Source organism: Paenibacillus sp. J31R30 (genome assembly GCF_059692115.1).
In genome coordinates this window covers 403,699-461,369 of the sequence record NZ_JCAUAV010000002.1, presented here as the reverse complement: position 1 = coordinate 461,369, position 57,671 = coordinate 403,699, and the positions used below count along the sequence as shown (strand labels likewise).

Here is a 57,671-nt window from a genome sequence, read left to right as displayed (position 1 = left end):
ATCATCAAGCAAAATAAGTACGTCCTAACCAACGAAACCTATACCACACCTCCGCCTGATCCTGCCCCATCCGATCCATTTAGTTATACCTTTGAAGATGGTGCTTCAACAGGCTGGACGCCTGTGAATGGCACATGGAATGTCGTCACAGATGGCAGTAAGGTTTATAAACAAACCGCTACTTCGGGTGAAGCTCTCTCCTTAGTTGGTGATACCTCCGCATGGAGCAATTATAGCTATGAGGCAACAGTGAAAGTGTATGATGCGATCGCCAACAATGCCACTGGTCTTGTCGGGCGGTATGCGGACAATAACAATTACTATTTGTTTAGGTTGACCACGTCTGGGAAAGCTCAGCTTTATAAGAAATCTGGTGGAACTTTTGCACTTCTACAGGAAGTATCGATGACCGTGAGCACGAATACCCCTTATACGCTTAAGCTCGTCATGGACGGTACTTCAATATCCGGCTACGTTGGCGGCGTGTTGAAGGTCTCTGCAACCGACAGCACGATCTCTGCAGGCAAAATTGGCTTCCGAGCCTACAATCAGACGGCAAGTATTGATAATGTTTCGGTCGTGCAAAGCTTGCCATATGGGGATTTGTTCGAAGATGGAGATGCCTATTCCTGGATCCCTTCGACTGGGGTCTGGAGTGTAGTCACAGACGGAACCAAAGTCTTGAAGCAGACCTCAACATCCGGTGAGGCCGTCACCGTTACAGGCAACGCGAGCTGGAGCAATTATTCCATTCAGGCTAAACTCAAAATGTATGACGCGCTCGCCTTCAATGCCAGCGGGATCATAGGCCGATATGTCGATGACAATAACTATTATTTATTCCGCTTGATAACCTCTGGATCGGCTCAGCTGTATAAGAAATCAGGGGGGACCTTCACCCTGCTGCAAGAAGTTCCGCTGACGGTGAATACGAATACCGCATACACGCTTAAGCTTACCATGACGGGCAGTACGCTGACTGGCTATGTGAATGGTACGCAGCTCGTCTCTGTGACAGACAGTACGTTCACTAGTGGGAAGATTGGTTTCCGAACTTATAAGCAAACGGCAAGCTTTGATGAGGTGTCGGTGAATTAAGCTGTGGTTAAAATGCGAAAAGGCTATCTCATGTAGGTATTCTACTTGAGATAGCCTTGTTTATTGTTATTTCGGGTAATAGGAAAATCCCGGATATTTGACAACAGGCCACTTTTCTTTGCGCAGCGCATCCAATAGTTCAGTTCCAACATGCAAATTGGTACTTACAAGATCCCGAGGGGTAAGCGCCATCCATTGGTTTAACGATACATCCTCAAAGCGATCACTCTTGAACATTTCCAAAAACCATAGCGTTTGAGTCCCCGTATTCTGAATATAGTGTCCCGTAGCAAATGGCACATAACCAACATCGCCAGCTCTATAATCAAATGTACGTGCGTTGCCATTACCCGTAAAAACCGTCATGCGTCCCTGCCCGGTCAGGTAATACTGCCACTCATCATTATTCGGGTGCCAATGCAGTTCCCTCATACCACCAGGTTCAATTTCAACTAGCGCCGCTGCTATATTTTTGGAAATAGGAAAATTAGAAGAGTCTACGATTCGTACGCTGCCGCCAGGCGTTTTCATCGGTGTTTGCGCGAGCAGTTGATGTTTGAAGCTTAGTGGAATGGTTCCGAATGGGGATTGTACCTTCTGACTTTCCAGTGAACCGGGCACTTTGTCTTGATAAATATACACCTGTTCAGTAGGAATGTTCTTAAAAGCACTCATCGGTACTCCGAAATTGGCAGACAGCACATCTTTGGGCGTACGTGAAAACCAATCAGAGATGGAAATCGTGTTCAGATCAGAAAAGTTGCCATCATCGAAAACAAGCAAGAATTCACAGTGCTCTAGTCCCTGAATGGAGTGGGGGAGTCCTGGAGGAAAGTACCAAAGATCGCCTGGGCCTACATCGGCTATAAAATTTCGACCATCTTGGTCGATTGCCGTAATACGTGCGCGACCTACAATCATATAGGACCATTCTGCTTGTGTATGCCAATGTAATTCGCGCACACCACCAGGAGTCAAACTCATATTTACACCAGCAAGCGTGGTTGCAATGGGCATTTCTCTAGCGGTAACTTCCCGTGACCAGCCCCCGTAATTTAATTTCATAGACGTGTCTGAAAACGAAAATTTCAAATTCGGAAGCAAGCCAGAATCCGTAATAGGTGGAACTAACATGTCTGGGTTTTCGATATCCCGCATAATATCCCGAGGCCCCGTATCCATCCCGCCGGCGCCATCGTTTCGGATAGGCTGTGGCACATTTCCGAATGCACCCTGATTCCGTCTCGGAGTTTCCATTCCGCAGTCTCCTCTCATCAGTTTGTTGCTTATTCTACATGATATATGAGACTGAATCAGTGTTCATTACCTGCATCTGCATAAGGGATAGCGGGTGGCACCATGCACACAAAAAAAATCGAGTTACGCGTAGCGAACAAGGCAAATGGAGTTACGTAAGTCGATAAAATCGAGTTACGTGTGGCGGACAAGGCAAATGGAGTTGCTTAAGTCGATAAAATCGAGTTACGCGTGACGGGCAAGGCAAATGGAGTTGCGTAAGTCGATAAAATCGAGTTACGCATGGCGGACAAGGCAAATGGAGTTGCGTAAGTCGATAAAATCGAGTTACGCATGGCGGACAAGGCAATTGGAGTTGCGTAAGTCGATAAAATCGAGTTACGCGTGGCGGATAAGGCAATTGGAGTTGCGTAAGTCGATAAAATCGAGTTACGCGTGGCGAACAAGGCAAATGGAGTTGCTTAAGTCGATAAAATCGAGTTACGCGTGGCGAACAAGGCAAATGGAGTTGCGTAAGTCGATAAAATCGAGTCACGCGTGGCGGACAAGGCAATTGGAGTTGTGTAAGTCGATAAAATCGAGTTACGTGTGGCGAACAAGGCAAATGGAGTTGCTTAAGTCGATAAAATCGAGTTACGCATGGCGGACAAGGCAAATGGAGTTGCTTAAGTCGATATTTCTTATCTGTTGAAAAAGTGGATGTCCCAAAGGACACCCACTTTTCTCACCTACCCATAAACCCGCACCTCAACCACTTCCGCACATGGACAACCGTTCGTCGCTTCCACAACAAGCCGCAAGCGATCGGTAGAAATGGCTGCCTCCAATTGCAACCTCCTTGTACGCTTGCGATTGTTCGTTACACGCTGCAGTACCGCCCAATCTCCATCGACCCAGGCCTCCAAGCGGTAGTCCTTCACCAACTCAGGTCTTACTTCATCACTCGTTCTAAACGCGTGCAGATTAATTAAGTCCTCATGCACATTATCATTAAAAGTCACTTGTATATGCCGCAGAATATGTGTTTCGTCCCAGCTTAGCGCCAGCCACTCTTCTCCCGCTGAAGTCATTGGATCTGACATCCACTGATGTGGAGCCCCATATGGGCGCAAGTAGCCATTCGTCACCTTCTCCGCAGAGAAGGCACTTGTTTCTGATGCGAGCCGGAAGCAGATTGGCTTGCGATCCACGCCATTCTTCATGCTCCACTGTACAACCGGCTGATCCGGTTGATGATTCTCCAGCTTCGGATCAACAATTGGCTTCGTGCCGCGTACAAAGGAGATCGCTCCTGTATGTTGTTGATCGGAGTGGTACACAACCACATGCTCATTCGCCCTCACGATGACGAATGCATTCTGCTCTACGTCAGGCTGCCAGCTGAGCGGAAAGCTAATCCACTGCCGTTCGCCTGCCTGCACAGCTGCCTCAGCCTGCAGGATCATCCGCTTCGGCACATAGTTCTCCGCTCTGCCCGTATCCCACAGCTCAACCTGAAGAGTCGTTGCTTCGCTTACATCGACGAGCAGCTCAAAGCCATTCAGCTGCGGTGCAACTGGGAATAACACAGCCACATCGTTAACCAATCGCCTAGGTTCCACGGCACGTGACACACTTAACTGCGTTAGTGTCGTCGACGCCTCAACGCTAGCCAGCCTTGCGAGATCCTGCTCATCCTCGTTGCGTACACCGATCAAGGAGGCATCCTGCCGGAGCAGCACCTGCTGCAGCTCCTTACCATGCTTTTGAACCAGCTCACGCGGTGTTATGTGCTTCTGTACACATAGGGCCGCGCCGGCACCTGCCGCCTCTCCAATAACCGCGCAGGTCGCCATGACCCGCGTCGTTCCAAAAGCCACATGAGAGGCGCTAATATTTCGCCCAGCCATCAGCATGTTGGACACATTAACGGAGTACAAGCTGCGAAACGGAATATGATAGATGCCGTCCGCATGCAAATGCTTGGAACCGCTCTCCGTCGAATACATCCCCTGCGGCGGGTGCAAATCAATCGACCATCCGCCGAAAGCAATGGTATCCTCGAACCGCGTTTGAGCCAGAATGTCATTCTGGTTCAGCATATAATCTCCGATGAAACGGCGATATTCTCTTTTGCCTGGAAGAGCCCCCACCCATTCAAGCGTCATGTTCACCGAATCGAATTGACCTGAATTTTTGATATAATCCCAAATCCCATAAATAACCGACCATAATTCGTCCCGAATGCGTTCGTTCTCATGGACCGTGTCCAACTCGCCGCCCCACTCAATCCACCAATAATGGCAGCCGGAATCGCCGCTTCGGATCACACGTTTAATCGGAATCGACGTTATTGTAATATCTTTGGCGAAGCTCGGCGGATGATACTTAACCGGGTGACCCACATCTTTGGTATAAAATAAAATCGTACTCCCTAGCGTGATGTCATCCGCAATTTCGGGTGCCCACTCTTCTTGAAACTCTTCCCGAGCCTCTCGACCGATACGAAATTTCGCACCTGCCAAGAACCCGATAAGTCCATCTCCTGTACAATCCAGGAAGACATCGCTTTCGAAACGAATACGCCGCTCGGAACCCATCATCCATCCAGTCACAGAGCGAATGACACGATTGTCCTCATCCCCATCCGCTTCCACCTCATGCACATCTGTATTGAGGAAAAGCTGAATATTGGCCTCAGCACGTACGGCCTCGAGTACAATAATATCCCAGATATACGGATTTCCATCTGGATTCTGGTACTGATTCTCTACGAACAACTCGCCCATGATGCCTGTTTCGCGTGCATAGCGATTAATACCGTGAGAAGTTGCGCCGCAAACCCATACGCGAACCTCACTGGATGAATTCCCGCCGAGTACGGGTCTATTTTGAATCAGAGCCACCGTCTGACCTAGTCTAGCAGCAGCAATCGCTGCACACACACCAGAGAGTCCGCCGCCGATGACCGTGATATCCCTTTTTACCAATTCTTCTCTCATTGGATAACCTCCATGAAATCTGTGATTACCCTCATTTTAAAGGTTTGGCAGCGCTTAAAGCCATGCACGCTTTTAACAAGAACTTATACAAAATTTCAATATTACGCTTCCTTCCACTCGGCTTATCCACTATGATAAAAGGAGAAGACTACGAGAGGATGGCAGGCTATGCAACCACAAGAAGCAGCACGGGTGAGACCACAACTGCTCAGCCATATGTACTGGAAGGAGAAGACAGCTTTCCAACTCCATGAGGATTCCAATGAATTTTGGGTCCTGTTTGCTGTGGAAAATGGGAGCTTTACCTACCAGATCCAAGAACACAAGGGAACAGCTGTTTTCGGAGATATTGTGCTCTGTCCGCCAGGGGCTATTTTTCGGAGAGAAATCGTTCAGCCCTTATCGTTTCATGTCATGCTGCTGCAATGGGGAGATGAGGCAGGACATCCACTGTCCCTTGAAAACAACATCATCCCTGCGGGAAAAAGCTCGATTCAGGATCTTAATCGGCTGTCTTCTAATTATGTCTATTTGAAAAAATGGTTCCAACATGCGGGAACCGTTGCCTCATCCCTTCGTCAACATGTGCTCACCGACCTCTGGATGCAAGTTGTCGAGGAGGCTTACTCGGCTAGCCCTGATGCGGTTTCTCCTTGGACACCAAGTGGCCAGATAAGTACGGACACGCTTATTCAAGGGGCCACACAACGCCTGCATGAGCAAGCGGCATCCACCTGCATCATGAAAGATATCGCAAAGGAACTGGGTTTAACACAGGTGCAATTTACCCGCAGATTCAAAAAATCGACCGGCATGCTGCCGATCGATTACTTAACCACGCTTCGTCTGCAGAAGGTGCAGAAGCTGCTGCTGGACAGCGATATGACTTTACAGCACATCGCTGGACAATGCGGCTTTGAGAACGAGTTTTATTTGAGCCGCGTGTTCAAAAAACGCATGCATGTAACGCCTTCTTCCTATCGCAAGCTGCACCGCCTATGACGATGACCGTACGCCGTAGAAAAACAGATGCACCATTTCCTCAATGAGCGATTCCATGTTGCCACGCTGCTCGGCATAGGCGATCATCGTCTCTGCCTGGTTGGCCATCATTTGCATATACATCATGATCGAGGAGGTGGAAATTTTCTCGGTGATCTCCCCCGTTTTTTTTCCATCTTCGATCAGCTTGACAACCAATGGAATCCCCTTCGTCATATACTCCCCTTGAATAAAATTCGCAAGCTCAGGATCCTCCTGCCAAACCTGCTTCATCATCTGAAGACCGAACGTTCGTGACGATTCCTTCTTTTGGAAAATGATAAATTCGATCTTCTCCTTCAAAGAATGCTCAGCGGTCAGGAACGCCTCAAACTCCGCAATCGTCTTTCTTATATAAGCGATATACACCTCACGCACTAGAACTTCTTTACTCCCAAAATAATTATAAATCGTCACCTGCGATACCCCTGCCGCAGCAGCAATATCCGCAATGCGCATGGTCTGTGCGTTTGCCGTTTTCAAGAGCTCTAAGGTTGCCGCCATGATTTTATCTTTTTTTTGCTGCGCTCTTTTTTCGTAGCCGTTCATTTGCATCACCTGATTATTAGAATAATGAAATTATAACACAAATATATTTCATAAGTATTGACGGCATGAACATTCAGGAGTAACATTAGTTTTGAAATACTTACGTAAAAATATTTCATAACTTAGATTCATTGCTTTCATTATGGAGGTGGCCGCTTATGTTGACTGTTCAGCAGTTAACCAAAACCTTTCCGAATGGGAAAGGTATTTTCGATGTTTCTTTCGCGGTTAAAAAGGGTGAAGTATTCGGATTCCTTGGACCGAACGGGGCCGGCAAGTCGACGACCATTCGGCACATTATGGGCTTCATGAAACCCGAAAAAGGGACCGTACAGGTTGCGGGCCTCGATACATGGACCGAGCAGGGCACCGTGCAGCGGTATCTCGGCTATTTGCCAGGTGAAATTGCATTTATTGAAGGCATGACAGGCCTTTCTTTTCTAAATTTCATGGCTGAATTACAGGGGATGAAGCAAATCGCATGGCGGGAGGAGCTCATCGAACGCTTCCAATTTGACGTCAAAACACCGATTCGTAAAATGTCCAAAGGGATGAAGCAGAAGGTCGGCATCGTCGCCGCATTCATGCATCAGCCTGAGGTTATTATTTTGGATGAACCGACTTCTGGACTGGATCCACTTATGCAAAAGGTCTTTATTAACTTGGTTTTAGAGGAGAAAGCTCGAGGTACAACCTTCCTGATGTCCTCCCACAGCTTCCAAGAAATCGAGCGGACTTGCGATCGAGCTGCCATTATTAAGGACGGCCGCATCCTCACCGTGAAGGATATTCACGAGCTGCAATCGATGCAGCGCAAGCTTTTCGAAGTTACGTTTGAACGCGTAGAAGACGCGGAGACATTTGTGAAAACGTCTGGTATCGCCGTTGAATCGCGAGATGGCAATCGAGTGAGAGTGGCCGTACAAGGAGAGTATGCACACTTTCTAGCGGCTACGTCTCAGTACGCGATCCGTAACCTGGATGTTTTTACACAAAGCCTCGAAGACGTGTTCATGAACTACTACGACCGGAAGGGGACGATCGCATGAATAAAGCGCTCTATAAGCATATGATGAGCATTCATATCAAATTGATGATGAACTATGCGTTCGGCTCCGCCTTCTATATCCTGCTCATGTTCTGGTTATTTCCTAGCTTCGCTAACAATAACGCGGCTCTCGATGAGATGCTCAAAAGTCTGCCGCAAGGACTGACGAACGCCTTCAACTTGGGCAGCGGCTTCGGAACGGTGGAAGCTTTCATTTCAGGCGAATATTATGGCTTGTTGCTCGTCCTCATCCTCTCCATTTTTAGCATATTATTCACCACTCAGCTGATGTCGAAGCTTGTGGATCAAGGTGCAATGGCCTACTTGCTCGTCGTTCCAACGACCCGTGGGAAAGTAGCGCTGACACAAGCCGTTGTTTTTGTGACTGGGCTATTTCTGATTATGTCGGTTACGACATTGTGCGGCTTTGCGGGCTATGCGATTTTCATCGGGGAGTTAAGCGATTTTCACGGGGGAGCTTACGTAGAAATGAACATTGCCGCCTTCCTGCTCTTCTTCGCCGTAGGCGGAATCGCCTTTCTAGTCTCTTCCCTCGCGAATGACGAGAAAAAAGCGCTGGGGATTTCAGCGGTACTGACGTTCGGATTTTTCAGCCTCGATTTTCTCGGAAAGCTTAGTGACCAAATCGATTGGATGCGCAATTTGAGCTATTTCTCCTTGTATGATCCCAGTGGTGTAATTGGCGGTCAGGCTAGTCTGACCTTCCCTTGGTTGTCATTGGCTGCCCTTGGCATCGTTACCTACGCAGCGGCCATCGTGCTTTTCCGTAAACGAGATTTGCCACTGTAAAGATAGTTCAGTTAGAAACCGTTCTACTAGCAGCGAAATGCTGTTACTGGGGCGGTTTTTATTGCTAGAAAGCCTATACGAAGTGACCTAAAATTAGTATGATACTAACATCACAACTAGGAAAAATGAGGAATTCATATGACAGACAAGCTTCTAAGAATGCCGCGCTGGATCGGATTTCTCATTATTGTGGCGATGCTTTCACTCGGCACGACCCTAACCGCCTTTTCACCGCTTTACGCAAATGGCATTATCAACGTTATCATCCCGATTGGTATCTTACTTTTCTTGCGAGCCGATTTTTTTGAAAAGTTAAAGCTATCGACACTCGTAATAGGTAGAGTACTAGTCGTTCTAACATTTCTAGGCTTTTTCCCAAGCGACTGGCTTGTCCCGATCATTGTGTGGTTGTTACGTATTAACATCCTAGAAGCTGCGCTGACTGATTACAAAAACAAGAGTTACTATAACGTCGTTACTGGCCTTGTTCTCATCGCTACTTCCTTTGTAATCACGGGTTCATGGCTTGGCAGCTACTATATCACGGTTAACGAAGCTATGATTTTCTGGGCCATCGCGTATACACTATGGAATTGGGATTTCGTCATTTACACGTTTAAACAGCAGATTGGTTTCTTTCATATCACCGTGTTGGCAACCCCCTTGCTGCTCGTTTGCCTCACCTTCAATCCAGGTTTATGGCTCATCATGCGGGCTAACTCGTTGACGTTTGCGGGTATTTTTCAAATTTCAGGAAAAGCTTATATCGAGTCTTATCTGGCTAGTCCTGCTATGCAGCGTTTCATTCTCTCAGTCAAAAAGCAACCCGTGCAACTAAGCCTACTGGTGATTAACGTTATCCTATGTCTACTAGCAGTTCTGCTCTCTTAATTGATATGCGAAAGGTGGCACCCTATCTATGAACGTTCTCATTTTTGGCGCAACAGGGATGGTCGGACAAAGCGTCCTGCGTGAATGTCTGCTCGATCCTCAGGTTAACAACGTCGTATCCATCGGTCGAAGCGCTACACATCAGTCTGTACCGAAGTTCCGTGAGCATGTCCTCAAGGATATCACCGATCTGTCAGCTGTTACGGATGAGCTTTCCAGCATAGATGCTTGCTTCTTCTGTCTCGGCGTTTCGTCTGTGGGCATGAGCGAGGAGAAGTATCACGCGATCACCTATGATCTGACCATGAACATTGCCACCACGTTAGTCAAAATCCAGCCCAAAATGACCTTCGTCTACGTGACGGGTGCTAGTACCGACAGCACCGAGCAAGGCAGCAGCATGTGGGCACGTGTAAAAGGCAAAACGGAAAATGCCCTCCTCAAACTCCCTTTCAAGTCGGCCTATATGTTCCGTCCAGGAGCTATTCTGCCGAGGAATGGGGTCAAATCCAAAACCAAGCTATACCAGACCTTCATTGTCATCTTGCGTCCGATTTTCCCGCTATTACATAGATTGTTTCCGACTTCCGTCATTGACTCCGAGCAGATTGGCCGCGCTATGATTTCCGTCGCACGAGTTGGATATCCGAAAGCCATTCTAGAAAGCACAGATATTCGCGATGCGTCGGGGAGATAGCGGGTTGGGGCTCTCCATCAAAGAGTTGAAAGAATTCGATGATAGATTACTTTACTTAGAAGAGATGAGTCTAGCGGAAGGACATCGGCACACATTAATTCTATTTACAGATAATCCTGCCGCTGATGCTTTCTATCGAAATCTTGGCTTCAGCAGCTGTTCAACGATGGGGAAAGCCTCTCATTATCTGGATTTACATATTCCGAAATAATAAAAAAGCAGTGAGTCACATGATGTGATCACTGCTTTTTGGGTTTGCTAGGATTACGAGCCTGTTTCACTACCAGCTAGGTTTCATGTGAAAACTACGCTCCCAATTCCCCCACCACAAATGGATGCTCACTCGCTCCACTCTCCGACTGTATCGTCCAAACCCCATCCTGGTAAGCGATGTGGTACACACTTCCGCGGAAGTGGATATGCTCCATCGTGAAGTTCCCCCAAGGTGGAACTCTCAGATGAACCTTCTCCGCGTCTAAGCTAGGAAGCATCCCTATGCCTCCCATTAGCATCGCCGCGGCAGGCATCGAACTCCAGCCTTGCAAGTTGGAGCCTTTGCCATAGGTCGGACCGTAATACTCCACTGGCGTCAGCCAGCCATTTTCCATGGACACTTGGAACCAGCGCGTTAACGGATAGCGCCACTCGGCATCTCCGCTCATCAGCTTGGCAAGCGCATAAATGCCATCCCAATACGGCCAATCGCCGCCATTGTGGTAACGGTAAGGTGCCATGCTTTTCTCCACCTGATGGTGAACCTGACGATAAAACGGGAACACCGTCATGACGCCCCAGTCGCCGTACTGCTGCTCTGCATTATTTCGTGTTTCCAGCTGTGCGGTCATCTGCTCAAGCAGCTCCGCCTTATCCGCCGCATCCAACAAATCGAAAATGATCAACAAGCTCAGCTCGACGGACATATTCGGTTCCACGAAGCCGTTGCTATTTTTATAGTTAAAATAGCCATGCTCACGGATCAGCTTCTGCAAGCTCTCCTTGGCAGCATGATACAAAGCGCCATATTGCTCAGCTTTTTCCGTGTCGCCTACAGCAGCGAATATCTTCTCCGACGCAAACAACGCACGGCAATACAGTGCCGAATCATACAACACATCGCCTTCGCGATACACGTTGTCTACCCAGTCTCGGCGATTATCCGGCTTCTTCGTCAGCGACGAACCTGCCTTGTCAGCTGTATGTCGAAGTAAATAGGCAATGCTATTTTCCATATGCGACCTGATGGTTCTGCCATTCACACTTTCATCCAGCAGCGCGAAGTCATGTGTCCAAGTCAAATAATCATGGATCATCAGTACGAAGAAGGATGGCGAGTCGAAATGGTCCGGCCAAAACGGCTCATACCTCCCGCTCTCCTGATGATAGATCACTGCGCTAGGGCATTCACCGTCAACACCAATCCCTTGTGCCAAGGTTAAGATCTGTCCTCGTATCCGCTCCGGGTGGTACGGTAGACTCGGAAGTAATGTCCAATACCCATCACGGAAATAGGTCCGAGGCGGACTTTGATAATCGATCCCGGCAAAATACCCCGTAAACCCCTCCCCCAACTGCTTGTAAGAGGAAATCGATGCGTTCAAGCTATAGCCATACAACGCATTCAGCTCGCTGTCTTCGGAGTGAAAGGTTTCCTTCAACCACGTATTGGCCTCATCGACTTCAGCAGCATACACTGTCCAGCTCTCTAAGTGGGCTTCTGCCGAAGCGCGATCGTACCCGACACTTGCCGCGCTGAGCAGCCAGACGATTTGTCGTGTCTCCCCCGGCTGGATCGTGATCTCATGATGCAAATTCAAGCGATTTTCCTCGTTGAGCGTGAAGGAAGTTTCTTCGTTACTTGCCATATGAACGATGAAATCCTCAGCCAGTTGGAACTCCAAATACTTATGATCCACGGCTCGGAATGCCGTCCCGACCTGTCTAGTCTCTCCGAGTTGTCTCAGCTTCTCCATATGATACGAGATCATATCCACTTCAAATCCGACATGCAAATCCAGCTGAGCCGCCTTTGTGCCTTCATTTTGAACATCATATACAACAAAAAGAACATTCTCGCTCGGATGACTAAACAACTCTGTACGCATACGAGTATCCGCGTAAGCTTCGTACGTGATTTGCTGCTTTTTCCCGATACAAACAACTTGCTTCTTTGCGGTTAGTGGCATAGGGTGACCATTGATCGTCCAGCCTGAATACCAAGAACCTTCCTTCACAATCTTCCATTTGCCTGCCACAGAATATTTACTGATACCACCAACACCATCGAACTGCCCCATTAACTGATCGTTGGCGATATCATACGTTACTGGCAGGTTGCTATCCCCTTCTGAGCAGGAGCCTCCCCAAATCGGTACATGCTTCATATCCCTCTGGGTCTCCTCCTAACTGTTTGCGCCTCTAAGCTTCTTCTCGGAGGATTGATATTTTTTCAGACAAATGTAGGCGATCACCAAAATTAGAACAGGCAAGCCACCAATCAGAAAACGGAAACCGTGGATGGCGCTTGTAACCTGAACTTCCTTATCCGCATCAAATCCGCTCGTTGCAAAGAAAATTCCCATAATGCCATATTGAATGGACATACCGATTCGGATGATAAAGCCGTTCACTCCATAGTACATTCCTTCACGACGACGACCTGTTTGCAGTGCATCGAAATCAACAACATCGGAAAGTAGAACGTGCAGGGAAAGCATGAAGCCTGAAACTGGAATACCCAGTAGAGCACCAATAATAATAACCGTTACGGTCGAATCGGCAAAAAGGAAGCCAAGCGAGATGATCGCATACAATGCCGATGAAATCATCGCTACCCGAACCGTCGATAAACGCACGCCGCTTTTCGCCCAGATGAAGGACATCGGAATGGCCACGATAAACACGGCGCCTAGGAACAGGGAGTTCTCCGTACCATTTAACACGACGACGTATTTCGTATAAAAAGCGGTTAACGAAACGAACATCGTCGTCGTTAATTGAATCAATAAATTCGCTACGACGTAGGAATTAAATAGCTTATTTTTAAACGTCTGAACCGTTGCTTCTTTAAAATGAAGGGGCTCTGACTTGCTAGCAGCCGGGTTCTCAAAGGAACCATATAGGGAGACATATAAGGAAATGACTGCAATAATCGAAAATATCCCTGCCATGAGACCCCAACCCAAGGAAAGTCCTAAGGATTTCGCAAGCGCTATCCCAATGATCATCCCGATGATGCTGAACATTTGCTGGAAGGCAGACACTTGGTAGCGATCCTTCTTGGTCTGATACATTTCTGGAAATAACGCACCTGTGTTAAGTCCAATGAACGAATAGATCAAATCAAAGAAGAACGTTAATGTGAAAAAGTAGATTAACAACATAGTCGTGCTGCCCGCGGGCGGATTAAACAAGAAAAAGAAAAGCACACCAAACGGCAAGCTTCCGAACAGGATATACGGAATGCGTCTGCCGAAGCGCGTTTTCGTCCGGTCACTCACATAGCCTGCAACCAAATTGAAAATGGCATTCAGGAAACCGTAAATAATCATCCCGATGGAGATCGAAGTTCCAGAGACATTCAAAACCGTAACATAATAGAAAACAGCAATGGCACTAAAGGCTTGCCACAAGACGCTAAGTCCAATTTGATTCGAGCTGTAAGCGAGTTTTTTGGATAGTGAAATCATTGGACTTGCCTCCTTAGTCATAGGTAGCTGCTAGCTGTATAGTGCGGATGGGAAGAAATGTAGCTGATGAGAGGTAAGTAATTTAAAAGCTTCCGCATAACCTTTGGCTTCCGGATCCTGCTTCAACTTGCTGTACAATTGTACGGCTTGATAGTCAAAATAACCCTTAACCAATGGCCAATTAACGTTGTCAAATTGACTCTTATGGGCCAAGATGGACGCGATTTTCGTTTCCCAATGTGCCGAAACATCAATGAAGGTATTCGGATGCGAAGTTGCATAGAATGCAATTTGCGGCACTTCATGCGGCTTTGAGCCTGGGAAAAGGATCTCATTCGAAGAAAAGAGCATGGCTGATGCTACAGCTTTGCCTGTTTTGATATGATCCGGATGAGCCTCATACGGCATCCAAGGATCTACCGTCATCAGCAAGTCCGGCTTCTCTTCGCGGATGATCGGAATAAGCTTAGCAAGCAGTTCTTCTTCGGTGTAGCTCCCCATGTCTGGATAATCAAGTGCAATTTGCTTGGTCACGCCTAAAATGTCGCCAGCAGCCAATCGCTCTGCACGGCGAATCGCTGAGATCGCTTCTGGCTCTACTTCGCCAGTTGAACCACTGCCTCTACCATCGGTTACCGTAATGTAAACGATTTCACAACCGCGCTGTGCAAGTTCGTATAACGTCCCAGCTGCCCCCACTTCGTTATCATCAGGGTGAGGTTGAACGCATACGACTTTTTTGACATCCAACAGCTCAGGAAGACCTAATATTCGTCTAATATCCATGTGACATCCCTCCAATATGTCACATTCTATCATAAAAGGCTGAGAAATGTCGAAAATGTTCCCTAGTTATATGCAGGGATTTCAGTTATGCTTATTTGCAAGAGACGAAGAACGTCCCTGTCCATTTTTTATGAATGGAACAGGGGCGTTTTTTGCATTTTTAAGGAGGAGAAAAGCACATGAATTTCGAGGAAGGTCATGCTTTATGGATTCAACATCATTTAATAAATAGAATAGGAGAACGCAGAGGCCGCTTGGAGCGCGGGCATCGGGAAGCAGAAATGGTTTTTTGCCGTAATGTCTGGTGGGTGCTCAGAGGGAATTTCGATGAGTTACATCCGGAGTTCGAGGTGTTGGACTGGCGGGGATTGTCGTATTTCTGCGATTTCGTCTGGATTACGTGGTCCGTGAAGTTGGTCATCGAGATCAAAGGCTTCGGTCCTCACGTGCGTGATATGGACAGGCAAAAATACTGCAATGAGCTGAACCGAGAAACCTTCTTGGCTGCGATGGGTTATCAGGTGATTTCCTTTTCATATGACGATGTGGCGCACCGTCCTGAGCTATGTATCACGCTGCTTCGTATGTTAATTAGTCGATTTGAGGTGACCATTTCACCTGTCAGTCTGAGCAATGTGATGGAAAGGGAGATTGTTCGACTAGCTTACACGCTCGCTCAGCCTCTCCGCCCAATTGATGTTAGAACACATCTTGATATCAACTACCGCTCAGCCGTTCGAGTGCTTCAATCACTCTGCGACAAAGGCTGGTTTGTCCCGCACACCGGAGCTGAAGGCAAACATATTCTTCGTTATGAGCTTGTCAAAAGGGATCATATTCGCATGTGGTGAGTGGGATGGCGAATGCGTGCGGGGAAGGTGAGTTGGTGCTGGGTGGGTGCTGAGTGGGTTGTTAGTGGATGGCGTAAGTCCAAGGTGAGTTGCTGCTCGTTGGGTGCTGAGTTGGTACTGGGTGGGTGCTCGGTGGGTCCTGAGTGGGTGCTCAGTCGGTGCTCGGTGGTGATGGGCGGGTGCTTGGTATTGCTGGGTGTGCTGAGTTGGTGCTGGATGGGGAGTTAGTGAGTAGCCGTGGTGGAAGTAAATTGGCGCTGAGCGGGTTGCTAGTAGTTGGCTTGTGAGTAGCTAGCCAGTGACTATGGTGATGAGGGGGCGGAAATAGATAGATGGGTAGTGGTGATAAGTAGTAGGTGGTGGGCTGATTTCTCTCTGAAAAATGCAAATAAGCATCCTTTTCTCCTCATTTAAGCTCAAAATCAGTAAATGCGTGCAAATAGGCATCCTTTTTATCGAATATGAGGATATCTCTCTAAAATTACTCCAAATTGATGCCTTTTTGCATCAATTTCCAATCCATGAGGGAGACACCCTTCCAAAACTGCATTTTTGCATTTTTGAAGGTGCTATCTAGCTACTCCACGCCACCTTCTCCACTCTCCCACACTCCCTCGCGCTGCCCATCACAACACATTAAAGCTAGTAAGGTTACTGGGTGAGTAACTACCTCTCTGAAAAATGCAAATAAGCATCCTTTTCTCCGCTTTTAGACTCCAAATCAGTAAATGCGTGCAAATAGGCATCCTTTTTATCGAATATCAGGATATTTCTCTAAAATCACTCCAAATTGATGCCTTTTTGCATCAATTTCCAATCCAGGAGGGAGAACCCCCTCCAAAACTGCATTTTTGCATTTTTGACAGTGCTATCTACTCTAAGTAACTCCCCACTCCTCCTGCTACTCCAAAACCGCACATCATAACTCCTCACTCCTCCTCTACTCCGTAACCGCACATCATATCTCCCCCCACTCCCCCTTCTACTCCATAACGCTCATCAATCTCCTCACCCACATTTCCTGACTTCACCCCCCATCACATCGTATAACGCCCCGTAACTACAGATAAATTCTCTCCTTGCTAATTGACATTAAATTTCAGGGATGTTATAAAGTTAGTGTATAGCACTCACAGCGTGCGAGTGCTAATTTTTTATAAACCAGCTACATATCGAAAGGAGATCTATCCGTGGAAAAGAAACAGTTTCAAGCCGAATCCAAGCGTCTTTTGGAAATGATGATCAACTCGATTTACACACAGCGTGAGATCTTTCTAAGAGAGCTTATCTCCAACTCCAGCGATGCGATTGACAAAATTTACTACAAAGCGCTAACAGACGACTCGCTCGTTTTTGACAAAGATAGCTACTTCATCAAAATTACAGCCGATAAAGAAAATCGCATCTTAACGATCCGCGATACGGGTATCGGGATGACTAAAGAAGATCTTGAGAACAACTTGGGGATTATCGCGAAGAGCGGATCTCTTGCTTTCAAGAAAGAGAACGAAGCCAAAGACGGCCACAACATCATCGGTCAGTTCGGCGTAGGCTTCTATTCCGCATTCATGGTCGCTGACCACATCGCAGTAACAAGTAAAGCCCTAGGCAGCGATACAGCTTATAAATGGGAGTCCGATGGCGCTGACGGGTACACGATTGCCCCAGCAGAGAAGGATTCCGTTGGTACGGAAATTGTACTATCCATCAAAAAGAATACCGAAGATGATAACTACGACGAATACTTGGACGAGTATCGCCTGAAAGCCATCATTAAGAAATATTCCGATTTCATCCGTTACCCGATTAAAATGGACATCACAGGCAAGCGTCTGAAAGAAGGCAGCGAGAGCGAATTCGAGGATTATCAAGAAGAGCAGCACGTGAACAGCATGGTGCCGATTTGGCGCAAAAACAAAAGCGAACTCACGCCTGAGGATTACGAGAAGTTCTACCACGAGAAGCATTACGGCTTCGACAAGCCGCTGAAGCATATTCATGTGAGTGCAGATGGCGCGGTGGTGTACCAAGCGATCCTCTTTATCCCTGAAAACATGCCATATGACTATTACTCCAAAGAGTATGAAAAAGGCTTGGAACTTTACGCGAACGGCGTTCTCATTATGAACAAATGTGCGGATTTGCTTCCTGACTATTTCAGCTTTGTTAAAGGGATGGTTGATTCCGAAAGCTTATCGCTGAACATCTCCCGCGAGATGCTGCAGCACGATCGTCAGCTCAAATTAATTGCGAAGAACATTTCCAGCAAAATTAAAGGATCGCTGCAAAGCCTCCTTAAGGACGAGCGAGAGAAATACGAGCAATTCTACAAGTCCTTCGGCAGACAGCTTAAATTCGGCGTTTACAGCGACTACGGCACGCATAAAGAGCTTCTGCAGGATCTATTGATGTTCTCCTCCTCCAAGGAGAAAAAGCTCGTCACATTGGACGAGTACGTATCGAGAATGTCAGAAGACCAGAAGTACATTTACTATGCTTCCGGTGAGTCGATGGAAAGAATTGATAAGCTTCCACAAACAGAGCTTGTTACAGATAAAGGCTACGAGATTCTGTACTTCACAGACGATATCGATGAGTTCGCAATCAAAATGATTATGTCCTACAAAGAGAAGGAATTTAGATCAGTTTCGAGCGGGGATCTAGGTATTGATGTAGAGGATAACCAAGCCAATTCCGAGTCTGACAAAAAGGAAAACCAAGATCTGTTCGACTACATGAACGGTTTATTGGCTGGTAAAGTGACGAGCGTCAAAGCTTCCAAGCGTCTGAGAAAGCATCCAGTATGCTTATCCACAGATGGCGATGTCACTATCGAGATGGAAAAAATCTTGAATGCTATGCCGAACAATCCGAACGTCAAAGCCGAGAAAGTTTTGGAGATCAACATCAATCATGATGTTTTCGCTTCCTTGAAGGATGCTTTCGAGAAAGATAAAGAGAAATTGAACCTGTACACAGCGCTCTTGTACAATCAGGCCCTCCTTATCGAAGGCCTGCCGCTGCAGGATCCAGTTGAATTCACGAATGATATTTGTAAAATAATGGTGTAAATCTATTCACTAAGGCACTGCAACTTCTAAGTTGCGGTGCTTTTTATTTACGGTTAGGTAGGATCCGAAGGGGATACCGGTTCAGTTTCCACATAAGCGTGAATGGCTTCTGGTCGAGAGTAGACATAAGCGAGTAAGCGAGCTTGATCAATACCAAGCGCCTCCGCAACCTTAACAATATCCAATTCGTGAATATTTTTACTGGATTTTAGGTTATTGACGGACATATGCTTCAACCATCCTTCGAATTAATGTAATTAATAGCAAGTCAAACCTAACCTATGATATAGTTTTCATATAAACGTTATCGGTATGATAAGGGCAAAACCACTGAAAAGTGGCGACGCAAAGCTAGAGGGACTAAATTGGCATTACAACGATTCACCAATATGTCAGCCAGCTACCGCCTCCATCCGATAATTGCAGAATGACTAAGGAGGAATCACATTCGTGAATAAAATGGTTATTGATGGAAATATGAGTTTAGACGTGAAGCAATTAATTGATAATTTGCATCTCCCTGAGAGCGAACTTTTGGACATGTTCTCCTTTACATTTGATAACAACGTATTAACACCTGAGGAAGCCATCCGGTTTATTCAGTTTCTTCGAAGTGAATTGGATAAACGCACTCAATAAACGAATTATGCCTTATCGCTTTCAAAAATACAGTCGGTTGATGTCATGAGAATAATATTTTTTCAAATGTTCAAGAGGTGGCGTATTTATTGACTTCTCCGTCATGAAGCAGCAAAAGACAGCGGGATTTCCGCTGTCTTTTATTTATTTTTTGTCACATTTCGAAAAAAAACAAATCAATTTGTGTCAACATCTGAATCCCCAAGCAAACAAGCTGTTTCTAGCATAAGATATAGCGAATACTAGAATGGCAAAAAATCACGCCTGAAAGGAGGACAACCATGAGCAAACACTTAATTACCCTGCATTTAACGGCAACTAGTGTGGTTACAGGAAGCATTACAACAACGACGACAACGACGATTGCCCCGCTTGTTAAACGCTTCACGGCTAATGTGGTATTAGGAAACATTCTCGCAGGGACGACAACGATTCCTTCATCTAGCTTTCGAGACGACACAGGGGCTAACCTGCCAGTCAATAGCCTTACGGTTCCAGCGAGTAACGGGTACTACCATGTATTTGTAAATGGTGCTCTACTACTAGGCTACTTGACGACTTTAACGACGGCAAGTTTAGTGATTAACAATGCGCTCACCATTGGGGTTACTGTCAATCTAGAAACGTTATCGTTCACAGCCATCTCTTCCTCCACCTCAACAACGAACAATCTGGTTGTCACTACAACAATTCATACGAATTAGCAGAAAAGACAAACATAGAAAGCCGCTTTGCCTCATGAGATTCCTCACAGGCGAAGCGGCTTTTGCATGGGTGCTACTTATTTATCCCGGAGTAGGCCGGCGTCATGCTTTCCCAATATTTGCGTTAACTCCTTCAAAAACATGTTGATGTCTTTGAACTGCCTATATACAGAGGCGAAGCGAATGTAAGCCACTTCATCGACAGGGTACAATTGCTCCATCACAATTTCACCAATGCCAAGGCTGTCGACTTCGGCATGAGCCGTCGTACGCAGCTGCATTTCAACTTCGGAGACAAGCATCTCTAGCCGCTCCATAGAAACAGGTCTCTTTTCACATGCGCGAATTAAGCCCCGTAAAATTTTCTCTCGACTAAATTCTTCCCGACTTCCATCTTTTTTAATCACAATTAGTGGTGTTTCTTCTACCATTTCAAAGGTCGTGAATCTTCTAGCGCATTTCTCGCATTCACGTCGCCGACGAATGGATTTATTCTCATTGGCAGACCTGGAATCAAGCACTTTCGTACCGGAATGGTCACAGAACGGACATTTCATTCGCTTTCCTCTCCTTTCTCTCTTGGAAATATCTTTACCAGATGTTACATGTCTTGAAGTTTGGTGTTCTGCACACAATAGATTTACCAACCGACAAGGAGGTGAACAGACATGAGCTCAAGCAATACTTTAGTCGTTCCACAAGCTAATGCAGCCTTGGATCAGTTGAAGTACGAGGTAGCTCAGGAGCTAGGTATCGCTATCCCACAAGATGGCTACTATGGCAACATGACTTCTCGTGACACTGGCTCTATTGGTGGTAGCATTACTCGTCGCCTGGTGCAAATCGCAGAACAATCTCTAGCAGGTCAATTCAAGTAATCTTGAACCAACCAAGCTCGTGATTCTGCCAAACAGGAAGTATTGGACTCTTCGCTCCCCCGGGAGCTAGTCCAATGCTTCTTTGTTTTTGTAGGTCGCCTCAACTAGGCTTCCTTGCTCCATTGATCTGTGTAAAGCTTCGTGTACTTTTCATAGTAATAAAGGACCCGTTGTACATAATGGCGCGTTTCACCGAATGGAATATCACGAATATTCGCTTCGGAACCGTCCCAAACACCATTATTTTTCCATTTGTTCACATTACCTTGACCTGCATTATACGCTGCTATCGCGTAGACTAGATTCCCATTATAATGCTTGATCAACCAATTCAAATACCATGACCCTAAAAAAATGTTGATATCTACACGAAGCAAATCATCTTGCGTATGAGGCCCTAAATTCGAGGATTCCACAATCCAATCTGCGGTATCAGGCATAAGCTGCATGAGCCCTAATGCCCCTTTTCTCGATTCTAAATGATATTGATAGTTCGTTTCCACCCGGATAATGGCAGCAATCAGAAACGGATCTATATTGTGTTTCGCCGCGCTCTGTCGAATTTCCTGCTGAAAGTAGATCGGGTATAGCTTTCTTCCGATAATAGTGCTATTCATGAAGAGGATCATAACAAATCCAATGAGCAGAAGAGCAAACATGCGCTTTTTCCGAAAGAACGTCATGCTAATCCCTTCCCTACCCAGAACCGCTCTACCCTCATGTTGGTTTCTTCCCAAGTACCGCTGTTGTCAATGATAATATCCGCTAGCTTTCGTTTCTCTTCGATCGACATTTGTGCATCAAGCCGAAGCTGTGCTGTCTCTGCTGACAAGCCATCACGCTTTATTAGTCGTTCCAATTGCAGGTGCCGCGGAATATACACCACCATAATCTCTTGGAACATGGAGACCAAATTTGATTCTATGAGTAAAGGAACATCAACCACAACCAGCTTGCCCGGATATTCCTGTTCATACGCTGCCATTTGTTCGCGCATCCTTGCGCGAATAGGGGGATGAAGCAAACCCTCTAGCTGCTTTCTCGCTTCAGAGGATCCGAAGATGATTTCACCTAGTTTCTTGCGTTGCAAAGATCCATCTGCTCCGATGACAGCTTGTCCAAAATGTGCGGCAACCTGTTCAAGAACAGGGCTGCCAGGCTCGACAACATCACGAGCGATCTGATCGGCATCGATTAAAAGGGCGCCACGGCTAACGAGCATGAGGCTAACCGTGCTTTTTCCACAGGCAATGCCTCCTGTTAAGCCGATATTCATAAGCTCTTCTCTCCTAACGTCCATTGTTGATGGACTATAGCATTTTCAAAAGTCCCATGATAATAAGTACACATCCTGGAAGGATCGACAGCTTCTTCATCCAGTTCATCTCGGCATAGCGAAAGCCAATCCGCAAGCCAACGGCGAGTAAGGATCCGCTAGAAATAGAAATGACAGATGCCGTTAATAACGGCACGAAGCCGATGAGTGCGGCACCAATTCCCGCTCCGAATGCATCTAATGACAGAGCTAATCCTAGCAAAGTAGCCTCAGAGGCTGAAATATTTCCTGACTTGTCAACATCCGCAATGGATGGCGTTCGTAATATTTGAATCACAAGACCAAAGCGCTTTAGTTCAATATTGAGAATCTCTTTCGTTCGCTGTAGGGTGTCGAAAGTTACAGGCTCTACGTAACCAGAGTTGCGAATATCAGAGTAAGGCATACTGCTGACAACCGCTTGCTCAAGCGAAGCAGCTGTTTGCTCTTGCTGCGCTTGGTTTTTCTGCCCCTGTCTCATTTGGATCAGTGCCCAAACACCAATACCGATTAAGATCAAGGCGCCAATTCTTTTCGCAAACGAGGGGGACATGAAGGAAGACATAAGAACGCCGATCTGCATCGAAGTGAAAATAATGATACCAGACCATAGCGATATAATCCCAATTGAGACGAGAGGTATTCGGATTTTGCGTAACCCATACATTACACCAACACCGAAACCGTCCAAAGAAACCGCAAATGCCAAAATGAGCAGAGAAATGACAGGAAGCATACAAACCCTCCTAAGCGTTTTACCGATATAACGAGCTCTGCGAGCTGTTTATCTAGGCTAAGTACTCCATATCATATGGAGAGGGTATGCTTCACGTGCCTATTTCTCAGACTTCTTTCGCAAACGCTTGGGCTTCAAAGGTTGACAAGAGAGACAAGTGTGTGTCCCTCTGCCCCCCACAACGGTCTTTACGATCACATTGCCACACTTTTTACAAGGCTGAGATTCCCGGCCATAAATGTTCAATTGGTGCTGGAAAAGGCCGATTTCGCCTTGTCCATTGACATACGATTTAATCGATGAACCGCCTACATCAACTGAATCTTGCAGGGTACGAATGATCGACTCATGCAGTAAACGGAGCTCCTTCTTGCTCAAAGAGGAAGCTTCCCGTTCGGGGTGAATGCCCGCTAAGAAGAGGGACTCGTCTACATAAATATTCCCGATGCCGACGATATATGCTTGATTGAGCAGCAGCGGTTTGATCTTCGTCCCCCGATGAGCAATCGCTCCTTGAAAAGCTTCGAAGGTGAACGCCTCATCCAACGGTTCAATACCGAGCTTTACCAGCGGAGGCTGCGTAAGCTCCTCGCCCTTCGGGAACAGGTGCATCGTTCCGAACTGCCGCACATCCTTGTATCTTAGCTCACTCTCATCCGTAAAGCGAAACAACACATGCGTGTGCGGCTCAAGCGGATCATCGCCAGCATATAAGCCATATCGGCCTTCCATGCGTAGATGGGAAACCATCACATAGTCCGTGAGCACGAAGCGAAGAAACTTACCTCTTCGCTCAATCGTCTCTATCGTTTGACCTTGGAGCAGCGTTTCGAATTGCTGAATATCGTCAGGCTTTTGAATAATACGAGGCAGCCTAACCTGAACATGGGCGATTGTTTTCCCAGTAATTAATTCATTTAACGTTCGTTTGACGGTTTCAACCTCGGGGAGCTCAGGCAAGGTGTTCACCTCCTTCTAGTTGTTCAGTTCACACTAAACTTACTTCGCATCATACCAAGTCAGTCCGAAATCGACGTCTGCCCGTAAAGGAACGTCCAGCTTCAGCGCAGCGGCCATAACTTCAGGTACGAGCAGACGCATCGTTTCCAGCTCATCGGCTGGCACTTCGAATACAAGCTCATCGTGTACTTGAAGCAGCATACGGCTCTTCAGCCCTTCTTTAACCAGTCTGTCCGCCATTTGAACCATGGCGAGCTTAATGATATCCGCAGCCGTCCCTTGAATCGGCGTATTCATCGCTGTGCGTTCTGCGAACGAACGTATATTAAAGTTCGAATGTGTAATTTCAGGCAATAACCGTCGACGCTGCAGCAAGGTTGTAACGTAGCCATCCCTGCCCGCATCTTTCACAATTTCATCCATATACCGGCGAACCCCTTGGAAGACGGCAAAGTACTGTTCAATGAACTGCCCTGCTTCTTTACGGGAAATGTCTAAGTTCTGAGACAAGCCATATTCGCTGATGCCATATACGATACCAAAGTTAACGGCTTTCGCTTGACGGCGCATATTGCTGTCAACGGCGCTTTCTTCCACACCGAAGACGTCCATCGCGGTCTTCGTGTGAATGTCCATATTCTGAAGGAACGCTTCCTTCAGCTTCTCATCCTGCGAGATGTGCGCTAGCACGCGCAGCTCGATCTGCGAGTAATCCGCAGCAAGAATGTACCATCCAGGTTCGGATGGAACGAAGACCTTGCGGATTTTACGGCCTTCCTCCAGACGAATCGGAATGTTCTGGAGGTTCGGGAACTGGCTGCTGAGACGTCCCGTCGCGGCAATGGTCTGCCGGTAATAGGTATGCACCTTACCGGTCTCAGGCCGCACCTCTTTGAGCAGCCCCTCGACGTACGTCGACTGCAGCTTCGCTAGCGAGCGGTAGTGCAGGATCTGCCCCACAACTTCGTTGTAGGGGGCAAGACGCTCCAGCACCTCGGCATCCGTCGAGTAGCCGGTCTTGGTCTTCTTCGAAGCTGGCAGCCCCAGCTTCTCGAACAGAATCTCACCCAGCTGCTTCGGTGAGTTGATGTTGAACTCGACGCCGGCTAGCTTGTAGATGCTGGACATGATCGTATCCAGCTGCTTACCAAGCTCCACGCCGAGCGTTTTAAGCCCTTCGGCATCCACCGCGATGCCGCGCATCTCCATCTCCGCGAGAACGGCGGAGAGGGGCAGTTCAAGCTCGTAGAAGAGGCGATGCATCTCGCCCTTCTCTAATTCATCGCGCAGCACGGGTACCATGCGCGCCATCGCCATCGCTTTGCGACCCAAGTGGTCGCTAAGCGCAGCGAGTTCCGGCAGGCGAAACTTCGCGCCTTTGCCGAACACATCTTCGTCTGCCTTCACGTTAGGCAGACCATATTTCACCGACAGGCCGCTCAAGCTGAGATTCGACTCCGTCGGATCGAGGAGATAAGCGGCCAACAGCACATCAAAATCCACCCCTGCAAGGTGGATGCCCTGCCAAGCCAGCGCCAGCTGCGCACGGTGCAGGTCGAAGAGCTGCTTCTTCTTGGAAGCATCGCTGAGCCAATCGCGCAGCGGCTTACCTGCTTCGCTTTGCAGTAGGGCAAACGGCACGTAATACGATGTGTTGGCACCATCATCGATAAACCACACAATGCCTACCATGACGGCTTGATGTGGATTCTCGCCTACAGCTTCCACATGGATTGTGGCTTGATCATCCAATTTATCAATCAACGTTCCAATATTGGCTTCTGTTATTGCAACAGCTTCCAGACTCTCAACGACGAGATCTTCGGCCTCCTCGATAACCGTGCCGAAATCCAGCTTCTCCAGCAGCGATTTGAACTCGAGCTTGCGGAACATACTGGACAATGCTTGTCCATCAAAGCCCTCATATCGGAACGAATCCCAAGCGGTTTCCATTGGAACCTCACGGAAGATCGTCGCCAATTCCTTACTCATGATGGCGCTCTTCGCATGCTCTTCCACTTTCTCTTTCATCTTGCCCTTCAAGCTCGCCGTATTGGCTAGCACTTCTTCAACTGTACCGAATTCGTGCAGCATTTTAAGCGCCGTCTTCTCACCTACGCCGGGAATCCCCGGAATATTATCAGAAGTATCGCCCATGAGACCCTTCAAATCAATAATTTGATTCGGCGTCAGGCCGTATTTTTCTTTGATCGCTTCTGGGTCAAATCGATCCATTTCACTGATCCCCTTGCGGGTAATCGCGACCGTTACCTGCTCAGAAGCAAGCTGCAGCATATCTTTGTCTCCAGATACGAGAAGAACCTTCTCCCCTCTGGCATCGGCCGCTTTCGTCAGTGTCCCGATAATATCGTCGGCTTCATAGCCTGAGAGCTCAAATTGCGGGATTTTGAACGCTTTCAGCAGTTCCTTGATCAGAGGAAATTGTTCAGAGAGCTCTGACGGTGTTTTCTCACGACCGCCTTTGTATTCGGTATATTCTTTATGTCGGAACGTAATTTTCCCCGCATCGAAGGCAACAAGAAAATGAGTTGGTTTCTCTTCTTCAATTAATTTCAGCAGCATCGTCGTAAAGCCATATACCGCATTGGTGTGTAATCCGCTTGAATTGCTAAGCAGCGGCAACGCATAGAAGGCACGAAACGCAATTGAGTTCCCATCAATAATAATAAGCTTATCCATAAGTTCCACCCCAATTTTAGACATACTTCCTTCATCATAGCATACGAAATTAAAATAAAAAAACGGTTCGCTACATAAACATGTAAGGAGAGTAAGTTAGGATGGTTCGGTCTTCAGAAGGAGGTTCTCCGTATGAGTCCTTTTTTCTCACCCACACGTAAAAAGGTTATATTTTTTGATATGAATAATACGATCCTAGATCGTAGACAATGCTTCGATTCCGCATTTCTAGAAGTCATGCAGGATTTCACGGCAAGGTGGGAAACAGAGGATACGAAACTGACCGCGCAAGAGGCACTGCATAGCTATAAGTCCGAGTGGAGCCGCCATCGTAAAACACCTATCCGAAGCCCCATCTCGCCTGACGAGCTGCGGCACATTTGTTTAATCAAAGCACTTCATCCGTTCCCAATGCAAGTAAATACGGCTTTTACCCGAACTTTTTTCAATCAAGTTGAAGAGCGGGAGGATAATTTCGTTGCTTTGTTTCCAGGGGTAGAAGATACATTAGAAGCGCTGTCTCGCCAATATAAACTTGCTATTATTAGTAATGGGAATCGGAAACGTCTACAGCGCAATTTGGAGAAAATGAAGTTGACCTCGTGGTTTGATCAGGAGCGGTTGTTTACTACGGAGAATGATGGTCCGCGGAAACCGCATCCGGCGATTTTTGAGCAAGCTCTCAGATCGATGAATACGGCTTCTAACCAAAGTGTGATGGTCGGAAATTCGTGGCGTAATGATGTGGTAGGCGCAGCCACAGCAGGGATGGACGCAGTCTGGATACATCCAGCGAATATCAAAAAAATTTCGGAGAGGCGAATAGGGAAACAGAAGGTTATCATTGTTCGTTCCTTCAAACAATTGATTTATACCTTCTGATTGTTGTTTAATCCATCGTTATGTATGTAGGATATTACACTAGCCTAGCGCTTGAAAAAAATATATGCTGCCTTGATGCGCCTTCGCTTGCTTCTTCAGCTGGGCAGCCGTTTGCGAAATGTGCTCAAGCGCAATGGGGGACTCACAACTGCACATGACTAACGACAACGACAATGTGACCCCCTCGCTCTTCACAGGCATACCGCTCCGATCCACCACATGCTCCAATTCTTCTCCGTCATAGAACAGCCTTACACCTGCTTCAAAGCGATTAATGATTTCCTGACAAAGCAGCTTCGGCGATAAGGTCGTAGAGATCGCGATAAAATCGTCTCCCCCCACATGCCCTACAAAATCGTGCGGTGTTCCATAAAATGCGATGGATTGCTGCATCACATCCGCAGTGTACTGGATGAGTTGGTCCCCTTTTTGAAAGCCAAATCGATCATTGAACCATTTGAAATAATCCAAATCTGCATAGATGACATGAAAGGGTTCCTTCGCACTAATTCGCTTGTTTAATTCCCGATTTATTTGCAAATTCCCTGGAAGACCTGTCAGCGGATTAGCCACACGTGCGGATTCCATGCGAACACTTGTAATACTTTCAAGAATTGTTCGTATGGACGCAGTTCCCGCCATTTTTCCATTACTCGTGATAATGACAAGATCGTATAGATGGTGGATGGCACGTGATGTTGCCAGCAGCGACACTTGTTCAACAGCCACCTGCTCGTCAACAATCAGTGGTGAAGCATCCATCAAACTATCAATCGTCCGATTCCAGTACAAGGAGTAAGCATATTGTCCCGCCAAATGTTGAAACAAGCGATCTCTCATCACCAGTCCTACTGGTTTCTCCTCATGAACGATGACAACTCCGACAGCTTCTTGATTCTTCTTAAAATAATCCGCAATCTCTGAAATCACTACTTTGGTATGAAACACGCCTACAGGTGTTTTTAGTCCGCCGATATGCCAAGTCATATTTCCTCCTTGTACATTGCGATACTGCCAAATCATCATTTTATGCGTGTCCTGCACCCGCGCTGGTGATGTAGAAGGCCTTCCGAGCAGATAGCCTTGGGCAAAATGCACACCCATTTGAGTTAATTTGGCCAGCTCCTCTACTTGCTCAATACCTTCTGCAATCAAAGAGATATTCATTTTATGTGCAAACGTGACGAAGGTTTCGAGAATATACGCTTTCACTTTATTCTGATGAATGTTCTCAATGAGAGAACGATCAATTTTAATAAAATCCGGCTGCAGCTCGGCAATCGCTTGGAGAGAGGAATAGCCTGCTCCCGCGTCATCGATCGCAATTCGGTAGCCTTGCGTCCGGTAATGGGCAAGAATCTTCTTAGCAAGAGAGAAGTCCTCGATTGAGCTTCTTTCAGTAATTTCAAATACCACATTACTAGGGCTAAGCCCATATTTCTCTAGGATATCCAGTGTTTTGCCTGGTACAAATCCTGGGTCTTCTAATACGTGTGATGAAATATTGATAAAGAGCAGCTGCTCCTGATGCTCCAAAATGGAGCCCTGGATGGCCTTCTCACGTGCCAACTGTTCTAGACGATACAGCTCGCCCTGTTGTTCCGCATATTGAAACAATCCTAACGGGGAATGAAACGGAGTATCTACGGGTCCGCGCGTTAAGGCTTCATATCCCATTACTTGACCATCCCGTAACGAAACAATAGGTTGATAAACGGAAGTAATACGCTGTTCCTCGATCAGCTTGTGGAACAGTACTGCAACGTCTGCCTGAGCATTCATGTCCATCATCCTCATCTATTTCTGCATGTATACCCAGTCTATCAAACTAAATGGTAGGCTTGATTAACCTAATGTAAAATGAATGTAAAGACTTCCAAAAAAAAAGAGGGAATTACACTTTTTCCTCGAAAAGGTGTGTTAAGGATTGTTAGGTGCGTACAGCAGATCTCGTGCAGAAAGGACAAGAGATGGAACATCAAGTAAAAATCTTGGCGGTAGATGATCGCTATGAAAACTTGCTGGCTCTGAATAGCATTCTGGCCTCTTCTTCCTATGACGTTATTTCTTTGCAATCAGGGGAGGAAGCACTTCGATATTTATTAAAAGAACCTGCCGATCATATCGCGGTTATTTTGATGGATGTGCAGATGCCAGGGCTTAGCGGCTTTGAAACCGTAGAACTCATTAAACAACGGAAAGCTTGTCAGGATATCCCCATCATTTTCTTAACTGCCCTCAGTACCTCCATTGAACATGTGTTACGAGGCTATCATGTGGGATCTATTGATTATTTATTTAAACCTGTCCATCCCAAAATGCTTCGCATGAAAGTTGATGGCTTCGTGAATATGCACCTGAACCATCAGAAGCTGAAGGCTCAGAGTGAGCTTCTACATAAACGCACCTTAGCTCTAGAAGAAACGAACCGCAAGCTCGCAGAAGCTGAGGAGAAATTAATCGAGCAAAACGTACTTCTTGAGAAGTGGGTAGAGGAACGAACTTCAGAGCTGGTTGATGCGCATGAGAAGTTAATGAACTCGCAAGAGCATTTCAAAAAAATGTTCATCCTCTCCCCTTCCCTGATGGCCATAAGGCGCCTGCCCGATCTTGCCTATATCGATGTCAATGAAAGCTGGAAGCAGCATACTGGTTATGGAGACGAAGTTATAGGCCATTCGATGGACCTGATGAAGAATGCTAGTAATATTACGAATAACGGAGACATTGTTCGTAATGAGAAGGTTCGCTATGAAACGAAAACAGGCGAATTTCGAACCGCCCTCCTCTCCACGGAATTCATCGATATTGAAGGTGAAAACTGCTTGCTTCAAGTAGCCGTTGATATTACCGAGAGCCTAAGATTTGAATCCGAAATGGCCCGCTTAGCCCAATTGAATCTAGTCGGGGAAATGGCCGCTGGTATTGCCCATGAGATTCGCAATCCTATGACGACGATTCGTGGTTTCCTACAATTATTTCAAGAGAATGATCGTCATATGCAAAAAGAGTATATTCCCATCATGTTAGAGGAATTAGACAGAGCGAACGATATCATTACCGAATACCTCTCTCTCGCCAAAAACAAGCAATCTCACCAACAGCCTGAGAGTATTAACCGTATTATTGAAAGCTTGCTTCCTCTGATCCAAGCGGAAGCTGTGATGTCAGGCAAGCATGTCCACGGACAATTCGGCTCCTGTCCAGAGATACTTCTTGATGATAAAGAAATGCGTCAGCTTATTCTTAACATGTGTATGAATGGACTTGAAGCCATGAATATTGGCGGAACATTGACGATTGAAACCTATCAAGAAATCGAACATGTCGTTCTCTTAATTGCAGATCAGGGCAGCGGCATCAAGACGGAGAATTTGGAGAAGCTAGGTCGACCTTTCTTCACCACGAAGGATGAAGGAACCGGACTAGGCTTAGCCATCTGTTACAGTATTGCCTCTAGGCATCATGCTGCCATTGAAGTAAGTTCTAGCTCGAGTGGGACAACCTTCTTGATTCGTTTTCCGCTTCCCCCACAGTAACAAAAGGGCCGCCTCCTAGGTATTACTTAGGAGGTGGCCCTTTTTTGTCTTCCATGTAATATTGATCTACACGTTCAAATCTTTACGCTTCCCTGTGACCATATAAATAACGCCTTCGCCGATATTCGTCGTATGATCCGCCACCCGCTCTAGAAAGTGCGCCACAAACAATAGATGAGTCAGTTGACGATTACGATTATAATCTGTCCCCATCATCCCCATCAATTCCTGCATAACGGTGCTGTAGAGTTTGTCTACACGATCATCCTTCTCTGCAAGAGATGCCGCCCTATGTACATCGCGTTCTGTATAGGATAGTAGGCTCTCATGCAGCATCTCAATCGCGATTTCAGCCATTTGCGGAATGATTTCAAGCGGCTTCACAAGCTCTTCACCCGCGAATCGAATCGTAATCTTGGCAATATCAACAGCGTGATCCGCAATACGTTCCAAGTCCGTGGCAATTTTAAGCGCCGTTCCAATGATCCGCAGATCACTCGCCATCGGCTGTTGCAACGCGATTAATCGTAAGCACAATTCATCAATCGTCATTAAATAATCATCGATGAGATCATCCGTCTGGATAACTTGCTGTGCTCCCTTTTCATCCAGTTTTGCGAGCGACTCCACAGATTTATGAATTAATTTCTCAACACTTTCACCCATTTGCTGTAATTCTTTTTGTAATAGAGCCAACGATTGATGAAACCCCGGTCTTGCATCCATGTAAATCTCTCCCTTTGTGTGTTTTAGCCGAATCGTCCCGTAATGTAATCTTCTGTTCGTTGATCATTCGGATTCGTGAAGATTTTATCGGTTTGATCTGTTTCAACTAAATAACCGTTAAGGAAGAAAGAGGTCATATCTGATATTCTAGCTGCTTGTTGCATGTTGTGCGTCACGATAATGATCGTATACTTCTCTTTTAAGGTTTGTGTTAGTTCTTCAACTTTCAATGTTGAAATAGGGTCCAAGGCCGATGTTGGCTCATCCATCAACAGAACATCAGGCTCAACCGCCAGAAGTCGAGCAATACATAAACGTTGCTGCTGTCCACCAGATAATCCCATTGCAGACTTGTTCAGTCGATCCTTGACTTCATCCCAAAGTGCAGCTTGTACGAGACTGCGTTCTACGATTTCATCTAACACTGCTTTCTTCTTGATACCATGAATCCGCGGGCCATAGGCGATATTATCATAGATGCTCATTGGAAATGGATTTGGACGTTGAAAGACCATGCCTACACGCTTACGGAGCGAGACGACATCGGAATCAGATCCATAAATATTGTGTCCGTCCACAGCTACATTCCCTGTGATACGCACGCTGTCAATAAGATCGTTCATGCGGTTTAAGGTACGAAGGAAGGTAGATTTCCCACAACCGGAAGGACCAATCAACGCTGCAATGGTGCCAGTTTCAATACTTAAATCTACGTCGTGAAGCGCCTGATTATCACCATAAAATAAATTCAATTTCTCTGCTTTAATCTTATACTTCGTCGCAATAGCCATGTGTTATTTCCCCCCGGAAAGTCTTTTTTGTAAGATTCGACTTGGTATCGAAACCAGCAGATTGAAGATTAGGACAACAATTAGCAATAGAGCAGCACTGCCTTTAGCGATTTCTTTCGCATCTGGGACAAGTGATTCTGCACCGATGTACCAGAGATGAACAGAGAGCGTCTCTCCCATTTTGAGCGGATTGAAATCTGGAAAAAAGCGTGAAACCGACAACCCGGCTGTGTAGATGAGAATCGCTGATTCGCCAAGTGCACGACCGGCAATTAATGTGATTCCAGTAATCAGGTTTGGTAACGCTGCAGGTATTAATACTTTACGGATAGCCTGCCATTTCGTTGAGCCGAGTGCCAAACTAGCTTCCCAATAGGAATCAGGTACAGTACGAATAGCTTCCTCTGTTACACGAACCATGACGGGTAAATTCAGAAGTGCAACGGTGGCCGCGCCACCAATGATAGAAAATTTGAGCCCTAACAAATTAGCAAAAAGAAGAAAACCAAAAAGACCAAAAACGATAGACGGAACAGAAGAAAGTGCCTCAACAGAAATTCTGACGAGATCGGTGAACCAGTTTTTTTGCGCATAAATAGCTAAGTATATGCCTGAAAATAAGCCGATAGGAATCGAGATTACGAGCGATAGGAACAATACATAGAAAGAGTTGAAAAGCTGTGGCCCTACTCCTCCGCCGGCTTTGATCTCTTCTGGCTTACCGAAGATAAAATGCCAGGATAGGTGTGGAATGCCATCACCTAGTATTCGAACGAGAAACCATGCGAGAATCCCGATAATGATAATACCTGATGACCAGAAATAGATGGTTGCAATACGGTCCGTTGTTTTACTTGTCATTTAAGTTCACTCCTCTTGGCTACAATTCGAATAATAAGAATGAGAGATAAGGAGATGACAAGTAGAAGCAGCGCCATCAAATAGAGCGCATTGTTCCAAGTTGATCCGTAATTCGTATTCCCCATATCTTTCACGATCGCTGTTGTTAATACTGTGGTAGAGTCGAGAAGCGATTTAGGCATTTGAGGTGAGTTTCCGATGACCATGAATACCGCCATCGTTTCGCCAATCGCGCGGCCCATCCCAAGGATGATAGCTGTCAGAATACCAGGTCTAGCAGCTGGCAGTAGTACGCGCCACATCGTTTGCCAACGCGTTGCTCCTAAAGCAAGAGAGGCTTCTTCCAAACGGCCGGGAAGTGAACGAATCGCATCTTCAGAAATAGAGAGAATCGTTGGTAGAATCATAATGGCTAGGATGATAGCAGCTGGCAAGATACCATAGCCGATTCCGCCTGTTATTTTACCTAGTGCAGGGACAATGACGGTCATCCCGATAAGTCCGTATACGACCGAAGGAATCCCGACGAATAAATCCGTCGCAGGGCGCATGATCTCGCGCATCCATTTCGGTGCGATTTTGGCCATAAATAAAGCACCTGACAAGGCCAGTGGAACGGAAATGATAACAGCAACAAGGGTCATTAACAACGTGCTGTATAGAAAAGGAAACGCTCCGAATTTTTTTGAACCTGGTGTCCAATCGGTAGAGAAGAAAAATTCAATGGGACTTACATCTTGAAAAGTTTTAACACCTTGCATACCAACGAAGATAATGATAGAGAAAATGATCGCAGAAACTAAAGCAGCACTCCCTACAAACAACCACCTCATTATTTTATCTTGTCTATGCTGTCCTTGGGTCCATTTGGTAATGACTGGACGATTCTTCTCGTCCGCTTTAGAGCTGGTTAGTTGATCTACTATGGAATTCACTGCGTGATTCCCCTTTCTCTTCAATACACAAGACTTACTATTATTATAGGATGCGAATGTTTTTGGATCGTAAATGAATTGTTAAGGGAATGTAAAATGTTTATCGAAAATAAAAAAGAATGCTCGTCAAATTGCGAGCACTCTTAGTATGTTCTAACTATAAATTTATTATTTTTTTAACAAATCAGCTGGTAAGAATTTCAATTCACGAACTTGTTTTGCTTGGAATTCTTTGCTTGTGATATAAGCGATGAATGCTTTAGCTGGATCTTTTGCTTCACCTTTTGTATACATATGCTCAACACCAAACAATTTGTAAGTGCCGTTTTTGATGTTATCTTCAGTGAAAGCTACGCCGTCAAGTTTCAATGCTTTTACAGTATCATCGATATACGGTGTATCTACATAACCAATGGAACCGGATTGACCAACAACCGCTGTTTTCATTGCACCACTGTTTTCTTGTGTAATACCGTCTTTCGTGAATTCTTTGTTATCCAAAATAATTTGTTTAACTAGTGTACGGGAACCTGAGCTATCTGGACGGTGAACAAGAACGATTTTCGCGTCATTGCCGCCAACTTCTTTCCAGTTCGTGATTTTACCCATGTAGATATCAGCTGCTTGTTGTTTCGTTACGGAGTCTACTTTCACATCTTTGTTTACGATGAAAGCGAAAGGCGCGATAGCTACTTGGTGATCAACAAGACCTTTATCTTTATATTCAGCAGCAGGTTCTACGTCGGAGTTACCGATGTCTGAAGTTCCGTCTGCTACGTTTTTAATCCCTGTACCTGAACCACCAGCTGTTACGTTAACTGTAACTTTAGGGTTCTTTTCCATGAACTCAGTTGCTGCTTGTTTAACCAATGGAAGAAGTGCGCTGGATCCGGAAGCAGTTACCGTACCGCTTAGCTCTGTTTTAGGTGTTTCTGAAGGTTTTGCAGATGCTGCTACAGTTGCTGCTGGTGTTGCGGAAGCTGCACCTTTTGTATCTGTTTTCGCGCCGCAACCAACCAAAGACCCCATCATTAGTACCGCGGATAATGTAAATGTAATTCCTTTTTTCGACATGAAGTTAAACATTGTTAACATGTCCTCCTTTGAATGTATGTTGCTTGGATTTGGTTTTGTTCGATCCCCATCTTCTTGTGTGTGTCGAACGACCTTACTTCCATATGGTAACAAGCGAATGTTAAATCCAAACCATCGAAACGTAAACGTAATGTAAAACTTTCAATTTACGAATCGTTTACATAGTTCGACGCTCTAGTTAATAGTATTCGCCTATATTAATAAGAAGTTAGACGGAAAAATGTCTAAGCTTGTATATATATAGGAGGAATACATATGCGTATTATGTCATGGTCCAACTTTTCTATGCGTGCTAAATTGATTGCAAGCTTCAGCGGCGTATTGCTCATCTTTTTGGCCGTTGCCCTGTTCAATCTTCATCAGGTGACGCAGATAAAACAGCATATGACCGATCAGAATGATAAAGTTGATCTGAAAGTTATGGCACTTGAGCTTAAAAATATGGTGCAAGAAATGAACATCATTGCTTCTGGACTCGAGATTTCGAAGAAACCCCAATTTATCGAAAAGTACAATACGAAACGAAAGCCCTACAACGATCTTATTCAAAAGATTGGTGATACAGCGAGCACCCCGGATCAACAAAAATGGCGTAGCCTATTAATCCAAGCTTCTGTTGATTACATTAATAATTTCGATTCTGCGGCCAAAATGGTTCAGGATACAACTATGAAGCCAACCGATCTCCAGATCAATTTGTTGTATTTATATAGTGAATCGCAAGAGCTGAAAGATAAGATCTTTGAATTAGTTGATAAGTTTTATATCACTTATGCGGATGGCGCAGCACTGGCTATTGCCAGTTCCTCCAAAGCTCTCGATGAAAGCCGCACGATCATGTTAGTTGCATCAGCTCTCGTCTTCTTTCTAACCTTGGTCATTGCCTTTCTCATTATCACGTCGTTCACACGTCCAATCTCGATTCTGCAAAAGGCAGTCGCTCGTATTGCAAGTGGTGATTTAACGCATACCATTAACTCCTCTGCAAAAGATGAATTAGGTCAGTTAAGCAACAGCTTTGACCAAATGATTTTGCAGGTTCGTCTCATGCTTGGCGCAACGAAGGGCATTGCTTCATCTTTATCCGCTCACTCCCATGAATTTCATCGCTTCTCGCAGCTGACGGCTTCAGCCAATACAGATATCCTTAAAGCGATACATGAAATTTCAACAGGTGCTGATGAGCAAGCGATGAAAACAGAGAGCAGCTCGATTCTCATTTCTGAATTGGAAGATGAGATCCGCGACATTAGTGCGTATACGAATGAAATGAAACGCAGCAGCGACGAGGCTGCTGTCGGCACGCAGCAAGGTACTGCGTCCGTGCAGGCGCTGAAAGCATCGACCGCAGAGTCGCAGCTCCTGCTGCAGGTAGTAGACGAGGCGATGCAGACGCTCAGCGCCAGCTCGAAGCAGATCGGCGCCATCGTGCGCTCGATCACGGAAATTTCAACGCAGACGAATGTCCTAGCGTTGAATGCCGCGATCGAAGCGGCCAGAGCCGGCGTGCACGGCCGCGGCTTCTCTGTGATCGCGGACGAAGTACGCGAGCTGTCCCTGCAAACGAACGGATCGTCGAAGACGATCAGTGGCATCATTGGGACACTGCAGGGGCAGATTCAAGAGCTGCAGCACTCGCTGAGCGCTGCGCGTGAATCTGCGCTGACGCAGAGCAGCCACGTGGAGGAAACCTTCGGCTCCTTCAGTAGAATTGAGAAGTCGACGTTAGTCATCCGGGAGCAGATTGTGCAGATTCACCAGAAAATCGAGCAAGCCCAATCGAAAAACGATCACCTCGTCGAATCCATTCAGTTTGTCGCCGCTATTGCGCAGGAAACTGCTGCTGGCGTTGAAGAAGTCAACTCGACCAGCATCCAGCAGGACGCGTCGATTCGACGTATTGCCGAAGAATCAGATGATATTCTTGAGCTGTCTAGACAGTTATTTGCTGAGATTAGTAAGTTCAAAATAGCCGAAACTGTTTCTGCGGATGATGTTATACATAGCGATGCGGTTGAAGAAAACGTCGTGGAACATATCGTGGAACAAATCACGGCTATCGAAGTGGAACTGAGTTTAGAGCCCGCTTTCGAAAACCGTGATCTGGTGAAGCGTCAGGAGATTAAGAAGGTAGAGAAACAAGCAGAACTTATTGAAAAGAAAGAGTTAGTTGGGGTCAAATAACGACTGCAAACAACTGACGGCGGTCGGTCATTTTAATTCGGAGATATCGGACTAACGCTGTTTCCGGAAGCGGAGACCAAAATCAAAAGAGCTAAGCTGCTTTTAAATGCGCTTAGCTCCTTTACTATTTATTTCGCTATCTCATCTGTTGCCTTAACGTTGCGGAGAATACTTACTTCAACCCGGCGATTCTGCGATCTGCCATTTGTCGTCGCATTATCAGCTACTGGACGGTACTCGCCATACCCCACGGAGGAGTAAGACGCAGGCTGAATCTTCGTGTTGATGAGTAATATTTTCATAAAATTCACGGCACGCTTGGCGCTTAAATCCCAGTTGGTTTCGAAATCCGCTCTGTGAATCGGAATATTGTCGGTATGACCAGCCACCTCAACCTGATAGCCAGGATACTGCCCCAATAAATTCGACATTGATGCGGCAAGCTTTTGGGACTCTTGCTTAATGGTAGCCGAACCCGATTCGAATAACGCGCGATCACTAATCGTGATGGTTAGCTTCTCATTATCAAGCTTCGTTGTCAGCTGCTCGCTCATCTTATTTTCTTTAATATAAGCGTCCATGCTTTCTTTTAATTCCTTCAGATCCTTCTCTTCCTTCTGCAGCTTGGCTGCTAGCTGGCTTTCGGTCTTGGCCTCTTCCTTCGTAGGCGGATTCTGGTTCTTAAAATTGTTTTTCGTTGAATTCGCAGCATCTTCAATAGGAATTAAGTTGGACATGGCGAAAGGTGCTTCGCCCCCCGTGAACGCATTATTCAAAGAACGCATAATGGAGTCATATTTCTTGGAGTCAAGCTGACTAGAAGCAAAGAGAATAATAAAAAGGGCAAGGAGTAAAGTTAATAAATCCGCATAGGGAATGAGCCAGGTTTCATCAATATGTTCTTCATGATCCTCATGCTTCTTTTTTTTACTCACTACGCTGCGCCCCCTCAGCTCCATCTTCATAGGACTCGCGCTCTTTATTTGGAACGAATATCATCATTTTTTGCTTCACGGAATTCGCAGAAACGCCTGATTGGATAGAAAGCAAACCTTCAACAACCATTAGTTTAATTTCTACTTCCTTCTTGGACTTCATCTTCAACTTATTGGCAAAAGGGTGGAATACGACATACCCCAAGAAAATACCAAACATCGTGGCTACGAACGCCGCGGAGATCAAGTGCCCCAGCTTATCCACTTCACTCAAATTACCAAGAGCAGCAATAAGTCCAACTACGGCACCTAAAACGCCCAGTGTTGGTGCATATGTTCCCGCCTGTGTAAAAATGCTCGCAAATTTCTTATGTCTTGTTTCCATTTCGGCAATATCCTCTAAAAGCACATCTCGCACGAAATCAGGATCGTTACCATCGATAATCAGACGCATGCCGCTTTTCATAAAAGGATCTGAAAGCTCTTCCGCTTGCTTCTCTAGGGACAGCAGCCCCTCGCGGCGCGTAATACTCACCCAATTTACGAACATCTCGATCAATTCTTTTTTTGGTATATGATTCTGTTCGGTGAAAATTATTTTAACTAAGCTAGGTATCTTCTTTATCTCTTCAAGTGCAAAAGCATTGAACAACGCTGCAGCTGTTCCACCGAAAATGATTAATGCTGCCGCTGGATTTAATAAGGCAACTAGACTTGCTCCTTTTAGTACCATGCCAACACCGATCGATACTCCCGCCAACACAACACCAATGATTGTTGATTTCTCCATCCTTATGCACCTCTTAAGTAATCTATTTGTCTTCCTATATGTACATGAACTTATGAGATCAAGCTTTTCGACAATTAGTGAGTCTTCATCTATTTAATAATAAGTTTATTTTGTCGATACCACAATCCTTTTCCACCAATAAATAGGACTAAAGTCCCCCTCGTTCATAAATTCGATCCATTTAGGTCGAATCTTGACGATTCTTTCTTCTCTTTAAAGTTACATATCGGTGGAAGCTATTCCTGCTTGATTCGCTCTCACTTACGGAAATTCAATCATTCGTGGTAAAATTGGTATGTCTTGCTATTCAATTAGGGAACGCTAGGACAGACTAAAATCAACATGCCATTGTAGGAGGAATGATTGGATTGGAGAAAAGACCTTTTGGTTCGACGGGAACCCATGTCCCACTATTAAGCTTTGGCGCACAGCGGATTGTGGATGAACATAACTGCACGGAGGAACAAGCCATTCAAATTGTGAATCGTGCGATTGATGAAGGAATTACATATTATGATACAGCTCCTAGTTACTCCAAAGGTCAATCCGAAGAACGTCTCGGTAAAGCATTGGCTCTGCATAAACGCAGGGATGAGGTATGGATTGCCACCAAGACCAATGATCGCACGAGAGATGGCTCCTTGCGGCTTCTCGAAGAAAGTCTGAAACGTCTGCAAACCGATCATGTTGAGGAATGGCGTCTACATAATATTATGAAAATGGAAGAACTGGAGCAGTGTTTCGCCAAAGGCGGCGCTCTTGAAGCCCTAATTGAGGCCAAAGAACAAGGCATGATCAAGCATATCTCGATCAGTGGCCATACCAATCCTCAAGTTCAACTTGAGGCGATTGATCGCTATCCGTTCGATAGCGCGCTCGTCGCACTCTCTGCGGCTGATCATCTCGTCTATAGCTTCGCTCATGAATTTCTGCCGAAGGCAGGTGAGAAAGGCATCGCCATCATCGGGATGAAGGTCATGGCACTCGGTAAATTAGCACCTTGGTACGAGAAGGCTCTCCGTTACACACTATCCTTGCCCATCTCAACGGCTATTGTTGGCATGGAGTCGATGGAACAGCTCGAACAGAATCTTGCGATTGCTAAAAATTTTACGCCAATGACCGATCTCGAGCAGCTCGATTTCCTCAAGGAGATCATGCATCTGGCGAACCCGGATGTACTCAAATGGAAAACCACAGATTGGGTTTCCGGCGAATGGTATGTGCGGTAGCAACTATAAAAGCCCGATAAGCTCAAACTGAGCCTATCGGGCTTTTGTTTACCGGGTCCAACTTACAAGCTTACAACAGCAGACCTATTCTTTGGAATCGTAATAGAAATGCTCGGCCTTCCATTGCTCCCCTAGTTGAAGAATGCCATACGAGTAGCGAGGCTGTCTTCTTTTATCCGTGGGTGAACCGGGATTGAATAGGATCGTCCCTTGAACATTTTGTAAATAGGGAATATGCGAGTGTCCAAAGATCACCATATCGGGGCGCTCAGCTTCGAATGCCTCACGTGCTCTCTCTTCTGTCGTTTTTCGGAAGCCATCCCCATGGATAAGTCCTACGCGGAAATTACCGAAGGTTAATAGTTTCTTTGTCCCAAACCTCTGCACAATATCTTCACCATCATTATTACCAGCCACGGACTCACACGGCGCAATCTGCTCGACAAGCTCGATGACATGCTCACTCACCCAATCCCCCGCATGAATAATAAGATCAACACCATGTAAGCCTGCTATAAGAGCATCGGGCAGCTTCTGTGCACGGTAGGATAAATGCGTATCTGCTATAACACCTATTCGCATCGCTTTTCACTCCTTCCAACATGAACTAATCATTAAGGATATACTAGACAGGAAAGAGTAGGAATGCAAATAAGTTTTGGGATCCGTGTGTCAAAACGCAACCAGCCGCCCCACATTTCGTGGAACGGCTGATAACGTTCATGCTAATCCAGCTGACGCACTTGCACGCCTTTATCACGAATGCGCTCCAGCGCATCCTTACTCGTCATACGATCCGTAATGACATGTTGAATCTCCGACCAACCTGCCACTTGCGTCAAAGCCTGCGTGCCGAATTTACTATGATCGGCCAGCAGATAGGTTTCGTCTGCGATGCTGATCATTTTGCGCTTAATCAGCGCTTGAAGCTCATTCGATTCGCTAATCCCTCGCTGAACATGTACCCCTTTGCATGAAAGAAAAAGCTTATGCGCATGGTACATATCCAAGGATCTTTCCGATAAAGGACCCACGTAAGATAAGGATTTCGGAGAGAGTAAGCCGCCTGTCGAGATGACCTGAATCTTCTCCTTGCCGCTTACCTCAAGTGCAACCTTCATCGAGTTGGTGATGATGGTAATCGCCATATCGGGAATCATTTTCGCCATATACCAAGCCGTGGTACTCGCATCGAGAATGATGCGGTCCCCCTCCTGAATATGTGAAACAGCTTCCTTCGCAATGCTGTTCTTGAAATCCGCGTGCGCCGTCTCCCGCTCCATGAACGGAACTTCGGTCTGCGCTTCCTTCACGCTAACCGCACCGCCATGACTGCGCATGAGCTTGCCTTCTGCCTCTAACCGATCCAAGTCACGTCGAATCGTTTCCTCTGTAACCTGACACAGCTCGCTAAGCTCGGTCACGCGAATGCTGCCTCTTTCATTTACCAATTGAACGATTCTCTGCCATCTTTCCGCTACCAGCATCGTTACCCCTCATTTCACCGTCGATCGGGAGGCCACTTCACAAAACACTGTATACGCCGCCTGCCAACCCGCCTCATCCTCTGGATGATACGTTTTGACCGGGAACGAATTCCGAATCAGCTTCCTGGCTTCGCGCAAATTCGCGATATACCCTAGTGCTATCCATTGTACTACAAGGTTTCCTAAGGCACTACCCTCTACCGGGCCCGCCCACACCTCGCGCTGTGTAGCATTAGATGTGAATTGGCAAAGCAGCTCGTTCTGAATTCCGCCGCCGACGATGTGAAGTCCGCGATATGATTTACCTGAAAGCAGCTCCGTACGTTCCAAAATAAAGCGATATTTCAGCGCTAAGCTCTCCATGATGCAGCGCACGATCTCGCCATCGGTTTGCGGCACAGTCTGCCCAGTTTCACGACAATACTGTTGGATTTGCTTTGGCATATGAGCAGGATTAAGGAACATATCATCATCCGGATCAATGAAGAATTGGAATGGCTTCACGGCTTCCGCTTGCTTCACAAGTTCAGCGAAGCTGGCCGTTTTGCCTTCCTTTTCCCACGTCCGCTTACATTCTTGTATGAGCCATAGGCCCATGATGTTCTTCAATAAGCGATTCGTGCCGTACACGCCGCCTTCATTCGTGAAGTTCCATGCTAACGCTTGTTCCGTTAGAACAGGCTTCTCCGTTTCAGTTCCCAGCAAAGACCACGTCCCGCAGCTGAGGAACGCAAAGTCATCATCTAGCGCAGGAACGGCTACGACAGCGGATGCGGTATCATGCTCGCCAACCGCAATCACAGGAATGGAAGGAACATCCAGTTCATCACAAACAGCTGGGCTGAGTGCTCCTACGCGTGTTCCCGAAGCAACGGGCGGCAGGAAGATCTGTTCCGGAAGCCCAAGCTGATCGATGAGCGCTGTGTCCCACGTTAAGCTAGTCGCATTAAACAACTGCGTCGTCGTTGCATTGGTGTATTCGCTATGCTTTTCACCAGTTAAGAAGTAACGAAGCAGGTCCGGAATCATCAGAAACGTAGCTGCCCGGTTCAGCAAGTCGGGATTGTTTTTTTGAAGCGCATACAGTTGGAAAATGGAGTTGAATTGCAAAAACTGAAGACCCGTAGCGGCATACAGCTTTTCACGACCCACTTCTTCTATCACTTTATCCATGAGATCATCCGTGTGATGATCCCGATAATGATAAGGATTGCCCAACAGCTCGCCGTTAGCAGCCAAAAGCCCGAAATCAACCGCCCACGAATCAATCGCCAAGCTTTCGATATTGGAATAGCCCAGATGCTTTGTTTGTAAAATGCCTTGCTTCAGTTCATGAAGCAACCGCAAAATGTCCCAGTGCAGGTGGTTGCCCACCTGCACGGGATCATTCGAAAAGCGGTGAATTTCCTCGATCGTGATCCGGCCCGCTTCAGAATCAAGACGTCCGACGATCGCTCTGCCGCTGCTTGCTCCCAAATCAAAGGCTAGAACTGTCGATGGTGTACTCACCAGCTTGCACCGCCCTTGCCACGCGCGTTGATTTTCTCGTCGTAGCCGCTTGCCAAGTAAGCCTTCATTGGGTCAACTGGAACGCCAATTTCTTCACGTACCGCTTGAAGTAGAGGCGTAACATCGAATTCAAATGCTTTGCGAACCGCATCCTCTGCGCCCAAAACATCTTGATTCTCTTGCGCAGCTCTAACTTCTTCAAGGTTAATAAGAAGTGCTTTCGCGTATTGCGTTTGTACGTTAAGTACGGAACGCAGCATCGCTGGGATTTTACGCTCAATGTTATGGCTTTGGTCGATCATATACGCAATGTTGTCAGCTGCTTGACGAATCTGTGGATTCTTATCATTCGCTGCATCAATGATTTGATAGAAAATCAGGAACAATTCATACGGATTCACAGATCCAACGATCAGATCATCATCCCCATATTTACGGGAGTTGAAGTGGAAGCCGCCTAGTTTATTTTCATCCAACAAGTACGTCACGATGTGCTCGATATTCGTTCCTTGCGGGTGATGTCCTGTATCCACAAGCACTTCCGCTTGCGAACCCAATTTGTTAGCCAAATTGAACGCCATGCCCCAGTCAGCCAGATCCGTGTGATAGAACGCAGGCTCATAGAACTTGTATTCAATCAACATACGCATGCTTGGTGACATTGCATTGTACATTTCTTTCAATGATTCATACATCCATGCTTTACGCGCACGGATATCCACTTGACCTGGATAGTTGGAGCCATCTGCAAACCACAAGCTTAACACATCGGAGCCTACGGTTTTGGCAATGTCTACGCACTCCAATAGGTGGTCCGTTGCTTTGCGCCGAATCGCTGCGTTGGAGTTCGTTACACTACCGAAGATGTAGTCATCTTCTTGGAAAAGGTTCGGGTTTACCGCACCGATGGATACGCCAAGATCTGATGCATGCTGTTTCAGCTTTGCGTAATCATCCACTTTATCCCACGGGATGTGGATCGCAACCGACGGGCAAACACCCGTCAGCTTGTGTACTTGTGCCGCATCTTCGAATTTCTCGAAGGGATTACGTGGCACACCTGTTTGTTTGTAGACTTTGAAGCGCGTCCCAGAGTCTCCGTAGCCCCATGAAGGCGTCTCAACTTTAAGGGCTTTTAGCTTCGCTTTTACAGCTGAAATATCAATGCCTCTCAAGGCTTGTTGTTCTTCGAATAATGCGTAGGCTTTATCGCTCATCGGTTTGTTGCCTCCTATTAGGTGAATTAGCGCGTGAAGGCAGCAGGTACGCCACCATCAACAGTGATCATGCAACCCGTTGTTTTAGCTGCTTTGGATGATGCGAAGTATACGATCGCTTCTGCCACATCTTTCGGGAAAATGTTAACGAGCAATGTCGTTCTTTTACGGTAGTGCTCTTCCAATTGATCCGGTTCGATTCCGTAAGCTGCAGCACGTTCATTGCGCCAGTTGGAGTTCCAAATTGCGGAGCCTTGCAGAATCGCATCTGGCAATACGGAGTTCACGCGAATTCCGAATTCGCCGCCTTCTGCCGCGATACAACGAGCCAAGTGGATCTCTGCTGCTTTTGCAGTGGAATATGCAGAAGCATTTTTCCCTGCGAATATGGAGTTTTTGGAACCAACGAATACCATGCTCCCGCCAACTTTTTGTGTTTTCATAATTTTAAACGCTTCTCTTGCTACAAGGAAGTAACCTGTGCTAAGCACGTTCATGTTCAAGTTCCACTCTTTCAGGGATGTTTCGTCAAAAGGACTGGAAGTCGCAAGACCCGCGTTATTCACGATAATATCGATTCCGCCAAAGCTTAGGATAGATTCGCGGAATGCCGCTACAACTTCTTCTTCCTTCGTTACGTCCATGCGAACTGCAATTGCTCTGTTTTCGCCATATTGTTCGTTCAATTCTGTTGCAAGCTTCTGTGCACCTTCGAGATTAAGATCAGCTAGTACGACGTGTGCGCCGTCTTTCAAGAATTGACGAGCTGTAACGCTTCCGATTCCGCCTGCGCCGCCAGTAATGAACGCGATTTGACGAGAGAATTCAGCTTCAGCTGGTGCCAATGTTAATTTATAAAGTTCAAGAGGCCAGTACTCCACATTGTAAGATTCATTTTCGCTTAGGGATACGAACGTTCCAAGAGCTGTAGCGCCTCTCATAACGGAAATCGCACGGTGGTAAAGCGCGCCGCTAATTTGTGCCATTGCCCAGCTTTTACCTGTGTTGATCATCCCGATTCCTGGAATCAAGATTACACGCGGAGCTGCTTCATTGATAACGTCGCCTTCATTTTTGTTACGGTCAAAATAAGCTTTGTACTCTTCTTTGTAAGCTTCGATACCGGCTTTAAGAGCTTCAGTCAAGGAAGCTGCGTCACCCGTTGTCGGATTCCAGTCGATATAAAGTGGCTTCATTTTCGTATGAACAAGGTGGTCCGGGCAAGCTGCACCAACTTGGGAAAGAACAGCAGCATCACGGCTATTTACAAATTGAAGTACATCGTCTGCACTGTCAATTGTGAGGATCATTTTCTTCTCGTTGCTTACTGCACCGCGAACGATAGGTAGAACTTGTGCAAGAAGCTCGTTGCGAGTTTCTACACTTAGTGATTCATATTTGGAGCCGCCATATAGGTTCGCTTCGTTTACGCGAGCTTCGATGAAGCTTGCAGCTTCATTAATGATGGCAATTGTTTTGAGGTAGCTTTCTTCGGACGTTTCGCCCCAAGTTACAAGACCATGTTTCTCCATAAGGACAAGCTCAGCTTTTGGATTGTTGCGAACGCCATCAGCGATCATTTTGGAAAGTGTAAAGCCAGGACGTACATAAGGTACCCACACGAAACGGTCGCCGTAAATTTCTTTTGCAAGCTCACGTCCATTGTGTGCGCAGCATAGCGAGATAATCGCATCTGGATGCGTGTGGTCTACGTTTTTGAATGGTAAGAAAGCATGTAAAAGCGTCTCAATGGAAGCACGCGGGTGCTTGCTGTCGATCATACAGTTCGCAAGGTAAGCAACCATTTCTTCATCGGACATTTCGTCACGCTCGATCAAAGGACGAATATCTTCCATGCGAAGACCTGTGAAATTCTTTGCTTTCATCGTTCCAAGGTCAGAACCGCTTCCTTTGACCCACATCACTTCAACATCGCGACCACGGAAATCTTTCTCGATCGTTTTGTAAGAGGTGTTGCCGCCGCCCCAATTACAAACAGCGCGATCCGTTCCTAATAAATTCGAACGATAAACAATTTCCTCTACGCCTTTCGATACTGCATTCGCTTTTGAAGCTTCCCATAAATTCGCAACCATTTAAGTACCCTCCTAAGTTTTACATCCCATGAGTATGTGTTTGTTTTTGATGGTTTCATCGTAACACATCTTTGTTTATTTTTGAATAATTATTTTTATCTTTGTTTTTCTTTCCTTTTTTTCTAGTTAAAATGAAGAAAAGGACTGCTCTCAATGGTATTCACCATGAGAGCAGCCCCGTATGCGATCAATAACTGGAAAACTACATCTAATTTCAGCTGAAAACGTTGATTACACTTAAACATTGAAAAATAGTCACATATTTTCCCGAAGGTCAGCATGTGCAAGCAGTTGGTGCGGACAGTTAGAAGGAGCAGGCAGCTAATGAGTAAACTCAGCATGCATGGACAGTCGCCCAGTTAAATATCATCATCAAAATGCCACTTGTCCCCGCCACTGCTGCTTGATTCTCCCGTCATGTCAACCTGCATATCGCCAACGTAATCTCCCTGCTCATCTTCGGCTACATTTTGCAAATCAAAGGCGTTGATCGTCATGATCGGATATGTATGATGCGCGGCGATTTGAACTGCCTGCAGCTTCATGAACTTCGGTGAGCCTTCTGTTTCTTCGTCATAGACAAGCAGGATACCGTCCGAGTTACGGAGTAGAAACTTGTCTCGTTCTTTGAACTGCCAAGGCCCCTCGTATTTCGTCTTCGTGATGCTGTTCACGTAATTGGCACGCTGTAAGACGCTGGCGTAGCAGCCTTTCTTATCATCGCTCCACTTCTCTTCCTGCTCTAGAAATGGCGTGATCACCGCTAGCTTCACCTCGGGATGGGTACTCTCCCGCAGATCGAGCACAGCCTCAGCCGCCCACAGCTCAACTCCCCACTGACCACTAACAACAACCCATTCAAGTCCGTCATCCAACAAGGCGATGAGTCGTTTTTGAATCGCTTTTTTAATAATCGGAATGCCAGGATGCTTCAGTGAGAAAATGCCTAACTCATTCGCTTTATATCCTGTAATGAGTACTCGTTTCAACGAACTCACCCCCTTATTGATCATCCTAACAGGTTAGCATAGATGGATCTAATTAGGAAGAACCACATAAACCAGGCAAATTAATGTTAGTTAATATAACATTAATTTTATTTTATTCGAATAATAGACATATTATTGACTGAAATATTCAAAATAATGATTGAATTTTTAAATAAACTGAGTTACTCTGTATTCAACACATAAATTAACGTCAACTAATATGACATAAAAGGGGCGGAGAGAAAATGAATATTGCACTTGTTGCACATGATGTGTACAAAAACTTGCTCGTGGACTTTGTTATTGCTTATAAACATATTTTTCAAAAGCACCAGCTTTATGCTACAGGAACAACCGGAAGACGAATCAGTGAAGCCGCCAAGCTCGATGTGATTCGCTTACGTTCAGGTCCATTTGGTGGCGATCAGCAGATTGGTGCGATGATTGCGATGGATGATATTGATTTGCTCATCTTCTTTCGCGATCCCATATCTGCTTTAGGGCATGAACCTGACATTACCGCGCTCCTTCGCCTCTGCGATGTTCAACAGATCCCGCTAGCTACCAATGTAGGTACCGCAGAAATGCTCATTAGAGCCATGGAAAGTGGCTTCCTCTCCTGGCGCGAAGAAATTCGCAAGTATAATTCTCCCCGGTTGAATGGTACGGATCACAAATAGTCGAATCAAGAAATGTTACAATGCCTCAAATCTAACCTCACCCTTTCAATAAATAAGCTGTATTTTGAATTGTGTTAGCCATACGACCAAGCCAGTCCACACTGACTTGCATACATTAATATCATCTCGTTTCGAAAGGATGATAGCTAATGGCAAGAATCAAACAAGGCTCCGGCGGGCCGGTACAATTCAGACATCGCATGGAGGGCTTGACGTCACGTGTACAAAATCATCGACACTCCTTCGGTAATTTAAGTGATATTGTGATCCCTGAGGATGGCAGACACCGCCACACCTTCCAAGGCATTACGACAACTGCTGACGGGCATCGTCATTCCTATTCAGGTCGTACAGGCCTTAACATCGGTACTGGACCAAACCATTTTCATCGTTTTCAAATTTTAACAAACATTGCAGATGGACATCGCCACGTTATTTCCGGCAGAACAACAGGTGTCATTCGTCTTGGAGTCGTGGTTGGACACAAGTTGATCATTGAGAGTATCGTTCGTCAAAGCGTAAGTAAATGATAAAAAAGACTACTGAACAATGTTCAGTGGTCTTTTTTGTCGTTTACATTTCACAGATTTTTAACCAACCATGGGTACGCCTGACTCCCGTTAACCTCATGAACACCCTCATACAAATGAACGCCTAATCGTTTACCAGCACCAGCCTCCGCGTACACGCGCTCCAAATAGGAAACGGCTGCCTCCACTGTTTCAATGGGGAAAATCGGATCCTGTCTGCCCGAAGCAATGAACAAGGGGCGCGGGGCAAGCAAGCCAATTAACTCAGGAAGCTCCGCAAATTCAAGCACACCTGGTACATAATTATCGATGCAATGCCGAACCCCCATGATGCTGCCCTTGAAAGTATTCGTGAATGCACACAGGACTGTAGCCTGAATACGTTCATCAATGGCAGCAGTATAAGCAGCAAGCAGTCCGCCTCCAGAGAAGCCGAAACAACCGATACGACTAGTATTAATATCCTCGCGCGTCACCATGTAATCCAATGCACGAATAGCTTCTTGTACGCGCAATCCAGCAAGGGAGATGCCATATAACAAAAGATGTGAAGCGAGCGTCTGGCAAGAATTATTGCCAACTTGCCCATCCCGCTGGTCAGCTTCCAATCGCCGATCACCAAATCCAAGAATTTCGGGAACAACGACCACGAAGCCGCGCTTAACCAGCTCTAAGGCATAGTTACCGTGAAGGTCCGGCGCCCCCGTATGTTCAGTTCCATCTGCACGCAAACCAACGATCTGCCTACTCCCGAAGCCATGCCCATGCAAAGCGAGTACGGCTGGCGCCTTACCCGCAACTCCCTTAGGCAGCAATACATAACAAGGGACTCGAAATCCATAAAGTGATCCGAATTCGATTCGTTCACGAGTATGATCTTCGAGTTCCACACGTTCAAGAAGAACAGGACGAAGCTCGTCCTGTCCTTCTATCGGCATTGATAAAGTGCTCGCCAAACGCTCTTTCAATTGTTCCTTCGTCAATTCTGCCCACTCAGCACGCTGCTGCGCACGTTTCAATTCGAAAGAACGATACAGATTTTCCATACTAGCGTCCGGATTCCACATCCATCTAACCTCCGTCAAATCTTAAAATTTAACGAGCTTATCAACAGCAACTGGTTGCCCTGTCCGCAACGAGATATTACCCGCAATACCAGTTAGAATAGACATTGCCCCATCCACGTGTGAAGCCGCACGATTGAAACGGTCATCGGACGGCTTATCGAAGATATCTTTCAACAACACAGGATCTCCGCCGCCATGGCCGCCAACGCCTTCTTCAAGCTCTACTTGGTAAGGTGCTGCGAACATCGGGAATACCGTAATCGTTTTCGATTGCAACGCACCCTCATCCGCTTTGTCTCCGCCGGAATTCACATATGACTTCTCGACAACTTTCATTTCAATTCTGCCCTTGCTTCCATTGATATTCACATTGAAACCTTCCCAAGGCAAATACGCATTCAAGGAATAAGTTAGAATGGCTTTATTTTTATAACGAACCATCACACCCATTGTATCCTCAATCGAGATTCCGTCGCCAAAAACGCTTTGATCACGTTGATAACCATCTTCATGCTCAGCATCCAAATATAGTCCTTTCAGATTCGGATTACTGTCCAAATGCAAGGCGAAAGGATCCTCTTTGGCATACGCATTCCCTGTTGCACGTTGGTAGAACTTCGTTTCTCCACGCTTCTCAGCGTTCGCTTTCCCGTAGAACATCAAATCTCCCATGGCAAAAACCGTCTCTGGCTGTGTCCCTAACCAGAAGTTAACGAGATCAAAATGGTGCGTTGACTTATGCACGAGCAAGCCGCCGCCATTGCGTTTATCGCGATGCCATCTGCGGAAATAATCGGCGCCATGCTCCGTATTTAGCAACCACTCAAAATGTACGGAATGAACATCGCCAATCGTTCCATCCATAATTAACTCACGAATTTTGGTATTGTGCGGTGCGTAACGGTAGTTAAAGGTCACTCGAAGCTGACGACCTGTCCGTTTGATCGCATCGAGAATTTCTTGGCATTTCTCTTCATCAACCGTCATCGGCTTCTCGGAAATAACGTCACAACCAAGCTCCATCGCTTTGATAATGTACGTATGATGTGTACGGTCTACCGTTGTCACAATGATCGCGTCCGGCTTTTCTTGACGAATCATTTCCTCGAATTGGTCAGCTTTATACGTAGGAACAGCATGATATTCATACTTCTTAGCAAGCAAGTCATTCGTAAAATTCATACGAGTTTGATTAATATCACAAATCGCAACAAGCTCTGATGTATCTAGAAAATCCTTCACCATGGAACCATAGAAGAATTCAGCGCGTCCTCCAGTACCTACAATCGCATAACGTGTTTTTTTCATCCGCCAACATGCCCCTCTCATTTAAATAGCTCATTACTCTTACAGTTAGATTAATACAATATTTGTTGCGTTTCTAATCAAATATTACTTAATCGCTTTATTTCCTTGCATATATTGCTGTAAAATAGAGATCAGATTGAGGATCAGAGAGGTGTCCACGTTGATTCAGTACGAGATTGAAAGACTGCGCAGAGAGCAATCCTTCTCCATGCCAGTGAATCATTTTCATGACCACTACGAAATTTATTATTTACTTAGCGGCAAACGCTACTATTTCATTCAAGATCGCTCCTATTTCATGCAAGAAGGAGATCTTGTTTTTATTAATAAAAATAAACTTCACAAAACGCTCGATGCTAACGCGCTTCCACATGAACGCATCTTAGTGAGCTTCAACGATGTCTGGATAAGTACGATGGGGCAAGATACGCATGCGCTACTACTGACTCCTTTTCGACAAAAACAAATTATCTTCTCCTTATCCGGGGCGAATCGGACTCTCGTCGAGAACATGCTGTTCAGCTTAATGCGCGAAAAACAGCAAGAACTGAACGGCTGGGAGCTCAATAGTAAAGCGCTGCTTACGCAATTGCTCGTCTTCTGCACGCGGCTGATTGATCAGCAAAGCCCATCAGAAGAGCATCCGCAGGCTCATAATCCCAAAATTTTTGAGATTGCCACCTACATCAGTGAACATTTCCAGGAGCGACTCAATTTGGCTTCCATCTCTGAGAAATTCCATATAAGTCCCAGTTATTTCTGCCGTTCCTTCAAGGAAACGACCGGCTTCTCCTTCGTTGAATACTTGAACAACGTCCGTATTCGTGAAGCACAACGGCTGCTGAGGGAGACGAAGCTGAAGGTCATTCACATCGCCGAGCAAGCCGGGTTTGATAGTGTCGCTCACTTTGGGCGGGTATTCAAACAAGTTACTTCGCAAACTCCGCTGGAATGTCGGAAGATGATGCATCTCGGGCTGTAAGCGCTGAGAGTGCTATCCATTTCTGATCACATATTGCTGCGGTATCGCCTTATTGGACCGCCAGTTGTGACATCAGGCATCACTTTGCCTTTTGCAACTAGAGACTTAAAATATTTCACTGCAGTATTTCTGTGGATTCCAACTGCTTGAGCTATCGTAATCGGGGAGTAGGCCCCTGTCTTATTTTCGATAAATTTGAAAATAGCAAGTTCCGTTGGAGACAAAAATGGTTGGGCTATATTTGATTCAATACCCCATTTCGCTAACGCATGCATCAACTGTTGTTGGCAGCGGCGAGGCTGCTCCAGGATGCTGTGCAGTGAAAAGCGCAGCACCTTCCAATCGTCGATAACAATGTCATTTTGACGGAATCGGTCATCTGAAAATTTATACGAATCCGCATTAGAACCATGCGTTCCCTTATCGTCTACTTCGATGCAAATTTTGATGACCGACGATGGTTTGGCTAAATCAAGGTATCTGAATCCGTCCTTAAAATCGATCACTTCGTACTCGGCAAACCATCCGTCAAAACTCCCGACTGCAGGCCAGAGCACATAGATAATGAATTTCTTTAATGAGAAACTCAGACCCTTCTGCAGTCGCAGCCGCCGATCCCCTGTGCACGAACTGATTTGTAATGCCATCCACTTTTCGTACGCATCACGAAGTTGCAAACTCATCTCACCGTTTATTTTGTCCATCTTCTTCTCCACCTTGAGGAAATAAAATAGCCGCTTGCACTGGAAACGAGTTCCGATGCAAGCGGCGTGTGCTTCACGACCTAGATATTGGAAAATATACTTCAAGTTAAGGAAAATTACAATAGTTTTTTTAAAAGAAGCACTTCCATAAGCACTAGTGTGCGATGGCCGGCGGGGACGATGACCTTGCGCACTTTTTTTGTGCGCTAGCGTGCGACGGCCGGCGGGGACGACGACCTTACGCACTTTTTTTGTGCGCTAGCGTGCGACGGCCGGCGGGGACGATGACCTTCCGCGCTTTTTTTGTGCGCTAGCGTGCGACGACCGGCGGATACGCCGACCTTGCGCACTTTTTTTGTGCGCTAGCGTGCGACGCCGGCGGGGACGATGACCTTGCGCGCTCTTTGAATTGCTTTCTAACAAAAAACCTCCGTGCAAGCTCACGCTCGCACGAAGGTTTTTCACTTAAAATCCAAAATATTGCTTCGCATTGTTGTACGAAATGCCTTGAACCAACTGCTTCAACAGCTGCTCGTCATTCGGGAACTCGCCTGCTTCAACCCATTCACCGAACATATTACATAGAATACGGCGGAAGTAGTCATGACGCGTGTAGGACAAGAAGCTCCGCGAGTCCGTTAGCATACCCACGAAACGTCCAAGCAATCCGAAGTTGCCTAGCGATTTCATTTGGGAGATCATGCCGTCACGCGTATCATTAAACCACCAAGCTGCGCCTAGTTGAATTTTACCAGCGATGCCGTCGCCTTGGAAGCTGCCCATCAAGGAAGCGAGAATTTCATTATCACGCGCATTCAACGAGTAGAGAATCGTGCGCGGCAAGGAATCAGCCACAGCCAAGGATGACAACAAGCCTGTCAACGCACTTGCTACTGGGCTGTCACCAATGGAATCAAAGCCCGTATCCGGACCTAGCTTAGCAAAAGCTTGTCCATTATTATTTCTGGACGCGTTGATATGGTATTGCATCGCCCAATCCAATTTCTTATAGATGCCGCCTAGGAATAATAGCGTGAAAGCTTTGTATTTCTTCTCGTCTTCTAAGCTAACCGGTTGACCAGCAAGTCCTGCAGCGAAGATCGCGTCAACTTCTTCTTTCGTTGCAACAGCGAATGGCACATAGTCCAGTGCGTGGTCAGATACTTTACAACCTACGGAGTCAAAGAAGATTGCGCGGCTTTCCAAACCTGCTAACAGGTCATCATATGTACGAATCGCTGTACCTGTAGCTGCTCCCAATTGTGCAATCCATGGAAGGAACGTAGCGCGATTGATTTCAAGCGCCTTGTCCGGACGGTAGGAAGGCAATACTTGTGTATCAAAACCTTCAATGTCTTTAATTTGGATATGGTATTCCAAGGAATCTACAGGATCATCTGTTGTACAAATGACCGTTACTTTGGAGTTTGTGATCAGATCTCTGGCGCGTGATCCACCTTCAGCGAGCTTCGCGTTCACTTTTTCCCAAATCGCAGGTGCATTCTGCTCATTAATAATATCGTACACACCGAAATACGTTTGAAGCTCCATGTGGGACCAGTGGTACAACGGATTGCCAATCGCCATAGGAAGCGTGGAAGCCCATGCTACAAAACGATCATAATCACTAGCTTCACCAGTAATTTTGGACTCGTCAATACCGTTGGCACGCATCATCCGCCATTTGTAGTGGTCGCCATATAACCAAGCTTCTGTTAAGTTGTTGAACTGTTTATTTTCATAAATTTCCTTAGGACTTAAGTGGCAGTGATAATCAATAATCGGTAGTTCTTTTGCATATTCATGGTAAAGATGTACAGCAGTTTCGTTCGTAAGTAAAAAATTCTCATCTAAAAACGTTTTCATAAAGCGATTTCCACCCTTCTCAAGCTGAATGATCATCTCCTATATTAGCAAAAGATCAGCATAGAGTCATGTGAATTTGTGCTTTTTTTTCAAAAAGTATGCATATATTGACCTCCAGAGGGGCCCCTAGGGGTTAAGGAAGCCCTTTTCCTACATCTTTATTGGTTTCAATTTCTTCTGGAATTGCTTTCACAGCACCAGGCACATGGCGCGCTTTGAAATTAACAAGCTCTGATGACGAAATACTAATTTGGACCCGTCCAGGCAGCGTGTGCGCTCGAATTAAGATAGGCTGATTATAGTCATTTCTGAAACTAAAATCGGGCCCTCCCCAATTGACTGTCGCATCTCTTCCCGGCGGCACATAGGGCACCGATCGACTATGCGAGTATCTTTCAATAATGGTGAGACCAGCTCGGTCTACCGCATTAAACAAGGTTGAGGATATTTGACAGATGCCTCCGCCTATCCCTTCTGAGAATTCACCTCTCACAATAACCTTAGCTGACATGTACCCCCTGCTTGGCGTTCGAACACCAACTACTTTATTAAAGGAAAATGTCTCATTCGGTTGCACAACATAGTTGTTTATGGCTTGTGCAGCTAATTTGAGATTCGTAACACGGTGACTATTGCGCGAATTAAAATAGGTAACATAATAGCCGATTGGACGAACACGTATGCTTGCTAGCAGCTCACTGTCCACTTTGGGATACATGGTCTGAAGCGGCAGCTCCACCTTCATCGGTCCCGCTTCATAGAATTGTGCATAAAATTGATTGAGAAAAGCACGACGATTCAGTCTAACGCCTGCGACCTCTTTTACAATTCCCCCACTGTCATTAATACTGGCATTGATCGGCTTTCGATAAATCGATTTGTCAATCTGCTCGGCAAGACGGTCTAGTTTCTGAGCGTCAACCATCGGCACATCTAGATGATGCAGCGTATACGGCTCTCGCTGAATCTGAGCCATTCTCTGCTGACCATCCGAGTTTTCTGTTAATTGAAAAGGTATTTCTTTGGGCTGGGCTAGAAGCAGCAGGCCCAATAACCATTCATAACGCATGAACGCACTTCACCTCCTGCCTTAGTGTAAACAAATGTAAAAATTCCATTCAATGACATCCTGAATTTCACAATCTTTCAAACGGTAAAATTTATTTGACAGTCGACGAGCGGAGCGATAAACTTCAAGCAAGACGGAGTAAAAGGAGGATTTTTCTAATGACTTTTGAACAAAATCTTGAAAAATATTCGGAGTTGACGGTTCGAGTAGCCCTCAACATTCAGTCCGGACAGTCGCTTTGGATTAATGCGCCAATTGGGCACCCTGAATTCGTGCGACTCATTACCCGCAAAGCGTATGAAGCCGGCGCCAAGCATGTACATATTGAATGGCAGGATGAAATCTGCACACAAATCCGCTATACGCACGCACCTGAAGAATCCTTTAACGAGTATCCAACTTGGCGTGCGCAAGCGCTAACCGAATTAGCTGAAAACAACGGTGCCTATCTATGGATCGATGCCGATAATCCAGAGCTGCTTAAAGATGTGGATCCCGCTCGAATTGCTGCAAATGCCAAGGCAGCAGGTCCTAAGCTTGTGAAATGGCGGGAATACATGTCCTCCTACAAAATGACATGGTCCATCATCGCAGCACCTTCGCTGGCTTGGGCACAGAAAGTCTTCCCTGAGCTAGAAAATCAGGCAGCTGTAAGTGCCTTATGGGACGCTATCTTCGAAGCTACCCGCGTAGATCAAGAAGATCCTGTGCAAACGTGGCGTGATCACAATGCGACACTTCGAAGCAAACGGGAACAATTGAATGAGAAGCAATTCCACAAAATTCATTATCGCGCTCCAGGCACTGAACTTACGGTTGAGCTTCCGCCGCAGCACATTTGGCGCGGGGGTTCGGCAACGAACGAAACGGGTGACTTCGATTTCAACCCGAACATCCCGACAGAGGAAGTGTTCATCTCGCCGAATCGCTTGGGCACACATGGGACCGTCCGAAGTACAAAGCCGCTGAGCTATCAAGGAAGCTTAATCGATAACTTCTCGATCACCTTCGAACAAGGCCGCGTCACGCACTATACAGCAGAGCAAGGCTTTGAATCCCTGCAAGCCATGATCGAAATGGATGAGGGCGCACACTTCTTAGGCGAAATCGCGCTTGTACCGCATGTGTCGCCAATTTCGAACACGAATCTGATCTTTTTCAATACCCTTTATGATGAAAATGCTTCAAACCATTTGGCCCTCGGCCGAGCCTTCCCTACTTGTATTGAAGGTGGCACGAAGATGACCAAAGAAGAACAATTGCAAGCAGGTCTGAATGACAGCCTCATTCACGTCGACTTTATGATCGGCTCTGCCGAGATGGATATTGATGGCGAACACGCAGACGGAACGATTGAACCGATCTTCCGCAAGGGAAGCTGGGCATTTTAATGCATAAGGGCTCGGATTGTAGTTATCTAACTACAATCCGAGCCCTATCTTATATTTTCAAAATCTCAATCTTACGTATCCGATTCTTGTCTCTTTCACGCACAATGA

At 46.2% G+C, this 57,671-nt stretch carries 54 protein-coding genes and 1 riboswitch (2 of these 55 only partly in view); of the genes, 21 read left to right on the top strand and 33 right to left on the bottom strand.

Annotation, left to right across the window (positions count from 1 at the left end):
* Positions 1-1,098 carry the 3' portion of a 3-keto-alpha-glucoside-1,2-lyase-like domain-containing protein gene (locus AC58QO_RS07975; protein WP_497264768.1) on the top strand. Its footprint begins 1,329 nt before the window's first position, so only the last 1,098 of its 2,427 coding nucleotides appear in the window; its start codon lies off the left edge, out of view; the stop codon is at positions 1,096-1,098.
* Positions 1,099-1,164: 66 nt separating this feature from the next.
* On the opposite strand, the gene AC58QO_RS07970 is transcribed toward AC58QO_RS07975, so the two are convergent.
* Both AC58QO_RS07970 and AC58QO_RS07965 read right to left on the bottom strand, forming a co-directional pair.
* Complete coding sequence (locus AC58QO_RS07970; protein WP_497264767.1) at positions 1,165-2,355, bottom strand: oxalate decarboxylase family bicupin; 1,191 nt, start codon at positions 2,353-2,355, stop codon at positions 1,165-1,167.
* A 728-nt stretch (positions 2,356-3,083) separates the two neighbouring features.
* Entirely contained in the window at positions 3,084-5,336 is a 2,253-nt protein-coding gene (locus AC58QO_RS07965) for an FAD-dependent oxidoreductase (protein WP_497264766.1), read from the bottom strand.
* Positions 5,337-5,504: 168 nt separating this feature from the next.
* Between AC58QO_RS07965 and AC58QO_RS07960 the strand changes: the two genes are divergently transcribed.
* On the top strand, positions 5,505-6,338 hold the full coding sequence (locus AC58QO_RS07960; RefSeq protein ID WP_497264765.1) for a helix-turn-helix domain-containing protein: 834 nt from the start codon (positions 5,505-5,507) through the stop codon (positions 6,336-6,338).
* On the opposite strand, the gene AC58QO_RS07955 is transcribed toward AC58QO_RS07960, so the two are convergent.
* On the bottom strand, positions 6,333-6,926 hold the full coding sequence (locus AC58QO_RS07955; RefSeq protein WP_497264764.1) for a TetR/AcrR family transcriptional regulator: 594 nt from the start codon (positions 6,924-6,926) through the stop codon (positions 6,333-6,335). The two genes, AC58QO_RS07960 and AC58QO_RS07955, sit on opposite strands and share 6 nt — an antisense overlap.
* A gap of 158 nt (positions 6,927-7,084) precedes the next feature.
* Between AC58QO_RS07955 and AC58QO_RS07950 the strand changes: the two genes are divergently transcribed.
* The 5 genes from AC58QO_RS07950 (at position 7,085) to AC58QO_RS07930 (ending at position 10,583) form a co-directional block, all read left to right on the top strand.
* Positions 7,085-7,975: an ABC transporter ATP-binding protein gene (locus AC58QO_RS07950; RefSeq protein WP_497264763.1), complete on the top strand. Its 891-nt coding sequence runs from the start codon at positions 7,085-7,087 to the stop codon at positions 7,973-7,975.
* Positions 7,972-8,784: an efflux permease Rv1217c-related protein gene (locus AC58QO_RS07945; RefSeq protein ID WP_497264762.1), complete on the top strand. Its 813-nt coding sequence runs from the start codon at positions 7,972-7,974 to the stop codon at positions 8,782-8,784. The genes AC58QO_RS07950 and AC58QO_RS07945 overlap by 4 nt, the downstream gene beginning before the upstream one ends.
* Before the next feature lie 138 nt (positions 8,785-8,922).
* Complete coding sequence (locus AC58QO_RS07940; protein WP_497264761.1) at positions 8,923-9,675, top strand: hypothetical protein; 753 nt, start codon at positions 8,923-8,925, stop codon at positions 9,673-9,675.
* Between the two features lie 28 nt (positions 9,676-9,703).
* Positions 9,704-10,372, top strand: a complete 669-nt coding sequence (locus AC58QO_RS07935) for an NAD-dependent epimerase/dehydratase family protein (RefSeq protein WP_497264760.1) — start codon at positions 9,704-9,706, stop codon at positions 10,370-10,372.
* Positions 10,373-10,376: 4 nt separating this feature from the next.
* Positions 10,377-10,583 carry a GNAT family N-acetyltransferase gene (locus AC58QO_RS07930; RefSeq protein ID WP_497264759.1) on the top strand — a complete coding sequence of 69 codons (207 nt, stop codon included), beginning with the start codon at positions 10,377-10,379 and terminating at the stop codon, positions 10,581-10,583.
* Positions 10,584-10,677: 94 nt separating this feature from the next.
* On the opposite strand, the gene AC58QO_RS07925 is transcribed toward AC58QO_RS07930, so the two are convergent.
* The 3 genes from AC58QO_RS07925 to AC58QO_RS07915 are packed head-to-tail and all read right to left on the bottom strand — an operon-like array spanning position 10,678 to position 14,844.
* The gene (locus AC58QO_RS07925) at positions 10,678-12,753 is read right to left on the bottom strand and encodes an amylo-alpha-1,6-glucosidase (RefSeq protein ID WP_497264758.1); all 2,076 of its coding nucleotides are present in this window, start codon (positions 12,751-12,753) and stop codon (positions 10,678-10,680) included.
* Positions 12,754-12,771: 18 nt separating this feature from the next.
* Complete coding sequence (locus tag AC58QO_RS07920) at positions 12,772-14,058, bottom strand: MFS transporter (protein ID WP_497264757.1); 1,287 nt, start codon at positions 14,056-14,058, stop codon at positions 12,772-12,774.
* Between the two features lie 30 nt (positions 14,059-14,088).
* On the bottom strand, positions 14,089-14,844 hold the full coding sequence (locus AC58QO_RS07915; protein ID WP_497264756.1) for a PIG-L deacetylase family protein: 756 nt from the start codon (positions 14,842-14,844) through the stop codon (positions 14,089-14,091).
* Positions 14,845-15,023: 179 nt separating this feature from the next.
* On the opposite strand from AC58QO_RS07915, the gene AC58QO_RS07910 reads away from it, so the two are divergent.
* From AC58QO_RS07910 to htpG, 3 genes are all read left to right on the top strand, one after another.
* Positions 15,024-15,695: a DUF559 domain-containing protein gene (locus AC58QO_RS07910; RefSeq protein ID WP_497264755.1), complete on the top strand. Its 672-nt coding sequence runs from the start codon at positions 15,024-15,026 to the stop codon at positions 15,693-15,695.
* A gap of 143 nt (positions 15,696-15,838) precedes the next feature.
* Positions 15,839-15,982, top strand: coding sequence for a hypothetical protein (locus AC58QO_RS07905; protein WP_497264754.1), 144 nt, complete (start codon positions 15,839-15,841; stop codon positions 15,980-15,982).
* A 903-nt stretch (positions 15,983-16,885) separates the two neighbouring features.
* Positions 16,886-18,766 carry a molecular chaperone HtpG gene (gene htpG, locus AC58QO_RS07900; protein WP_497264753.1) on the top strand — a complete coding sequence of 627 codons (1,881 nt, stop codon included), beginning with the start codon at positions 16,886-16,888 and terminating at the stop codon, positions 18,764-18,766.
* A gap of 53 nt (positions 18,767-18,819) precedes the next feature.
* Here the strand turns inward: htpG and AC58QO_RS07895 are convergent, their stop codons facing one another.
* Positions 18,820-18,993: a hypothetical protein gene (locus AC58QO_RS07895; protein WP_497264752.1), complete on the bottom strand. Its 174-nt coding sequence runs from the start codon at positions 18,991-18,993 to the stop codon at positions 18,820-18,822.
* Positions 18,994-19,076: 83 nt separating this feature from the next.
* Positions 19,077-19,174, top strand: a riboswitch (cyclic di-GMP riboswitch).
* Positions 19,175-19,216: 42 nt separating this feature from the next.
* Here AC58QO_RS07895 and AC58QO_RS07890 point away from each other — a divergent pair.
* Both AC58QO_RS07890 and AC58QO_RS07885 read left to right on the top strand, forming a co-directional pair.
* The gene (locus AC58QO_RS07890; RefSeq protein ID WP_497264751.1) at positions 19,217-19,405 is read left to right on the top strand and encodes a hypothetical protein; all 189 of its coding nucleotides are present in this window, start codon (positions 19,217-19,219) and stop codon (positions 19,403-19,405) included.
* A 281-nt stretch (positions 19,406-19,686) separates the two neighbouring features.
* Complete coding sequence (locus AC58QO_RS07885) at positions 19,687-20,109, top strand: DUF4183 domain-containing protein (RefSeq protein ID WP_497264750.1); 423 nt, start codon at positions 19,687-19,689, stop codon at positions 20,107-20,109.
* A 77-nt stretch (positions 20,110-20,186) separates the two neighbouring features.
* On the opposite strand, the gene nrdR is transcribed toward AC58QO_RS07885, so the two are convergent.
* The gene (nrdR, locus tag AC58QO_RS07880; RefSeq protein WP_497264749.1) at positions 20,187-20,666 is read right to left on the bottom strand and encodes a transcriptional regulator NrdR; all 480 of its coding nucleotides are present in this window, start codon (positions 20,664-20,666) and stop codon (positions 20,187-20,189) included.
* Positions 20,667-20,777: 111 nt separating this feature from the next.
* Here nrdR and AC58QO_RS07875 point away from each other — a divergent pair, with 111 nt between their 5' ends.
* Entirely contained in the window at positions 20,778-20,987 is a 210-nt protein-coding gene (locus tag AC58QO_RS07875) for an alpha/beta-type small acid-soluble spore protein (RefSeq protein ID WP_065855582.1), read from the top strand.
* 104 nt (positions 20,988-21,091) lie between these two features.
* Here AC58QO_RS07875 and AC58QO_RS07870 read toward each other — a convergent pair whose 3' ends face one another.
* The 5 genes from AC58QO_RS07870 to polA form a co-directional block, all read right to left on the bottom strand.
* Entirely contained in the window at positions 21,092-21,670 is a 579-nt protein-coding gene (locus AC58QO_RS07870; RefSeq protein ID WP_497264748.1) for a lytic transglycosylase domain-containing protein, read from the bottom strand.
* Positions 21,667-22,263 (bottom strand): dephospho-CoA kinase, encoded by a 597-nt coding sequence (coaE, locus tag AC58QO_RS07865; protein WP_497264747.1) that lies wholly within the window; start codon positions 22,261-22,263, stop codon positions 21,667-21,669. The genes AC58QO_RS07870 and coaE overlap by 4 nt, the downstream gene beginning before the upstream one ends.
* Positions 22,264-22,297: 34 nt before the next feature.
* Positions 22,298-23,038 carry an MntP/YtaF family protein gene (locus AC58QO_RS07860; RefSeq protein ID WP_497264746.1) on the bottom strand — a complete coding sequence of 247 codons (741 nt, stop codon included), beginning with the start codon at positions 23,036-23,038 and terminating at the stop codon, positions 22,298-22,300.
* Between the two features lie 99 nt (positions 23,039-23,137).
* The gene (gene mutM / locus AC58QO_RS07855; RefSeq protein WP_497264745.1) at positions 23,138-23,998 is read right to left on the bottom strand and encodes a DNA-formamidopyrimidine glycosylase; all 861 of its coding nucleotides are present in this window, start codon (positions 23,996-23,998) and stop codon (positions 23,138-23,140) included.
* 39 nt (positions 23,999-24,037) lie between these two features.
* The gene (polA, locus tag AC58QO_RS07850) at positions 24,038-26,698 is read right to left on the bottom strand and encodes a DNA polymerase I (RefSeq protein ID WP_497264744.1); all 2,661 of its coding nucleotides are present in this window, start codon (positions 26,696-26,698) and stop codon (positions 24,038-24,040) included.
* Positions 26,699-26,830: 132 nt separating this feature from the next.
* On the opposite strand from polA, the gene AC58QO_RS07845 reads away from it, so the two are divergent.
* Positions 26,831-27,580 (top strand): HAD family hydrolase, encoded by a 750-nt coding sequence (locus tag AC58QO_RS07845; protein ID WP_497264743.1) that lies wholly within the window; start codon positions 26,831-26,833, stop codon positions 27,578-27,580.
* A gap of 39 nt (positions 27,581-27,619) precedes the next feature.
* Here the strand turns inward: AC58QO_RS07845 and AC58QO_RS07840 are convergent, their stop codons facing one another.
* Positions 27,620-29,362 carry a GGDEF domain-containing protein gene (locus AC58QO_RS07840; RefSeq protein WP_497264742.1) on the bottom strand — a complete coding sequence of 581 codons (1,743 nt, stop codon included), beginning with the start codon at positions 29,360-29,362 and terminating at the stop codon, positions 27,620-27,622.
* A gap of 152 nt (positions 29,363-29,514) precedes the next feature.
* On the opposite strand from AC58QO_RS07840, the gene AC58QO_RS07835 reads away from it, so the two are divergent.
* A complete protein-coding gene (locus AC58QO_RS07835; protein ID WP_497264741.1) occupies positions 29,515-31,119 on the top strand; it encodes a response regulator in 1,605 nt (534 codons plus the stop codon).
* 66 nt (positions 31,120-31,185) lie between these two features.
* On the opposite strand, the gene phoU is transcribed toward AC58QO_RS07835, so the two are convergent.
* The 5 genes from phoU to AC58QO_RS07810 all read right to left on the bottom strand — a co-directional run bounded on the left by phoU (position 31,186) and on the right by AC58QO_RS07810 (position 35,518).
* Complete coding sequence (phoU, locus tag AC58QO_RS07830; protein WP_497264740.1) at positions 31,186-31,845, bottom strand: phosphate signaling complex protein PhoU; 660 nt, start codon at positions 31,843-31,845, stop codon at positions 31,186-31,188.
* Between the two features lie 23 nt (positions 31,846-31,868).
* Positions 31,869-32,636 carry a phosphate ABC transporter ATP-binding protein PstB gene (gene pstB, locus AC58QO_RS07825; RefSeq protein ID WP_497264739.1) on the bottom strand — a complete coding sequence of 256 codons (768 nt, stop codon included), beginning with the start codon at positions 32,634-32,636 and terminating at the stop codon, positions 31,869-31,871.
* 3 nt (positions 32,637-32,639) lie between these two features.
* Positions 32,640-33,497 carry a phosphate ABC transporter permease PstA gene (gene pstA / locus AC58QO_RS07820; RefSeq protein WP_436237784.1) on the bottom strand — a complete coding sequence of 286 codons (858 nt, stop codon included), beginning with the start codon at positions 33,495-33,497 and terminating at the stop codon, positions 32,640-32,642.
* On the bottom strand, positions 33,494-34,432 hold the full coding sequence (gene pstC, locus AC58QO_RS07815; protein ID WP_497264738.1) for a phosphate ABC transporter permease subunit PstC: 939 nt from the start codon (positions 34,430-34,432) through the stop codon (positions 33,494-33,496). Before pstC ends, pstA begins: the two co-directional genes overlap by 4 nt.
* A 168-nt stretch (positions 34,433-34,600) precedes the next feature.
* Positions 34,601-35,518 (bottom strand): phosphate ABC transporter substrate-binding protein, encoded by a 918-nt coding sequence (locus AC58QO_RS07810; protein WP_497264737.1) that lies wholly within the window; start codon positions 35,516-35,518, stop codon positions 34,601-34,603.
* Positions 35,519-35,782: 264 nt separating this feature from the next.
* Between AC58QO_RS07810 and AC58QO_RS07805 the strand changes: the two genes are divergently transcribed.
* Positions 35,783-37,711, top strand: coding sequence for a methyl-accepting chemotaxis protein (locus AC58QO_RS07805; RefSeq protein ID WP_497264736.1), 1,929 nt, complete (start codon positions 35,783-35,785; stop codon positions 37,709-37,711).
* Between the two features lie 128 nt (positions 37,712-37,839).
* On the opposite strand, the gene motB is transcribed toward AC58QO_RS07805, so the two are convergent.
* Both motB and motA read right to left on the bottom strand, forming a co-directional pair.
* The gene (gene motB / locus AC58QO_RS07800; protein WP_497264735.1) at positions 37,840-38,646 is read right to left on the bottom strand and encodes a flagellar motor protein MotB; all 807 of its coding nucleotides are present in this window, start codon (positions 38,644-38,646) and stop codon (positions 37,840-37,842) included.
* Positions 38,639-39,436: a flagellar motor stator protein MotA gene (gene motA / locus AC58QO_RS07795; RefSeq protein ID WP_497264734.1), complete on the bottom strand. Its 798-nt coding sequence runs from the start codon at positions 39,434-39,436 to the stop codon at positions 38,639-38,641. Before motA ends, motB begins: the two co-directional genes overlap by 8 nt.
* Positions 39,437-39,795: 359 nt before the next feature.
* Between motA and AC58QO_RS07790 the strand changes: the two genes are divergently transcribed.
* The gene (locus AC58QO_RS07790) at positions 39,796-40,668 is read left to right on the top strand and encodes an aldo/keto reductase (RefSeq protein WP_497264733.1); all 873 of its coding nucleotides are present in this window, start codon (positions 39,796-39,798) and stop codon (positions 40,666-40,668) included.
* An 84-nt stretch (positions 40,669-40,752) separates the two neighbouring features.
* Here AC58QO_RS07790 and AC58QO_RS07785 read toward each other — a convergent pair whose 3' ends face one another.
* The 6 genes from AC58QO_RS07785 to AC58QO_RS07760 form a co-directional block, all read right to left on the bottom strand.
* Entirely contained in the window at positions 40,753-41,250 is a 498-nt protein-coding gene (locus AC58QO_RS07785; RefSeq protein WP_497264732.1) for a metallophosphoesterase family protein, read from the bottom strand.
* 143 nt (positions 41,251-41,393) lie between these two features.
* Positions 41,394-42,155 (bottom strand): DeoR/GlpR family DNA-binding transcription regulator, encoded by a 762-nt coding sequence (locus tag AC58QO_RS07780; RefSeq protein WP_497264731.1) that lies wholly within the window; start codon positions 42,153-42,155, stop codon positions 41,394-41,396.
* A 9-nt stretch (positions 42,156-42,164) separates the two neighbouring features.
* A complete protein-coding gene (rhaB, locus tag AC58QO_RS07775) occupies positions 42,165-43,667 on the bottom strand; it encodes a rhamnulokinase (RefSeq protein WP_497265444.1) in 1,503 nt (500 codons plus the stop codon).
* Positions 43,661-44,881, bottom strand: a complete 1,221-nt coding sequence (rhaI, locus tag AC58QO_RS07770) for an L-rhamnose isomerase (protein WP_497264730.1) — start codon at positions 44,879-44,881, stop codon at positions 43,661-43,663. The genes rhaB and rhaI overlap by 7 nt, the downstream gene beginning before the upstream one ends.
* A 26-nt stretch (positions 44,882-44,907) precedes the next feature.
* The gene (locus tag AC58QO_RS07765; protein ID WP_497264729.1) at positions 44,908-46,977 is read right to left on the bottom strand and encodes a bifunctional aldolase/short-chain dehydrogenase; all 2,070 of its coding nucleotides are present in this window, start codon (positions 46,975-46,977) and stop codon (positions 44,908-44,910) included.
* Between the two features lie 359 nt (positions 46,978-47,336).
* On the bottom strand, positions 47,337-47,966 hold the full coding sequence (locus AC58QO_RS07760; RefSeq protein ID WP_497264728.1) for an SLOG family protein: 630 nt from the start codon (positions 47,964-47,966) through the stop codon (positions 47,337-47,339).
* A gap of 245 nt (positions 47,967-48,211) precedes the next feature.
* Between AC58QO_RS07760 and AC58QO_RS07755 the strand changes: the two genes are divergently transcribed.
* A complete protein-coding gene (locus tag AC58QO_RS07755) occupies positions 48,212-48,646 on the top strand; it encodes a methylglyoxal synthase (protein ID WP_497264727.1) in 435 nt (144 codons plus the stop codon).
* A 149-nt stretch (positions 48,647-48,795) separates the two neighbouring features.
* Positions 48,796-49,176 (top strand): YmaF family protein, encoded by a 381-nt coding sequence (locus AC58QO_RS07750; RefSeq protein WP_497264726.1) that lies wholly within the window; start codon positions 48,796-48,798, stop codon positions 49,174-49,176.
* A gap of 50 nt (positions 49,177-49,226) precedes the next feature.
* Here the strand turns inward: AC58QO_RS07750 and AC58QO_RS07745 are convergent, their stop codons facing one another.
* A complete protein-coding gene (locus AC58QO_RS07745) occupies positions 49,227-50,243 on the bottom strand; it encodes a dienelactone hydrolase family protein (RefSeq protein WP_497264725.1) in 1,017 nt (338 codons plus the stop codon).
* Between the two features lie 21 nt (positions 50,244-50,264).
* Entirely contained in the window at positions 50,265-51,551 is a 1,287-nt protein-coding gene (locus tag AC58QO_RS07740) for a Gfo/Idh/MocA family oxidoreductase (RefSeq protein ID WP_497264724.1), read from the bottom strand.
* Between the two features lie 151 nt (positions 51,552-51,702).
* Between AC58QO_RS07740 and AC58QO_RS07735 the strand changes: the two genes are divergently transcribed.
* Positions 51,703-52,533, top strand: coding sequence for a helix-turn-helix domain-containing protein (locus tag AC58QO_RS07735; protein ID WP_497264723.1), 831 nt, complete (start codon positions 51,703-51,705; stop codon positions 52,531-52,533).
* Between the two features lie 26 nt (positions 52,534-52,559).
* Here AC58QO_RS07735 and AC58QO_RS07730 read toward each other — a convergent pair whose 3' ends face one another.
* The 3 genes from AC58QO_RS07730 to AC58QO_RS07720 form a co-directional block, all read right to left on the bottom strand.
* Positions 52,560-53,237 carry a hypothetical protein gene (locus tag AC58QO_RS07730; protein ID WP_497264722.1) on the bottom strand — a complete coding sequence of 226 codons (678 nt, stop codon included), beginning with the start codon at positions 53,235-53,237 and terminating at the stop codon, positions 52,560-52,562.
* Between the two features lie 465 nt (positions 53,238-53,702).
* The gene (uxaC, locus tag AC58QO_RS07725; protein WP_497264721.1) at positions 53,703-55,103 is read right to left on the bottom strand and encodes a glucuronate isomerase; all 1,401 of its coding nucleotides are present in this window, start codon (positions 55,101-55,103) and stop codon (positions 53,703-53,705) included.
* A 133-nt stretch (positions 55,104-55,236) separates the two neighbouring features.
* Positions 55,237-56,172 (bottom strand): VanW family protein, encoded by a 936-nt coding sequence (locus AC58QO_RS07720; protein ID WP_497264720.1) that lies wholly within the window; start codon positions 56,170-56,172, stop codon positions 55,237-55,239.
* Positions 56,173-56,330: 158 nt separating this feature from the next.
* On the opposite strand from AC58QO_RS07720, the gene AC58QO_RS07715 reads away from it, so the two are divergent.
* Positions 56,331-57,563 carry an aminopeptidase gene (locus AC58QO_RS07715; protein WP_497264719.1) on the top strand — a complete coding sequence of 411 codons (1,233 nt, stop codon included), beginning with the start codon at positions 56,331-56,333 and terminating at the stop codon, positions 57,561-57,563.
* 49 nt (positions 57,564-57,612) lie between these two features.
* Here the strand turns inward: AC58QO_RS07715 and AC58QO_RS07710 are convergent, their stop codons facing one another.
* A protein-coding gene (locus AC58QO_RS07710) for a hemolysin family protein (protein WP_497264718.1) crosses the window boundary here: on the bottom strand, positions 57,613-57,671 show its final stretch. Its footprint extends 1,222 nt past the window's final position; 59 of the gene's 1,281 nt are visible here — the last part of the coding sequence; its start codon lies off the right edge, out of view; its stop codon occupies positions 57,613-57,615.

Bases quoted from the DNA above. Each gene is read 5' to 3' on its own strand.
- AC58QO_RS07785 (WP_497264732.1), bottom strand. From the start codon at position 41,250: ATGCGAATAGGTGTTATAGCAGATACGCATTTATCCTACCGTGCACAG.
- AC58QO_RS07875 (WP_065855582.1), top strand. From the start codon at position 20,778: ATGAGCTCAAGCAATACTTTAGTCGTTCCACAAGCTAATGCAGCCTTG.
- AC58QO_RS07720 (WP_497264720.1), bottom strand. From the start codon at position 56,172: ATGCGTTATGAATGGTTATTGGGCCTGCTGCTTCTAGCCCAGCCCAAA.
- AC58QO_RS07840 (WP_497264742.1), bottom strand. From the start codon at position 29,362: ATGAATGCTCAGGCAGACGTTGCAGTACTGTTCCACAAGCTGATCGAG.
- AC58QO_RS07915 (WP_497264756.1), bottom strand. From the start codon at position 14,844: ATGGATATTAGACGAATATTAGGTCTTCCTGAGCTGTTGGATGTCAAA.
- AC58QO_RS07730 (WP_497264722.1), bottom strand. From the start codon at position 53,237: ATGGACAAAATAAACGGTGAGATGAGTTTGCAACTTCGTGATGCGTAC.
- AC58QO_RS07960 (WP_497264765.1), top strand. From the start codon at position 5,505: ATGCAACCACAAGAAGCAGCACGGGTGAGACCACAACTGCTCAGCCAT.
- AC58QO_RS07965 (WP_497264766.1), bottom strand. From the start codon at position 5,336: ATGAGAGAAGAATTGGTAAAAAGGGATATCACGGTCATCGGCGGCGGA.
- AC58QO_RS07805 (WP_497264736.1), top strand. From the start codon at position 35,783: ATGCGTATTATGTCATGGTCCAACTTTTCTATGCGTGCTAAATTGATT.
- AC58QO_RS07885 (WP_497264750.1), top strand. From the start codon at position 19,687: ATGAGCAAACACTTAATTACCCTGCATTTAACGGCAACTAGTGTGGTT.
- pstA (WP_436237784.1), bottom strand. From the start codon at position 33,497: ATGACAAGTAAAACAACGGACCGTATTGCAACCATCTATTTCTGGTCA.
- motA (WP_497264734.1), bottom strand. From the start codon at position 39,436: ATGGAGAAATCAACAATCATTGGTGTTGTGTTGGCGGGAGTATCGATC.
- AC58QO_RS07765 (WP_497264729.1), bottom strand. From the start codon at position 46,977: ATGGTTGCGAATTTATGGGAAGCTTCAAAAGCGAATGCAGTATCGAAA.
- AC58QO_RS07745 (WP_497264725.1), bottom strand. From the start codon at position 50,243: ATGTGGAATCCGGACGCTAGTATGGAAAATCTGTATCGTTCTTTCGAA.
- AC58QO_RS07955 (WP_497264764.1), bottom strand. From the start codon at position 6,926: ATGAACGGCTACGAAAAAAGAGCGCAGCAAAAAAAAGATAAAATCATG.
- AC58QO_RS07860 (WP_497264746.1), bottom strand. From the start codon at position 23,038: ATGCTTCCTGTCATTTCTCTGCTCATTTTGGCATTTGCGGTTTCTTTG.
- AC58QO_RS07950 (WP_497264763.1), top strand. From the start codon at position 7,085: ATGTTGACTGTTCAGCAGTTAACCAAAACCTTTCCGAATGGGAAAGGT.
- AC58QO_RS07935 (WP_497264760.1), top strand. From the start codon at position 9,704: ATGAACGTTCTCATTTTTGGCGCAACAGGGATGGTCGGACAAAGCGTC.
- AC58QO_RS07895 (WP_497264752.1), bottom strand. From the start codon at position 18,993: ATGTCCGTCAATAACCTAAAATCCAGTAAAAATATTCACGAATTGGAT.
- AC58QO_RS07845 (WP_497264743.1), top strand. From the start codon at position 26,831: ATGAGTCCTTTTTTCTCACCCACACGTAAAAAGGTTATATTTTTTGAT.
- AC58QO_RS07945 (WP_497264762.1), top strand. From the start codon at position 7,972: ATGAATAAAGCGCTCTATAAGCATATGATGAGCATTCATATCAAATTG.
- AC58QO_RS07740 (WP_497264724.1), bottom strand. From the start codon at position 51,551: ATGAAAAAAACACGTTATGCGATTGTAGGTACTGGAGGACGCGCTGAA.
- phoU (WP_497264740.1), bottom strand. From the start codon at position 31,845: ATGGATGCAAGACCGGGGTTTCATCAATCGTTGGCTCTATTACAAAAA.
- coaE (WP_497264747.1), bottom strand. From the start codon at position 22,263: ATGAATATCGGCTTAACAGGAGGCATTGCCTGTGGAAAAAGCACGGTT.
- pstB (WP_497264739.1), bottom strand. From the start codon at position 32,636: ATGGCTATTGCGACGAAGTATAAGATTAAAGCAGAGAAATTGAATTTA.
- AC58QO_RS07910 (WP_497264755.1), top strand. From the start codon at position 15,024: ATGAATTTCGAGGAAGGTCATGCTTTATGGATTCAACATCATTTAATA.
- AC58QO_RS07715 (WP_497264719.1), top strand. From the start codon at position 56,331: ATGACTTTTGAACAAAATCTTGAAAAATATTCGGAGTTGACGGTTCGA.
- AC58QO_RS07780 (WP_497264731.1), bottom strand. From the start codon at position 42,155: ATGCTGGTAGCGGAAAGATGGCAGAGAATCGTTCAATTGGTAAATGAA.
- AC58QO_RS07925 (WP_497264758.1), bottom strand. From the start codon at position 12,753: ATGAAGCATGTACCGATTTGGGGAGGCTCCTGCTCAGAAGGGGATAGC.
- uxaC (WP_497264721.1), bottom strand. From the start codon at position 55,103: ATGAAAACGTTTTTAGATGAGAATTTTTTACTTACGAACGAAACTGCT.
- rhaI (WP_497264730.1), bottom strand. From the start codon at position 44,881: ATGAGCGATAAAGCCTACGCATTATTCGAAGAACAACAAGCCTTGAGA.
- nrdR (WP_497264749.1), bottom strand. From the start codon at position 20,666: ATGAAATGTCCGTTCTGTGACCATTCCGGTACGAAAGTGCTTGATTCC.
- AC58QO_RS07755 (WP_497264727.1), top strand. From the start codon at position 48,212: ATGAATATTGCACTTGTTGCACATGATGTGTACAAAAACTTGCTCGTG.
- AC58QO_RS07970 (WP_497264767.1), bottom strand. From the start codon at position 2,355: ATGGAAACTCCGAGACGGAATCAGGGTGCATTCGGAAATGTGCCACAG.
- AC58QO_RS07940 (WP_497264761.1), top strand. From the start codon at position 8,923: ATGACAGACAAGCTTCTAAGAATGCCGCGCTGGATCGGATTTCTCATT.
- AC58QO_RS07790 (WP_497264733.1), top strand. From the start codon at position 39,796: ATGATTGGATTGGAGAAAAGACCTTTTGGTTCGACGGGAACCCATGTC.
- polA (WP_497264744.1), bottom strand. From the start codon at position 26,698: ATGGATAAGCTTATTATTATTGATGGGAACTCAATTGCGTTTCGTGCC.
- AC58QO_RS07920 (WP_497264757.1), bottom strand. From the start codon at position 14,058: ATGATTTCACTATCCAAAAAACTCGCTTACAGCTCGAATCAAATTGGA.
- AC58QO_RS07870 (WP_497264748.1), bottom strand. From the start codon at position 21,670: ATGACGTTCTTTCGGAAAAAGCGCATGTTTGCTCTTCTGCTCATTGGA.
- AC58QO_RS07810 (WP_497264737.1), bottom strand. From the start codon at position 35,518: ATGTTTAACTTCATGTCGAAAAAAGGAATTACATTTACATTATCCGCG.
- AC58QO_RS07750 (WP_497264726.1), top strand. From the start codon at position 48,796: ATGGCAAGAATCAAACAAGGCTCCGGCGGGCCGGTACAATTCAGACAT.